Below are 45,979 nucleotides of genomic sequence, written 5' to 3' on the forward strand. Positions count from 1 at the left end.
AGTCGGTAAGCGCCAGCGCGGGCATGACATCCTGCTTGGCGGCGGCAATCGCCTCGGGAATGCGCACAATGCCATCGACAATGGAGTATTCGCTGTGCAAGCGCAGATGGATGAAAGAGGGTTGGGGCATGGTGGCGAAATGACGGTTACAGCTAAAATTTTACCATCGTCACCAGAGTGAGAAATTAAAAATTTCTTACCCGTTGATATAGCTCAGGAAAACGTGCCGAAGAAGAATGGTTGCCGAGGTTAAAGATGAAGGTTTGCAAACAGTTCTGGAGTCGTGAAGCCATTTTACGACATCAATTCCAGCCTTCTTGGTATTTTCTATAAATTGGCTATCTACGAAGACTGGAAGCGCGAATCGCCTTATAAATATGAACACCCATTAGCCGCGTTCGCCGCCATGACGGCTAGTGTCTGATAATTATGAGGCGGTGCGTATGCTTCCAGTAACGTCCTTGCCCACTCCACGGTAACCTGTAAAGCGACCGGATGAATCGAACATCGGTTCTCCGCTAATCATAAAATATTGCTGTGAACCATCTGGATTATGCCGTCTGTAGACGAAATCCAGGAACGGTCGTCTGGCTGCAATATATTCTACTAGTATCGCCTGCTCATCTTTATTCCAATGGGCTGCTTGAGTTTCACTGGGTTCGCTAAGCAAGTCGTCAACCTCAATTCCGAGCATCTCAAGAACCGGACCGTAAACTTTGGTGAAATGTCCGGTCTCGTCTTGCTCCCAGTACCAGTCAGACGATAGCTCGGTCAGGCGGCGAAAACGAGCTTCGCTTTCCCGCAGTTCTGCGGTTCGTGCTTGCACCGTCTGCTCCAACACCCTGTTGTAATTTTCAATTTTTTTGTATAAAAGCCGTACTTCCAACATGTTATGGATACGTGTTTGTACTTCGGTCAGATCAAAAGGCTTGCTGATGAAATCTTTCGCACCGGCTTGTAACGCGCGCAGTTTGTGATCCGGTTGGGCGGTAATCACGAGTACCGGAAGGTAGCCATCTGTTTCGATTTTTTTCAAGCCTTCCAGCACCTGAAAGCCATCCATGCCGGGCATCTGCAAGTCGAGCAGAATCAGGTCATAGTGGTTTTTACGATACAACTCGCAGACTTCATAAGGATTCTGCGTCGAGGCTATGCGTGTGTAGCCAGCGCCACGTAGCATTTCCTCAAGTAGATGTATATTAGCCTCCTGATCGTCAACGATCAGGAGATTGGCGTTAAGAATATTAGAACTGCTAAGCATAATTTAAGAATACCTTTGAAAGCTGAGCAACAAATACCAATACGAATTTCTCCGCATTCCCAATCTCGTTTTGAGATGTACACCGTTATGGCATGTATCGATAAACTTTATTTAGCATGATTTGTAACGACTGCTAACTAAAAAACCTTAAAGCGTTTCCATATTGTGTCAATTAACAATAAATTGGAATAAACAACAAAACATTTTAACATGACTGAACCATATTTATGGAAATGCTCTCCTGCCAATTACACGCAATCTCTAATAAATATGCGCATATCGAAATCCGATAGTTTATGTCTGTACACTTGGTAGCATACAGGGCCATATCCGTGCTTTCCATTGCGAATCTACATTCCCACCACATACAAATAAGGAGAAATACTAACACTAAACAAAATATCATTTGTGACACCTGTCTTCTGTGCGTTTACGCACATAGGACTTATCTCTTCAACAGGTGACTCGATATTTTTACCATGATCGCAAGACTTGCATGTAGCACTGAGCAAAACGTCCATGCCTTACCGTATTTTTAAATTGGTTGATGTTTGTACGTAATCAAGAAAAAATCTTGGTCGTTAGGAGTGGACTGTTTATGGTGCGTTGTGCTGGCGGGTCAGCACGTTCTGGAGTGTGAGGAGGACGGTAGACATATGGCAATCTGTCGAACCGTACCTTGTACATACGGGGAGTTCTTCAAGAATTTAAATTCTGGTGAATTAAAATAACGCACGCGGGTTTCATTGTTTTCTGCACGCTGGAGAATGTGAGTGTTTACTGCTTGCGTACGTCGAAAGCAAGCAATCATATTCTTTCTTGACCACCTGATAACACTCACAAGAGAGGGATTCCAGTCCAGGTCGATCAAGTACTGTAATGTGCCCACGGCGATAGTTAATAAAACCAGCATTTTTCAAATTTCCGGCGGCTTCCGTGATGCCTTCGCGGCGAACGCCAAGCATGCTGGCAATCAATTCCTGCGTCATGATTAACTCATTTGAGGTCAGCCGATCGATGGTTAATAGAAGCCAGCGGCAAAGCTGCTGTTCGATTGAATGGTGCCTATTGCATGCCGCCGTCAGGGACATTTGTGTGATTAGCGCTTGAATATAAAGCAGTGATAAACGCTGCAGCGATTCAGCGCGATTGAATTCTTGCAGCACTAATCCGGCTTTTATACGGTAGCCGCAACCACCCGTTTGCACAATTGCCCGGCTAGGCGTGGCTGCGCCACCCATGAAAAGTGAAACACCAAGCACGCCTTCATTGCCGACTCCCGCGATTTCTGTCGAAGCGCCATCTTCCATGATGTATTGCAGAGACACGATGGCAGTCGTGGGGAACCAGACATGTTGCAACCGATCACCGGATTCATAGAGGACACTGCCGAGCCGCATCTGGATTAGTTCCAGATGCGGTTTCAAGCGTTCAAATTCATCCGCTTGCACCGCTGCGAGGAGATGGTTGTGGTTTGTTACCTGTGAAGAGGTAATGAGCATAAGCAGCTTATTAAAATATTTGAAATTTTATAGGCACACTCCGCTAATTAAGTAATTAGTGGAAATCATAGTAAAACTATTAGCTTAAGCTGTGTACGATACCGCACAGACCGTACATGCACTGGATAGTAATCTGCACCTCGGCGACAAGTACCAGCTTCAAATACGTCGCAGTAACACTCCACCAGCTTTCATAAGTTGGCATTGAAAACCTGCGCGAGCAGGCTGGAGTGTCCATAACCCAAGGAAGCAGCCTATCAGGCGACTTTTTTAATAATCAGGAGAATTCATTATGAAACAATTAAAATATTTTTTTACTATTTTTACTGCCATCGTATTCATGTCAATTTTAGGTTGTGCATCTACCACGAAATCAGCAGGCACAGGAGAATATATTGATGATACCGTAATTACAGCGAAGGTTAAAGCGGCGGTTCTAAATGACCCTACGCTGAAAGCTACCGAAGTAAATGTTGAAACTTTTAAAGGTGTCGTTCAATTAAGTGGCTTTGTGAGTGACCGGTCCGATGTTAGTAGGGCGGAACAAGTCGCTCGTGGCGTTGAAGGCGTGAAATCTGTCAAGAATGACATGCGAGTCAAGTAAAGCTGACATGGGAGATTGTCAACGCAATCTCCTCACTTTTATAGTGATGGACGGCTTGTAATATCTAAGCCGTTCATCATTTATATACTATCAATACGCAGTATTACTTGTTGTATGGGTGGGATTGGCTGCTGCCCTGGTAAGTGCTCATGAATTTTCACATGCACAAGCTTCTCAAATTTTGCTCCCTGTGGGCAAGGTGCCGGGGAAAACTCGATACATTTGCCCCTACCTACAAAAAATGACATGTAAATAACAGTTACAGCGAGCAGCATATTTTTCGCTAGAACACGGTGGGCGACAGATTGCCCAGCTTCGATTGTAATCTGGCGGCATTGTAAAACTCAATAATATAACCAGTCAGGTATGACTTCTGGTTTGAAGTTTTCATCAAAATTTCTACTTTATTGGTTCATTAAATCTTCATTTGAATTCATTTTGATAAATGTGTTATTTAACCTATCTCTATGTCCGGGAACATGAAATTACTACAGTTTGCTCAAGATGAAAGGCACAGGCACATAAGCCAGGTGGTTAAATGCCGTGACCGTTTTCGACTTACAGTCTCGACACTTCGAAATGCCTAAGCCATCACCAATGTCTTGCATTGCGATTATGTCTCGTAGACAGAGTATTCAAATTGGAGGATGTTTAACTTGAAGGTTGGAGACACGAAAATTTCTGATTTATTGCTATCCCTGACAACCTGGTTTCGCAAAATCGGATGGCCAGGAACCCAGCTTCGCGAAGAACTACCACTACGATCGGAACTATTTAGCGCTGATCAGATGGAGTTATATGGCAGAATTCTTGCAGCGTCACACACAGTGTCGCCGAAACGCAGCCCGGACCAACTTCTGGCACGGCTGGCCGCGAACGAAAGCACACTGATCAGCGTTTGTAATGTTCTGACAGCAACAGTTAAGGCGAACCATCGACTGACACCAGCCGGAGAATGGCTGTTCGACAATTTTCACCTGCTCGAAGAGCAGATCCGCACTGCCAAGCATCACCTTCCCAAAAATTATAGTCGCGAGTTGCCGTGCCTGGTGCGTGGATCCTCGGCTGGCCTTCCTCGGGTGTACGACATCGCTTTGCAGACTATTTCCCATGGCGATGGTCGAGTCGACACGGAAACGCTTAGTCGATTTGTGGCTTCCTACCAGACCGTTACCACTTTGCAGTTGGGCGAATTATGGGCGATTCCTATCATGTTGCGTCTGGCATTAATCGAGAATCTGCGCCGTGTTGCCGTATACATCGAGATTGACAGGCTAGAGAGAAACCTTGCCGTCAAATGGGCCGACGAAATGACCAAGGTTGTGGAGAAGGATCCCAAGGGCTTGATTTTGGTCATTGCGGATATGGCGCGATCCGATCCGCCAATGACGGCTCCATTTGTTTCGGAATTTGTGCGTCGGCTACAGGGGCAGAGTCCCGCGTTGGCATTGCCGTTGAAGTGGATTGAACAAAGCCTCGCCGAATCAAATCGCACGATCGAGGAGTTGGTGCAGTCCGGTAATCAGCAACAGGCGGCTGATCAGGTATCTATTTCTAACAGTATCGGCAGCCTGCGCATGCTTGGAGCCGTCGATTGGCGCGATTTCACTGAAGCTGCTAGTGCAATCGAAACGATCTTGAGGGAGGATCCGGGTGGTGTATATGGCCGTATGGATTTTGTCACCCGTGATCGGTACCGTCATGTCGTGGAACGCTTAGCCAAGGGTAGTGCTTTGTCAGAAGTGGAGGTGGCTCAAACGACGCTTCGGCTGGCGCGCGAAGGTGCGGCAATGGGGAGGGGCGACGAGATTGCGGCCCATGTTGGGTTTCATTTGATCGGTAAAGGATTGCCGGATCTGGAGCGAACGGTGCAGGCACGCTTGTCTATCCTTGAGAAGCTATGTCGGATAAGTCGCCGGTTTTCGTTTTTCTTTTATCTGAGCGCGATTACGCTTATCACGCTGTTCCTGACCAGTGGTCTCGTGATTAAAGCTTATGGGGACGGTGCGCGCGATTGGTTGCTGGGCGCAGTGTATGTCCTGTCGCTACTTGCGACAAGCCAATTGGCCGTTGCGCTGGTGAATTGGGTGGCCCAATTGCTAGTGACACCGCATCCATTGCCACGAATGGACTTTTCTACAGGAATTCCCCCAGCGACCCGAACACTGGTTGTGGTTCCAACCATGCTCACGAATGCTGCCGATGTATTGAACTTGGTCGAAGCGCTTGAGGTAAGGTTTCTCGCCAATCGTGATCAAAATCTGGATTTCGGTCTGTTGACTGATTTTCTGGATGCGAATCAGGAAGAGCTCCCTGAAGACGAGGCCCTTTTGCAGATCGCCAGAACCAGTATTGAGGAGCTAAACAAAAAGTATGGCGATGTCTCCAGTAACGAAGCAGATGAGACCGCGGATTCAATCGGGGATGGTTTTCAAAACGGGGGCCGATTCTTCCTGTTTCACCGTCCGCGTCGCTGGAATCCGCAGGAGGGAGTGTGGATGGGTTTTGAACGCAAGCGTGGAAAACTTGCGGACTTGAATGCGCTCTTGCGCGGTCGAGCGGGTAACGCATTCTCTCTCATCGTGGGTGATACAGCATTATTGTCGAAAGTAAAGTACGTTATTACGCTTGATACCGATACGCAATTGCCGCGTGATTCAGCTCGGCAATTTGTTGGTGCGATGGCGCATCCGCTGAATATCCCACGGTTCGGCGGAACCGGCCAAGGCAAAGATGATAATACTCTTGTGACCGAAGGTTATGGCATTCTGCAGCCGCGTGTTGATATAAGTTTGCCCGGAACAAATCGCTCGCGATACGCGCAATTATTTAGCGGCGAGATCGGTATTGATCCGTATACCCGGACGGTTTCAGACGTTTATCAAGACCTGTTCGGTGAGGGTTCATTCATCGGCAAAGGAATTTACGACGTCGATGCTTTCGAACGGGCACTCGCAGGGCGTTTTCCGAACAACCGAGTCCTCAGTCATGATCTTTTGGAAGGATCTTATGCCCGGGCAGGCTTACTTAGTGACGTACAGTTATATGAGGAATTTCCTGCCCGCTACAGCGCGGACGTAAGCCGGCGTCATCGCTGGATTCGTGGAGACTGGCAACTTGTGAGCTGGTTATTTTCGCGCATTCCTAGCTCAAATGGGAGCTTTCACCGCAATCCGCTATCGCCGCTATCGCAGTGGAAACTGTTCGATAATCTCCGGCGAAGTCTGGTCCCGACGGCACTGGCGCTATTGTTATTATTGGGGTGGGTGGCGTTGCCACATGCATGGTTCTGGACATTGACGGTAATCAGCATTCTTTTTACGCCCATTGTGATTGCCGTCCTCTTTGATTTGTTGCGAAAGCCGCGTGAAGTGCATCTGCGGCAGCACTTGAGTGCCGTGATGCGCGCGGCAGGTCGACAGTTTGGTCAGGTTTTATTTTCGCTGGCATGTCTGCCCTATGAGGTCTATTTCAGCCTTGACGCGATCGTGCGCACGGTCGTGCGGATGGTGGTCACTCATCGGCGACTTCTCGAATGGAAGCCGTCGCGCGAGATCGAACGTGAGCCCAATCAAGTAATTTCACCTTCCAGCTACACGAGCCTTGGTGCATCCTACCGGTCGATGTGGATCGCACCCGCTATCGCTGTCATGATGATGGTTACCTTGGTGATCAAAATGCCAGCCGCGCTGATCGTTGCGCTTCCAGTGTTGTTGCTATGGGCGGTGTCCCCGGCAATCACTTGGTGGATAAGTCGACCGCTGGAGCGTCGAAACGCAGAGTTGAAAGTCGATCAAATTCTTTTTCTGCGTCAGGTTGCGCGTCGGACGTGGGGATTTTTCGAGACTTTTGTCGGGAAGGAAGACAATTGGCTTCCGCCGGACAACTTTCAGGAACACCCTGTTGCGACAATCGCGCATCGCACTTCACCGACTAACATCGGTTTGGCGCTGCTTGCTAATATAACCGCCTACGACTTTGGCTACATCGGATATGGCCAACTTATAGAGCGCACGGCAAATACTTTGCAAACCATGGATGTATTGGAGCGGCACCGAGGACATTTTTATAACTGGTATGACACCCTGTCGCTGAAACCCTTGTCGCGTTATGTTTCTACAGTGGACAGCGGGAATCTGGCGGCCCATTTGCTGACATTGCGTGCGGCATTGCTGGAGATCCCCGATGCTCCGATTATTGGGAGACGATTGTTCTCTGCGCTGGGCGACACGCTGCGGATTGTCGCTGAGACGGCCAGTGGCGCCGCTGCTATTCCAATGGCGCAATTCGAAAAAACTCTCAAAGCTGCAGCCATGGCTCACCCCCTTACATTGGTGGGTATTCGAGCATATCTGGAGGGCTTGCTCACTTACGCTAATGAAGTGGTCAATCAGATCGAAAAAAATGCAGTAACTCTCTCTCTTAATGAAAGTGTCGAATGGGCGCAGGCGCTGGTCAGGCAATGCGAAGGCGCTCTCGATGACCTGGTTTTTCATGCGCCGTTACTGCTGCCGAATACCTCGTCCGAGATGCACGATTCGACGCTTACCGCAAAAATTCCATCGCTGCGCCAACTTGCTAGTGAGGGTAACGACCGCGCACGAGAGCAGATAGAAACACTCGAATATCTTGCGCGAAAATCGTGCGAGTTTGCGCATATGGAATATGGCTTCCTGTACAACCACGCACGACGTTTGCTCTCAATCGGGTACAACGTTGGTGAGCGCCGATTAGATGCCAGTTACTATGATCTGCTTGCCTCAGAGGCCAGGCTGTGCAACTTCATCGCGATTGCACAAGGCGAATTGCCACAGGAGAGCTGGTTTGCTCTTGGCCGGATGCTTACTACTACCGGAGGGAAGCCGCTTCTATTATCGTGGAGCGGATCGATGTTCGAGTATCTCATGCCGTTACTCGTGATGCCGACCTACGACAACACTCTGCTTGATCAGACATGCAAGGCGGCGGTTAATCGGCAAATCGAGTATGGCAACCAACGCGGCGTGCCTTGGGGTATGTCGGAGTCCGGGTACAACGGCGTCGACGTCCATTTAAATTATCAATATCGAGCATTCGGCGTACCGGGACTAGGGCTTAAACGCGGCCTCGGCGATGATCTTGTCATTGCGCCATATGCCTCGGTAATGGCCTTGATGGTTGCACCTGAAGCTGCGTGTTCGAACCTTCAGAAGCTCGCCGCCGAAGGTTTTGCCGGCAAATTCGGGTTTTACGAAGCTGTCGACTACACGTCATCGCGACTACGGCGCGGTGAAACTCGGGCCGTGGTGCGCTCATTTATGGCTCATCATTTAGGAATGAGCATACTTTCATTGGCATATCTGTTGCTGGATCGTCCTATGCAGCGGAGATTTGAATCGGACCCTCTATTTCAGGCGACGATGTTATTGCTTCAGGAACGGATTCCTCAGGCTAAAGTCTTCCATCTGCGCTCCGCCGAGCTTCCTGAAATCCGCGCGGCTGAGGGAGTCGCGGAGATGCCGATACGCATAATTAAAAACCCCAACACGCCGAGTCCAGAGGTTCAATTGCTGTCGAATGGTCGTTATCATGTCATGGTCACGAATGCGGGCGGAGGAAGCAGCCGCTGGAAGGATCTTGCCGTTACTCGCTGGCGTGAAGACAAGACATGTGACAATTGGGGCAGTTTTTGTTATTTGCGCGATGTGTCTAGCGGTGAATTTTGGTCAACTACCCATCAGCCTACACAAAAACCATCGAAGCGATATGAAGTGGTTTTTTCGGAAGGCAGAGTGGAGTTCCGTCGCCGTGATCATGATTTTGATACGCATACCGAGATTACGGTTTCGCCGGAAGATGATATTGAGCTGCGTCGTGTCCGCATCACCAACCGTGCATGGACACGTCAAACTATCGAGATCACCACTTATGCTGAAGTCGTGCTTGCAACGGCAGTGGCCGATGCTCAGGCACCGGCCTTCGGCAATCTTTTTGTGCAGACTGAGATATTGCCTGAACGGCATGCGATCCTCTGCCATCGGCGGCCGCGCTCGCAGGGCGATCAGACTCCGTGGATGTTCCACTTGATGACCGTGCAGGGTGCGCCCGTTGATGCCGTCTCTTATGAGACGGACCGCATGCGTTTTATCGGACGTGGAAACACGGTTGCTGCTCCCCATGCGATGACTGATTCAGTATCTCTTTCTGGTAGCGCCGGCTCTGTTTTAGATCCAATCGTGGCAATTCGGCAACGCTTGTCTATTGGTCCCGGCGAATCCGCTACGATCGACATCGTCACCGGGGTCGGCGATTCTCGCCATGCCGTATTAAACCTGGTCGATAAATATCAGGATCCTCGCTTGGCAGATCGCGTTTTCGATCTGGCGCGAACCCACAGCCTTGTGATGTTGCGGCAACTCAATGCGAGCGAAGCTGATGCGCAACTATTTTGCCGTCTGGCCGGTTCGGTGCTCTTTGCCAATGCTTCATTGCGCGCTGATACCAGCGTGCTGCGCAACAATCAGCGCGGTCAATCGGGGCTATGGGGGTACGCCATTTCCGGCGATCTCCCAATCGTGCTGCTGCAGATTGGCGATCCGGCCAACATTGATTTGGTGCGGAAAGTGGTGGCAGCGCATGCATACTGGCGTCTGAAAGGCTTGGCGGTTGATCTGATAATCTGGAATGAGGATCACTCAGGTTATCGACAATTACTGCAAGAACATATAATGGGACTGGTCTCCAGTAGTGTCGAGGCACACATGCTCGACTGTCCGGGAGGCATCTTCGTCCACCGTGGCGAGCAAATTGCTCCAGAGGATCGGATATTGCTGCAAACAGTCGCACGCGCGATCATTGTGGATAGTAACGGCAGTTTGGCGGACCAGGTCACCCGTCGTATCTCTGTGGAATTGCCAGTCGCGCTCACTGGATCGGCGCCGATTCGTCGTTCTGATTCTAGGCGAATGGTTGAGTTGCCGCGGCGCCGGCTGCTCTTCGATAATGGTCTCGGCGGGTTCTCCGAGGATGGCCGCGAATATGTCATCACCACCGGACTCGGCCAAATGACTCCTGCACCGTGGTCGAATGTGTTGGCTAACCCGCACTTTGGAACGGTGATTTCAGAGAGCGGTCAAGCCTATACTTGGGGCGAGAACGCGCACGAATTCCGCCTGACACCTTGGCGCAATGATCCGGTAAGCGATGGGGGAGGAGAGGCATTCTATCTCCGCGACGAAGAGAGTGGCTATTACTGGTCGCCAACACCCTTGCCAAAATGTGGTGTAACGCCATACGTTACACGGCACGGGTTCGGTTATAGCGTCTTCGAACATAGCGAGGGCGGTATCCATTCGGAGCTATGGATATTCGTTGCATTGGATGCATCAGTTAAATTCACGATGCTGAAAGTGCGTAATGATTCCGGACGGCCACGACAGCTATCCGTGACCGGATATACAGAATGGGTGTTGGGCGATCTGCGGGAGAAAACTGGTATGCACGTGATCACCGAGATCGACCCCAAGAGCGGAGTGCTATTCGCGCGCAATCCATATAACAACGATTTCGCAGGCCGGATCGCCTTCTTCGACACTGACGATACCACACGTAGCGTGACGGGTGATCGAACCGAGTTCATTGGCCGTAACGGTGGACTCAAAAATCCGGCTGCGATGGCGTGGGCGGAACTCTCGGGTCGGGTTGGTCCGGCGCTGGATCCCTGCGGTGCCCTCCGGGTCTCTTTTGAGCTGGATACAGGCCAGACGCACGAGACTGTTTTCCGTCTTGGCCTTGGTCGTGATGCTGACGATGTTCGAACGTTGGCGCGACGTTTCCGCGGTTCGATCGCGGCGCACAAGGCATTAGAAAAAGTGCAGCATTACTGGCAGCGTACACTCGGTGCCGTGCAGGTGCAAACACCCGATCAGTCCATTAATCTACTGATGAACGGTTGGCTCGTATACCAGATTTTGGCTTGCCGTATGTGGGGTCGCAGCGGTTATTATCAGTCCGGCGGGGCCTTTGGCTTCCGTGATCAGTTGCAGGATGCGATGGCGCTTGTGCATGCGGAACCTGTCCTGGTGCGCGAGCATTTGCTTCGTTGTGCAGCGCGTCAATTCATTGAAGGTGACGTCCAGCATTGGTGGCATCCACCAATGGGCCGCGGCGTGCGCACGCGCTGTTCAGATGACTATCTTTGGCTGCCACTGGTGACCTGTCGCTACATAACAGCCACCGGCGATATTGGCGTGCTGAATGAATCCGTACCATTCCTTGAGGGTCGTTTGGTCCACGCTGACGAAGATTCATATTACGACTTGCCTGTCCATTCCGAGCAGGCCGCGAGTTTATATGAGCATTGTGTGCGCGCAATCGTTAACGGGTTGCGATTCGGCGAACATGGCCTCCCGCTGATGGGTGCCGGAGACTGGAACGACGGAATGAATCTGGTCGGTATCCACGGCAAGGGCGAAAGCATCTGGCTAGCCTTCTTCCTGTATGACGTACTCATTCAATTTGTCGACGTCGCTGCACAGCATGGCGATACGGTTTTTGTCGATCGCTGCGAAAAGGAAGCCGCCCGTCTGCGCCAAAATATCGAGCTGCATGGCTGGGATGGTCAATGGTATCTCCGTGCTTTCTTTGATGATGGCAGCCCGCTGGGTTCTTCCTCCAACTCTGAATGCCGGATTGATTCGATTGCGCAAAGCTGGTCAGTGCTGTCCGGAGCAGGCGCCGACAAACGACAACGGCAAGCCATGGAAGCGGTGAGCGAGCATTTAGTACGACGGGATGCCGGCATTATTCAACTGCTCGATCCACCTTTCGACCAATCGCCATTGAATCCCGGCTACATCAAAGGCTATGTCCCCGGTGTTCGTGAGAACGGCGGGCAATATACGCATGCGGCCATCTGGGCGACGATGGCGTTCGCCGCATTGGGGGATCGTCAGCGCGCGTGGGAATTGTTGGCGATGATTAACCCGGTGAACCATGCGCAAACACCAGAGTCGGTAGCGGTATACAAAACGGAACCATATGTTGTCGCAGCCGATGTCTATGCCGTTTCGCCGCACACCGGCCGAGGCGGATGGTCATGGTATACAGGCTCTGCCGGCTGGCTGTATAGATTGATCCTGGAAACACTCCTGGGTTTAACGCTGGAGGTTGACAAGCTGCGTTTCGCACCATGCCTCCCCGCGGACTGGAAGACGTTCACGGTGAATTACCGCTATCGGGAGACGGATTATCGCATCACCATCGTTCAGACCGACGATACAGACAATGCGCCAGGTGTGACCATCGACGGTGTTGCACAGCACGATTTGGTCATTACTCTGGTTAACGATTGTGAGCCACACACTGTTGAGGTGCGGTTAGGTGGTGTTCTCGCATAAAACATGCTTGCGGCTTTGATTAATGTGAGCGCCAGACTTCACCCGTACCAAAGTATTTGATTAAATATTTTTTTTGGAGTTTTTTAAAAATGTAATGTTTTTATAGAGGTGCCTGATGAAATCCAATGGACAGTCTTTCATGGTATTGCGCCGTTTGTTGAAATGGGTCGGCGGGTTTTTGCTCGTGACAATAGTGTTAATCGTTCTGATTATTGCGTTTTTCAATTGGAATTGGTTGCGGGGGCCGATAGAGCGTATGACAACGGAAAAGACTGGTCGTCAATTGGTAATCAATGGCGATTTGTCAGCCCATCTTGCTTGGCCGCGCCCCTCGTTTCGCGCTGAACGTATTACGTTTGCCAATCCGCCATGGGCCAAGGAAAAACAAATGGTTGCAGTTGAAGGCGTCGAATTCACAATTGATTTGTCAGAGTTGCTAATGAAAAACGTGGTTTTGCCTGAAGTGCGTCTTGAGCGCCCGGTAGTTTTCTTGGAGCAGAGCGCAGACGGCCGGAAGAACTGGTTGCTTGACCGTGATCAGAAAGACGAGGATTCACGCATCCAGATTGACCATATACTACTTGATAACGGGCGATTCTCTTACGACGACCCCGTGAAAATGATCAGTATTCAGTCAGAAATTTCGACGCAAGGTGAGCAAAAAGCTGGTACGGCTAAAGCGAGCATTGTTTTCAGTGCCAAAGGGCAATACCAAGGTCTTCCACTCGCGGCGCATGGTACGGGCGGGCCGGTGTTAGCCCTGCGCGATGAAACTATGCCCTACCCGTTGAAGATCGATGCAACAATAGGTAATACTGCCGCGCAGGCCGATGGAACAATTACCGGCTTGACCAAAATTTCTGCGATCGATCTAAATCTTGTCTTGCGTGGCGATAGTCTCGCAGACCTTTTTCCATTGATTGGCATCGTGCTTCCAGAAACTCCCGCCTATTCGACCAAGGGCCGCCTGATGCACAGCGAGCACAAGTGGCGTTATGAAAATTTTGGAGGCAAAACAGGCAAGAGTGATATTGCCGGCACGCTACAGGTCGATACCGGCGGTAAACGTCCATTCATGCAAGGCGAGCTGGTTTCCAAGTTGCTCGATCTGGCTGACTTAGGTCCACTGATCGGCGCTAGACAGGGTAGCCTCGCAGAGGCCGCAAAGCAACCCGCCCCGTCGTCTGGCCAGACGACAATAATCTCAGCCAAGGCTCGCGTGTTGCCTGACGAGCCGTTCAATACTGACCGCTGGAGCACCATGGATGCAGACGTAAAACTGCGCGCAAAATCCATCCGTCGAGCCAAGGCACTGCCCATCGAAGATCTGGTAGTCCATTTGAAACTGCGGGACTCCGTTCTGACGCTTAATCCGCTTAACTTTGGCTTGGCTGGCGGTGATCTCATTGCCGTGGTTTCGCTAGATGGACAGAAGGATCCGATCCGGGCACATGCTAAAGTGCAAGCAAAAAAACTTTTGCTGGGCAAGTTATTTCCGACGGTCGATTTATCCAAATCAAGTATCGGCCAGATCAATGGCGCATTCGATTTAACTGGAGAAGGCAACTCGGTGGCGCACATGCTGGCAACCTCCAATGGCAAGCTCGGTCTCGTCATCGCGGGTGGTGAGATCAGCAACGAAATGGTTGAAATAATCGGTCTCGATTTGTGGGAATGGCTTAGATTCAAGATGAAGGGTGATCAGCCTACGCAAATCCGTTGCGGCGTCGCTGATTTTGGCGTTAAGAATGGCGTGATGGCGGCCAATGCGTTGGTCCTCGATACGGTGGACACCAATATCGGTGGTGCCGGTACTATCGATTTTGGCAAGGAAACGCTGGATTTGACGCTAAATCCGCAACCAAAAGATAAAAGCCCGGTTTCATTGCGCGGTCTCATTCACATACGCGGGACTTTAGCCAATCCTGACGTGCAACTGGACAAGGTCAAACTTGCTGAGCGCGGCCTTGGTGCGATATTGCTTGGCATAGTTAACCCGCTGCTCGCTCTGATCCCCCTTATTGAAACCGGACCGGGTCTGGACAGTGATTGCGGACGGCTGATTCAGAAAGCGCAGGAACCCGCGCCGCATAAGACCGCAGTTGGATCAAGGCGCGAATCTAAGCCTTGATGAATCTAATATGTCACTTCACACGAGTCCACCCAGTAGGTAGACCGTTACACATTGCCTGGCAGCAGAAATTGTGCAATAGATGAGATTGAAAAAGAAAATTATTTGACGAATCTGCACTTATTCAAAATAGCTGTGCACCTGCTAATCATTTGACCTTCAACGCATTTCATCTTCAATCGAAAGCTTGCTTGTTGGAGCCAATGCGATAGCCGGACGCTATCGTGCTCACCAATCTACCTACCTTTACCTGGATTGAAACGAATGGAATCTGTACTTAAAAATATTCTTGCAGCACCCGAAGAGACTGACCCAGCCCTGTTGATTGCGCTGGTCGACAGCATTCGGCCGAAGGATCCCAATGTTGGTGAGGTGGCTACGACAAATTTGCGCGCTTTGATCACTTTGCTGAGGATGCACCCTGAATATGCTGCCGCACTGCGGAGGTATGTGTTGACGCTATTTGAGAAGCGTCGCCACAGCCATCTATATGCCGATATCGGCATATTATCTAACGAAGGTTTTTTTACTACAGTCTGGAATCGCATCATTTTTCGTTTATTGCCGGAGGAAACACGCGATGATTATCTGAAGGATATGTTCGGGCTCGTGTTCCATATGCATACCGATTATCTATGGGTCGACCAGATTCCTGATGAAATATGGATTGAATTATTGAAATGCATCGATTTTGATGCTGAGCCATCTCATCCCGGATGGGCAAAAATTCAGGAGGAAATGCTGGATGCAGTCCAGATGTTGTCCTACCGCATTGCGTCCACGGGGCTTGAGCATGAACTGGTGCGTCATTATCCTGATATCGAACGCTTCGAATCTCCTTTTTTAGCGCAGAACGTCGAGGTCTGCGAATATTACCGGGCCTATCATGCACATCTCAAGGGAGCCCCCGCTTTGCCTGACGACACGCATATCCCCGTATTGTTGCAGCAATGCGAAGATGTGCTTGTAAAGGTGCGCAAGCAAGCTGCACAAAATGGTGCGAGCATCAGCCTTACATATCACTTGCAGCGCGTGCATCAGATGATCAAGCGGCTGGAAACTTTGCTGGTATTGCTCGACCCGAACGAAACCACGATGCGCAGTTTGGCTTTGCTGCGTGAATTAGTGCGTGAGGAGAATCGCAAGTACAGCGTGCGTGATGTATTTACTCGCGTTACCGATCTGGTGGCTTTGCAGGTAACAGAGAATGCAGGGAAAACCGGTGAACATTATGCTGCCGCGACGCGCGGCGAGTATTTCAATATGTTGCGCTCATCCATGGGGGCGGGTTTCATAATTGGATTTATGGCGCTGATCAAGATCTGGATTGGCAAGATGATGCTAGCGCCTTTTACCCAGGCTTTTTTCATCAGTATGAATTATGCGTTTGGTTTTTTGCTGATACACGTCATGCATTTTACGGTTGCCACCAAGCAACCAGCAATGACCGCGGCGACGATTGCGGCCACGGTTGATCAGAATGCTGCAATGAACAATAAAGGTAAGGCCCCGCTTGATGGGGTAGTGCAACTCATCGCTATTGTATGGCGCACCCAGATGGTTTCAATTCTTGGCAATGTGATACTCGCGATTCCAACCGGTATGCTAATTGCCGTGCTAGGTTACATGGCCGGTACGCCGGTGATGTCGGAGGAGAAAGCCTGGCATACATTGGACGATATCAATCCCTTCTATAGCTTTGCTCTGGTTCACGCCGCAATTGCCGGCGCCTGTCTTTTTCTTGCCGGGTTGATCTCTGGTTATTACGACAACAAGTGTGCTTACACTCGAATTCCAGCTCGTTTAAAACAACTACACTGGCTGCGCAAATTGTTAGGCGAGCACCGACTTGACCGCTTCGCGGCTTATATCGGAGACAATCTTGGTGCGTTAATGGGTAATTTTACGTTCGGCATCATGCTCGGCAGCATGGGGCTGATAGGCTTCATGCTCGGCCTTCCTTTCATTGATATCCGCCACGTCACGTTTTCGTCAGTCAACTTTGCTTTTGCGCTGGTTGCGCTTGATTTCATGGTGAGTTGGCAGCTGGTAGCAATTTCACTGTTGGGCATTGTGCTGATCGGGATAGTTAATCTTGCGGTGAGCTTCGGCTTGGCTCTTTACGTCGCGATGAAGGCGCGTCAAGTTCGCTTCAATCGTATTGGCGAATTGCTGCTGATGCTGGGGACACGCTTTGTGAGCAACCCACGCGAATTTTTCTTTCCGCCCAGGAGAGAAGCTGCACTAGAAAATTCGGCATCATGAACAAATAGTGGCGGGAATCAGCCACCAATGGAATTGGCATGGATATCACGGGCCGGGCAAGCAAGATTCATATCCCATCCCAGCCAATGGTATAGTTATCCTTGATGATGCACTATGATTAATATCTTGATTATCAACCCAGGTTCATATGTTTAAAAATTTGACCATCAAATCGCGCTTGATTTTCACTCTTTCTTTCTTGGTGGCCTTCCTGCTAGGAATCGAAATGCTTGGATTGTTTGGAATGAGTAAAGCGAACGACGGTCTCAAAACCGTTTATGAGGATCGCGTCATTCCGCTCGGACAACTGGAACATATTGAATCGCTCTTGCACCAAAGCCGTCTCGCCATCGCGGCTGCCTTGGTGACACCTACACCCGAGGTCATTGACAAAAACACTGCAACATTCGAAAAAAACGTCAAAGAGATCACCAAGACCTGGGAAGAGTACATGGCGACCTATCTGACTCCAGAGGAGGAAAAGCTGGCTGGTAAATTTTCCGAGGACCGAAAAAAATTCGTCACTGAGGGTCTAATGCCAGAAGTAGCCGCTTTGCGTACCAACGATATCAAAAAAGCGAATCAAATTGTTGTGGAAAAGGTACGTCCCCTCTATGAATTAGTTAAGGAGGACATCAGCGCACTCATTAATCTTCAAATAGATGTTGCTAAACAGGAGTATAGATACCAACAAGACCGCTACGCGACCATTCGCAATATTTTCATCGCCTTGATAATAATTGTCCTGGCAGTGGCAGTATTGATCAGCGTCGCGTTTACCCGAGCTGTTTTCGGGCCGCTGGAAAAAGCAGTGAAGATTGCTCGTGGCGTTGCCGCAGGCGATTTTACGCAGCAAATCGAAGTTCGGTCGGCGGATGAAATCGGCCAACTGATGCAAGCCCTGAAAGAAATGAACGATAGTCTGGTGAAGATCATCGGTCAGTTGCGCGACAGCGAAACGCATGTCCGCGCCATGCTGAATAACCTGATTGAGGGCATCATTACAATTAACGAATATGGTGCGATTGGAACCTTCAACTCCGCCGCCGAGCGCATATTCGGCTACACCGAGGCCGAAGTAATCGAAAAGAATGTTTCCATGCTCATGCCCTCTCCCTACCACGAAGCGCACGACGGATATCTCGCCCATTACTTGCAGACCGGGGAGAAAAAAATTATTGGTATCGGCCGTGAGGTGGTGGGGCTGCGCAAGGACGGAACAACTTTCCCCATGGAGTTGGCAGTGATCGAAACGCGCCAGGGCGAACGCCGTATATTCACCGGATCTGTACGCGACATTAGCAAGCGTAGACAGGCTGAGGAACAGAAGGCGCGTCTGATACACGAACTGGAAAGTACCCATGAAGAACTAAAAAGCTTTGCTTATGTGGTATCTCATGATCTTAAGGCACCGCTGCGGGCCATCAGCGCATTGGCAGGCTGGCTTTCCCATGATTACTCGGACAAGTTTGATGAAGAGGGCAAAGAGCATATGCGTCTGCTTATTAAAAGGGTATATCGCATGGATAACCTGATTAATGGGATTTTGCAATATTCGCGGGTAGGCCAGGTGAAGGAGAAGATGATTGCGGTGGACCTCGACCAGCTGGTGCGGGAGGTGATTGACCTGCTTTCGCCACCGGCCAATATTGTGGTCACTATTGAAAATACTTTGCCGACCGTCATGGCAGAACCGACCCGCATCGAGCAGGTATTTCAAAACTTGCTCTCCAATGCCATCAAATACATGGACAAACCACAGGGCGAAATTCGCATCGCCTGTAGCTCAGAGGGCAAGCTATGGGAATTTCGCATCACCGACAATGGGCCAGGTATCGAACTACGGCACTTTGAACGAATCTTCCAGCTGTTCCAGACCTTGGTACCGCGAGACAGGGTGGAGGGTACTGGCGTCGGCCTTTCCCTGGTGAAAAAAATTGTGGAAATGTATGGTGGTAAGATATGGTTGGAGTCCAAAGTCGGGGAGGGAAGCACGTTTTTCTTCACGCTACCCAAAACTGTAACAACAGCAAGTTCAAATTAAGGAAAGAGATAGAGTATGAGGATTACCAACAAACCCATTCTCCTGGTGGAAGATGATCAAGTGGACACCATGACAGTTATCCGCGCTTTAAAAGATATTCACGTAACGAATCCGCTGGTACGGCAGGAAAACGGCGAAGATGCTCTGAATTATTTGCGCGATTCTAACAACGAGAAACCATGTATTATCTTGCTTGACCTGAATATGCCTATCATGAACGGCGTCGAGTTTTTGCAGGTATTGAAGCATGATGACCTATTAAAAAGTATCCCGGTGGTTGTGCTGACCACGTCCGAAGAGCAACAGGACAAGGTGAACAGTTTCAACTTGGGAGTGGCCGGCTACATGGCAAAACCCGTGGATTACCGACAGTTCGTTGAAGTGATGCGTTCCATCGATACCTATTGGACCATCAGTGAGATGCCCTGATGTGGACGGACCATAAGAGACATTTTGGAATTTTCACAACATGCTGATTTTCCTATGACAAAACCGCAGATTCGCATACTTGTAATCGACGATGACATGGTGGACCGCTTAGCCTGTCGCCGCGCCCTTGCACAATGCCCGGATTACGAATATGTGCTGACAGAAGCCGAAAGCGGACGAGAGGGGCTGCAGTTTGCGCATGCGCAGAAGCCGGACTGTATTTTGCTCGACTACCACATGCCGGATATGAATGGTTTAGAGTTTTTGAAGGAGCTGGCCGACGAAATAGGTGAGATTCCGGTCCCCGTGATGATGCTGACCGGCGCTGACAGTGCCGCAGTTGCGGTGGAGGCAATGAGGCGTGGCGCACGGGATTACTTGGTCAAGGATGTGGACCGGCAATATCTCAAATTGTTACCTACCGTCATTCAGCGAGTGCTGAACGAACGGCAGATGCTGAAGGAAAAGATACTGACGGAAGACAAACTGCTCCAAGCTGAAGCTAAATATCGCAACTTGGTAGAGCAGATCCCGGCAATCACCTATATCGCAGCGCTAGATGAAACCAATCGAATTCTTTACGTTAGCCCACAAATTAAGGTGCTGGATTTTTCCCCGGAACAATGGCTGGAAACTCCGGGAGTCCATCTCGCCCAGATTCATCCAGAAGACCAGACGCGCGTGCTGTATGAACTGACAAAAAGCCGCGCCACCGGCACTCCCCTGCGTTGCGAATATCGCCTTATTTCCCGCGGCGGGACAGTTTTTTGGTTTCGCGATGAAGCAAGCGTAGTGCGGGATGAGTCGGGACGCTCGCTATTTCTACAGGGCATTCTGTTTGACATCACCGAAAGTAAACAGGTAGAAGCTGAACTGCTGCGACACCGCTGGCTTCTAGAGGAACAGGTGGCAAAGCGCACCGAGGAACTTGCGGAGGCGAATAAACATCTGCGCCAGGACATTGTTGAACGCAAGCGTATTCAAACAGAACTGATAAACGCCAAGGCAGCAGCAGATAAAGCCAATCTTGCGAAATCGAATTTTCTTTCCAGCATGAGCCATGAATTGCGCACCCCGCTTAATGCCATTCTTGGTTTTGCCCAGTTGATAGAAATCGGTTCCCCTGCGCCAACGCCCACCCAGATGGCAAGGCTTAAAGAGATTCTCCATGGAGGATGGTATTTGCTGGAGCTAATAAACGAAATTCTGGATCTCGCGACGATTGAGTCTGGCAATCTCGCACTGTCCCTGGAATCGGTATCTCTGGCTGAGGTCATATCCGAATGCCAAGCCATGATCGAACCTCAGGCACAGCAATATGGCATCCATTTGATCTTTCCCAATTTCGACAACCCTTTGACTGTCAAGGCTGATCGGACCAGGTTAAAGCAGGCTCTGATCAACCTTCTATCCAATGCGATTAAATACAATCGCGAGCAGGGAATGGTAGAGGTGAAGTGCGTCACTGGCTCTTCGGGCTACGTTCGTGTCAGTATTCAGGATACTGGAGCTGGATTGCCCCCAGAAAAATTGACGCAACTTTTCCAGCCATTCAATCGTCTTGGTCAAGAGAATAGTGCCGTCGAAGGGACCGGCATTGGTCTGGCGGTGACCAAGCAATTGATCGAATTGATGGGCGGCTCAATCGGTGTGGAAAGCACCGTCGGCGTGGGTAGCGTATTCTGGTTCGAACTAATCTCGGCTACTGAACCCCAACTTGCACCAGCAGGATGCAACTCTCAAGAGCTTACTGCGAAAACTTATGTCGGCACCCAGCAGCACACCATGCTTTATTTTGAAGATAATCCGATCAGTTTGTCACTAGTCAAGGAGCTCATTGAGGAGGATCGTCCAGATATGCGCTTGCTGGTCGCGGGTAACGGCAATCTCGGTATCGAACTGGCACGTATTCATCTGCCAGATGTGATTCTGATGGATGTCACCTTGCCTGATATCAATGGTATCGAAGCCATGGAGATTCTATTCAAAGATCCGCTAACAGCGCATATTCCTATCGTTGCCCTGAGCGCCGATGCCATGCCTCAAAATATTTTGAAGGGGTTGGAAGCAGGATTTTTCCGCTATATCTGCAAGCCCTTCGAGCTCAGTGAATTTATGCGTGTGATCGACGAGGCACTGGAATTTCGGAAAAGCAGATTAGCCAGCATGAGTAAAATAAAAGAAATTGAGGGCTAATTTCTCAAGTATTTTGTAACGCGAGAAGTCTTGGCTTGGGGTATCGCTTCACTTTAGCATCACCACAAATATCAAGGCAGATAGAGTGATACCCAGTAAAAAACAAACATAGATCAGAATTTTTATTCGAACTCTAAAAACTTCGATTGCATTAACGACGCGTGCATTTTGTTCGGCAAGTGACTTGATTAATTTGGCTGATGAGTTCTGTTCAGAATTCAGTTCTACGATCTTCGCCTGAAGATGACGAACGCGACTGTCCAAAGTTGCAAATCCTTCAGCATCGAAGGAAACAATCGTTGGTGAACTGTCAGCGATAGGCTGGTTGTTTGTTTCAGCTTTTGCCGCAGAAAAAAGGCGCTTTGCGCCTTTAACCATGCCCGGCGCGGCTTCCAACACATCTTTCCATGGTATGACCTTCAGTGCGCTAATCCAACCTATAGCCAAGACATTTCCTCCTGTTTTGTATATGTAACGACACGATCAACTATGCTCTTGAACTGCCTGATAAATACTCCGGTGCAGGTAACTTTTCCAATTTTTATTATAGATAGGAACATATTATTGACCCACAAATCCAAAAAATGTTTCGTGCAATTTTTTTCTCATTCGACGGTCTGAAAGCTGTATTTCGACATAAGAACGCCGGAGCGATAGGAAAGGTATTGATTATTTTTGGCATTGTAGACAATAAAAACTTGATCGCTGTCCTTGCCGAATTTGCTTGATGGTTGTGTCGCATGCACGGCAAGCCTCGGTCCCGCGGCCATACACCCAGTAGTGCTGCTGGAAATAGCCAGGCTTGCCATCGCTGCCTACGAAGTCGCGCAGGCTGCTGCCGCCTAGCGCAATGGCTTCCGTCAACGTTTCTTGTATCGTTTGTACCAATCGCGCGCAGCGCGGTCGACTAAGTTTTGCGGCTGGTAGTTGCGGGCGGATACCGGCGCGGAATAGAGCTTCATTGGCGTAGATGTTGCCGACGCCTACTACTAGATGATGATCCATGATGACCAGCTTGATTGCGGCATTGCGTTTGCGTATCGCACGATAAAGATATTCGGCATTAAATTCATTCTCCAGCGGTTCCACTCCAAGCTTCAGCAACAGCGGATGCTGTGCGGGGTCGCCTTCATGCCACAGCACCGCGCCAAAACGGCGCGGGTCACGTAGCCGCATAAGCATCCCGTTTGCCAGCTTTAAATCGAAGTGATCGTGCTTTTCTGCCGCTATGTCCGCGGACAAAATTCGCAAGCTGCCGGACATGCCGAGGTGGAGGATAAGCGTGCCGCTGTCGCATTTGATTAACAAGTATTTGGCACGGCGATGCAGCGCGTGAATTATCTGGTTATGCAAGATGGTGGCCAATTGCTTGGGGATGGCCCAGCGCAGATGAGATGTGCGAATGACGACGTCCGCGATGCGCTGACCGACCAAATGCGGCTCAAGTCCGCGTAGGGTGGTTTCAACCTCGGGTAGCTCAGGCATAAGATTTTTCTCTGTTTATGGTCATTTCATAAGTACGCATGTTTTACTATTAATCAATTAGTTATTTTAAAGTATCCATACTTATGGTGTTAATAAATATTCGACTATATAACGAAAAAATGGTTACAAATCGGTTACAAATTTAGGCTAAAAGTGATGGCTTAGATAATTCGGCATATTGACGTTGGCACAAGGAAGGTATCGTCCTTGATACTTTATTTTTTGTCAGAACTTCCAGCAACTGCTTTCACACCTGCCGCTGCAACATCGACAGTCGTACCAACCACCGCGGCGCTGACCTTAACGGTTGTTGCAACCACGGTAACCGCAGCATCAGCGACAGTAACCACCGCGCAGCCATTACAGAGAATGCAAATTAGGGCGTGTAGAAGGCAGACACGCATGGGGGGCTTTTGGGCTGAGGTATTGAGCAAGTGCGGTTACAAAATGATTACATTAAATTTTACATTTCTTCACTTGCGGAAAGAGAGCCGGTTTAATTTCTTCTGCGCCACCACAGAATAGCACCCGCCAGCATTAACAGGATAGGCATGGCAATCAGGAAGCTGCTACTGATTATGGTCAGATGGACTTTGCTTAAGGTAATCGCACCATCTTTTACTGCGCGGGGTTGAGTGGTGATGAGCCTCTCTTCGTTGCCTAGCCAGTTCGTTATGTTGACGCCGAGATCAAGATTGCCGCCGTTGCCGGAATAGGCGTTGGCAAGAAACGAGCCACTTCCGATGATAACAATGCGTTGTTCACGATCGTTTATGTGGCGTTGCAAGGCGAGTGCGATGGTTACTGGGCCGGGGATGTCATGGGCTTTGTTGAAGTGTGGTTTACCTTGCGGTATATCGCGGCTAACCCAGCCGCGTGGTGCGACCTCTACCAGCATGGTGCGCTGCCATGCAGCATTTTCCTCCCAGTCAATGGCGCGTGCAAAGGGGAAGACAGTGGTCAAGTTGAAATTTTGCGTGATGGCATGCGGCGGGTAACCCGCGCCCAGCGCCCAGGTCGCGGGAATATTCATTTCTTCTGCTGCTGGATCAATCACGATGCCAGGCGTGAGGATTATGTCCAATTTTTCAGTCAGACGTTCCAGTCCACGCAATGGCTCGGCGTCTACGAGCCACAGCAGGTTACCGCCGCTGGCGATATAGCGCAGTAGTTTATCTATTTCGCCCTGCAACAGATCGATTTGCGGCTGCGTGATGATCAGCATGCTGGCATTGTTTGGCACGTCCTGTGCCAGTGTTAAATTCAGGCTGCTGAGGCGAAAGCCATTTTGTTGCAGCCGCTTGCCGAATTCGCCGAGATCGTGGTTTGCGATGCCTTCCAGATTGCGTTCGCCATGTCCATCAAGATATACAAGTAGTTGATTTTTTTTGTGAGCCATGCGTAACAACACGCTGGTAAGCGCTTGCTCGTTCAACATGGTGAGATGTTCGCGCTTGCCGCCATATTCAACCAGCATCTCGCCATTGGCATGAATATTGACCTTGCGCGCTTCCTCCGGTTGCTTCACCGGGTCGATGAAGGTGAGCGAAATGTCGGGTTTATAGCGCTGATAGAGGGCGACAAAATCACGGGTTAGCCTGTGCATATCGCCCAAGTTGGCATCTTGCCCGGTAACATACATCGTTAGTTTTATTTCACCTTGCAGCTGTTTCAGTACATTTACACTGCTATCTGCCAAACTGTTGCTGGCGTTTTGAGTTATATCCCATTGCGTGGGGTGGTGTGCGGCGAGTTGATACAAAGTTACTATAGCGGCGAGCAGTAGTGCGGTGAAGGCAATGTTTTTAATGAGCAGATTGGGTTGTGGGAATTTCATGCTGGAAGGCTCAGCTATAAATGCGGTTGTTGTGCAGCCGCCGTATCGTTAGCAACAGAAAGGCGGTACAAAACAGCAGGAAGAACATCAGGTCTGTACTATTCAACAGGCCAATATTAAAGCTTTGAAAATGGCTGGTGGGGGCGAGCGCGCGCCAAGTGTTGTCGTTATCCACCGCGCTGACTTCCACCAGCCACAGACCGAAAAATATGGCCAATGCACCGATGGCGGCCACCACTGGTTGCGCGGTGAGCGAGGAAATATACAGTCCCAAAGCGACGTAGCTGGCGGCAAGCAGTACAAGCCCCAGCGCATTGGTGAGAAGAAGGCCTGCGTCGAGTTGCGTGCCTGCGGCCAGCGTTAGCACCATCAACATGCAGCTTGCGATGATGAGCAGCAGAAATAGCATTAGACCGATGAATTTGCCTACCACGATGTGATAATCAGAAACCGGTGCGCTCATTAATAGTGTCAGGGTTTGGTTGCGCCGTTCCTCGGCGATCAAGCGCATGGTAAATATTGGTATCAGCATCATCAAAATCAGCGCGATGGTGCCGAATAATGGAGCCGCCACGGCTAATGTGGCGCCGGGCGCGTTGGCAAGCTGCGCCAGTTGCGACTGTACTTGTAAAAAGGCGTCAAGGCGTGCCAGGAAAAACCAGGCGAAGATAAATTGCAGAGCGCCCAAAATCAGCCAGGTCGAAGGGATGACGAACAGGCTGCGGAATTCCTTGTGCGCAATGGTTAGAATCATAATTTTTCGTCTTGAGTGATTTGCATAAATACATCTTCTAGTCGTGTTCGCAGCGGAACGAGTTGCTCCGCTTGCCAGCCATGTTGTGCGGCGAGCGCGAGCAGAGCAGCGCTTGGGTTTGTGTTGGCTGCATGCAGAATGCGGAACTGTGTGGCGGAAAGCTGGTCTACTTGCTGTACTTCGGCAATGGCTTGCAATACGGAAAGTGCAGGCGGCGCCAGCAGAGTGACGATGAAGCCTGGTTGACTGCCGTATTGCTGCATTTTTGTGCTGCTGTCGCCGTAAATTAGGCGACCGTGATGCATAATTTCGACGCGGTCGCAAATGCTTTCCACTTCGCCCAGCAGATGGGTAGAAAGGATAACGCTGTGCATATTCCCCAGTTCGCGGATCAAGGTGCGGATGTCGCGGATCTGAGATGGGTCAAGGCCAACGGTGGGCTCGTCGAGAATGATTACTTCTGGTTGATGGATGATTGCTTGCGCAATGCCGACACGTTGCTGATAGCCTTTGGATAGTGTCCCGATGATTTTTTTTCCACTGTCCTGTAAGCCGCAACGGCGCTTGGTCTCGGTCAAAGCATCCGCAATCTGCGCACGGGGTACACGATGCAGTTTTGCGGCGAATATAAGGAAATCATTTACGCTCATTTCCCGGTATAGAGGCGGCGTTTCTGGCAAGAATCCGGTTTGCGCCTTGGCATTTTGGGGCTGGCGTGTGAGGTCGAAGCCGCATATCTCAATTTGCCCCGAATGCGGCAGCAGTGCGCCGGTCAGCATTTGTAGCGTAGTACTTTTGCCGGCTCCGTTGTGCCCAAGCAGGCCAAGCACCTCGCCATGCCGAAGTTCTAACGATACGCCATGGATGACCTCGCGTTGACCGAAGCGGCGAATCAGGTTGCGCGCAGATAGGGTGATTGGTGCAGTGACTGACATTTATTGCTGATGCAGATTGTATGGAAAGGTGAATATAACCTAATATGTCGTTGTACATCAAAATGAAATTATTCAATCATGTCGGGCAACAAAATAGGGATGTTTCTAAGAAATTTATAGTTTTATTATATAAAACACGGACATAAAACACGGAAATACTTCGCGGCGATGCATTTGGGTGCTCTTCGAATCTGAGTTACCCTTAGCTTTGACGCAATTTAAAAGTGACGAGGGCTCAATCAGAGGGCATATGCAATTCCATGATTTTTTTATTTTTTAAAATACCTACCTATTAAATATGATGAATTTAAAACATAACATAGTTGTTGTTGCATTGTTGTTGGTTTCTTGTGCGCACGCGTCGCAGCAGGACACGGGGCAAGCGGAGAAACCGGGATTTGAAGCTGAAAAGCAAGCGGAACTGCCCAAGCAGGAATTGACTGAGCAGGTACTCTATGAGTATCTTTTGAGTGAAATGGCCCTGCAGCGCGGCCAGCCTGAGTTGGCTGCGCAGCTTTACCTAAAGCTGGCCAACTCCACGCGTGATCCGCGCGTGGCACGCTATGCTGCACATTTGGCTTTTGAGACGCGCCAAATGGATAAAGCGATGGAAGCATTCAATCTGTGGCTGGAAATAGAACCAAATTCACTGCTGGCGAAACAGGCTCTGGCCACCTTGCTGATAAGTGGCGGCAAGCTGGATGAGGCACGCCCGCATCTTTTAAGTCTTTTGGCGGCAACGACGGAGAATGTCGGAAATATTTTTATGCGTATTTCCCCAATGATCGCAAGTTATCCCGATAAAAGTGCCGCATTCAATTTACTTCGTGAATTGGCGCAACCTTATCCGCGCGTGGCGGAGGCGCGTTGGGCGCTGGCACAAGTAGCAGAAGCCGCAGGTAAACACGAGTTAGCCTTGGAAGAAGCCCGGCAGGCATACGCCTTGCGCCCGGAATGGGATAGTGCCGTGCTACTCAACGCACAATTGCTACAGGGTGTGGCGCCACAGCAGGCATTGACATTGCTGAAAAATTATCTTGAATCTTATCCTGACACCAAGGAGGTGCGCCTGTTTTATGCGCGCGCGCTGATGGAACAGAAGCAGAATCGAGAAGCGCGCGCTGAATTTCAGCGGCTGCTTAACGCATATCCAGATAACGCCGATCTGGCGTTCGCGGTGGGACTGTTGTCGCTAGACATGGGTGAGCTGGATCGTGGTGAGAAAGAGTTGCAGCAGGCCCTCACTAATAGAAAGAAAGATGAAAACGTAGTGTATTACTACCTTGGCCAGTTGAGTGAAGCGAAGAAGCAAGATAAAGCGGCAATGCAGAACTACAGCAAAGTAAAGGATGGGGAATATAACTTCTCCGCGCGCTTACGCATGGCTTACCTGACCAATAAGCTGGGTAAGCTGGATGAGGCGCGACAGCTCTTGCACAAGACCGTTGCGAAGAATAATCAGCAGCGCGTACAACTGGCCATGGTTGAGGCACAGATTCTGCGCGATGCGAAGCAATTTGAATCTGCCTATCAGGTGCTAATGCTAGGGCTGGAAAAGTTACCCAATCAACCAGACCTAATGTATGAGGCGGCGATGCTGGCGGATAAGGCCGGGAAACATGATGTGTTTGAGAAGATGATGCGAAAATTAATTGAGATCGATCCCGGCAACGCACAAGCTTATAACGCGCTGGGCTATGGTCTGCTAGAGCGCAATGAGCGCGTGCCTGAGGCGATGAAACTGGTGGAGAAGGCCTACCAGCTTGCCCCGGAGGACGTCGGCATCATTGACAGCATGGGTTTTGGGTATTATCGCTTGGGCAATTTGCCCAAGAGTTTGGAGTACCTGCGCCGTGCCTATGCTGCCAATCCAGACCCGGAAATTGCTGCGCATCTCGGCGAAGTGCTGTGGGCGCAGGGCGAAAAAGAGCAAGCAAAAAAAATGTGGAGCGACGCACTAAAGGCTAATCCTGACAGTACAGTGCTGCAGGTTGTCATTAAGAAATTTACGCCTTGATACATCGACTGTTTCTGCTGTGTCTCTTGTTGCTGGCTGGTTGCGCAAGCGCACCGCCAGCATCCCAGCAGCCCGTTACGCGACCCATGCAGTCGGAACATCTGCCTTTTGTATTGTCTGGGCGGATCGCCGTAAAACATGAAGGTGATCGATCTTTATCCGGAGTACGCTGGATGCATTATGCTGGGGCAGATGAATTCCTGCTGCTTGCACCATTTGGGCAGACTGTGGCTCGCATTCGTAGCGATATGCGGGGTGCAGTGCTGGATATGCCGTTTAAGCACTACGCAGCACAAGACGCCGACGAATTAACTCAGCAAGTGCTGGGCTGGCGTTTGCCGCTGTCTGGCTTGCGTTATTGGGTGTTGGCGTTGCCAGCGCCGAAGGGTGCATTTGACATTGAGCATGATGCTAACGGACAGGTGATACTGCTAAGCCAGGATGGCTGGGTGATACGCTATACGCGCTATGCAGCGCAAACACCGGACAGCTTGCCATTACGTCTTGCCATGCAACGCGATGGATTGGAAATCCAATTGCTGATCGATGAATGGGAAATATAACAAACACTCTAACCTTTCCGGCACCAGCCAAGCTTAACCTTTTTTTGCATGTGGTAGGGCGCAGGATGGACGGCTATCATCTGCTGCAAACCCTGTTTCGTTTCATTGATTTTAGTGACATGTTGCACTTCTCGCTGCGCAAAAATGGTGTGGTGCGCCGCATCAGTGCGCTTGATGGTGTGCCACAGGAACAGGATTTGTGCGTACGCGCCGCACGTCTGCTGCAAAAGGAATGCGGTTGCAGGTTGGGTGTGGACATCACTCTGGAGAAACGTATCCCTATGGGCGGTGGTTTGGGTGGCGGTAGTTCGGATGCAGCCACTACGCTCATTGCATTGAATAACCTATGGAACTTGGGGTTGTCGCGCGAACGGTTGATGGAGATAGGCCTGTCTCTGGGTGCGGACGTACCGGTATTTGTGTTCGGTGAAAATGCCTATGCAGAAGGCATAGGTGAGCAATTGCAGGCCTACGATGTGCCGGATGCTTGGTATGTGGTGTTGTTCCCGCCAGTGCATGTCGCTACGGCAAAGGTATTTGCACACTTGGATTTTGCGAACTTGGAATTGACACGGGATGCGATTTCCCTCAGAATTCGCGGCCTTCCGCTACGGCTACCACACAACGATCTACAGTCGGTGGTATGCAGCTTATACCCGGAAGTGGCGCGGCATCTTGTTTGGCTTGAGAAATTTGCGCAAGCTCGGATGAGTGGTTCTGGTGCCTGTGTGTTTGCTGAGTTTGTTACCGAGGCACAGGCGCAAGCAGTTATAGAATATTTGCCGTCAGACATGCGCGGTATTGTAGCGCGCGGTTTGTCGCAGCATCCACTTCGGGATTTTACCGTAATGTGAAATGCAAGATTATTGGGGAGTCGCCAAGTGGTAAGGCACCGGATTTTGATTCCGGCATTCGTAGGTTCGATCCCTACCTCCCCAGCCAGTTTGAAGGATGTTGCTTGTTTGGGGCGCTTGCGCCCGTTTTTATTTAAGGGGAGCATGGTGTCCGACGACAGCTTGATGGTGTTCACCGGTAATGCCAATCCTAAGCTTGCGCAACATGTAGCGCAGCACCTTAATATTCAGCTTGGGCGAGCCACCGTTGGCCGTTTTTCAGACGGCGAGGTGATGATAGAAATTCTCGACAACGTGCGCGGCAAAGACGTGTTTGTTCTGCAATCAACATGCGCCCCAACCAACGATAATCTGATGGAAGTGCTGGTAATGGTGGATGCCCTTAAACGTGCTTCCGCTGGACGGATCATCGCCGCGCTACCCTATTTTGGCTATGCCCGGCAGGATCGACGTCCGCGTTCCGCGCGCGTGGCGATTACTGCCAAGGTGGTGGCGAACATGCTTAGCGGTGTTGGCGTAGATCGCGTTCTAACCATGGATTTGCATTCGGATCAGATACAGGGGTTTTTCGATATTCCTGTGGACAACATCTACGCTAGCCCGATTTTGTTGGCAGATGTGTGGAAGCATGATTACCAAAATCTGGTGGTGGTCTCACCGGACGTGGGCGGCGTAGTGCGTGCGCGTGCATTGGCCAAGCGTTTGGAAGCTGATCTCACCATCATCGACAAGCGTCGCCCCAAGCCCAACGTGGCCAAGGTGATGAACATCATTGGTGAAGTGGCAGACCGAACCTGTTTGATCATGGACGACTTGGTAGATACTGGTAATACCTTATGCGAGGCCGCTGATGCACTGAAAGCCAAGGGTGCGGAGAAGGTGGTGGCGTATTGCACACACCCGGTGCTGTCAGGTTCGGCGATTGAGCGCATAGAAAATTCCGCAATAGATGAACTGGTCGTAACCGACACTATCCCGTTGAGCAATGAGGCTATAGCTTGCAAGCGTATTCGCCAGTTGAGTGTGGCTGAGCTGCTGGCCGAAACAATTCGTCGCATCCATGCGGAAGAATCCGTCAGCTCATTATTTATGGAATAGTTTTTGTGGCTGTCATGTTGACTGCCGCGTAACCTGGAATTGCCTGGTCGCGGGTGATTCCGAATTTGAAGTGGAGAAACAAAATGAAAATCGAACTAAGCGCAATATCCCGCAAGGCGCAAGGAACGGGTGCGAGCCGCCGTCTGCGCAAGACTGGCCGTGTGCCTGGTATCGTGTATGGTGGTGTTGAGCCTACGCTGATTGACCTTGATCACAACAATCTGTATCACAGCCTACGTAAGGAAGGGTTCCATGCTTCCATATTGACACTTGATTTGGATGGCAAAAAAGAGCAAGTGTTGTTGCGTGATTTTCAAATGCATCCATTTCGCCAGCAAGTGCAACATATCGATTTTCAGCGCGTGGAATCAAATAAGAAGATCCATATGAAAGTGCCATTGCACTTTGTAAATGCCGATATCGCCCCTGGGGTGAAGCTGAACGGAGGTATCGTCTCTCACGTGATGAATGATCTGAATATTGCTTGCTTGCCGGCTGACTTGCCCGAATTTATCGAGGTCGATCTGTCCACTCTGGCGCTGAATCATCCCATCCATGTGTCCGACCTCAATTTCCCTAAAGGCGTAGAAGCGGCAGGTATCCATATTGGAGATGCCGTAGTGGCCACTGTCCAGGTACCGCGTGGCGCGGTTGAAGCAGAAGCATTGGCAGCGGCTGCAGCAGTAGCTGCCGCTCCTGCTGATGCGAAAGCTGCGGCGAAACCTGCGGCGAAATCTAAGTAGCATAGGTATTACAATTAAAAACCCGCCACGCACTTTCTGAGTGCATGGCGGGTTTTTAACATGTCGTGAACGGTTTTTCACATGGTGTGAACTGAAAATGAGTGAAATCAAGTTAATTGTCGGGCTGGGTAATCCCGGTCGTGAATATGATTTCACCCGGCACAACGCTGGATTCTGGTGGGTGGACACGTTCGCGCGCATGCGCCAATTCACGTTCAAGGCCGAAAGCAAGTTCCACGGTTTGGTCGCGCGCGGCCACGTGGATGGTCGTGAATTATTCCTGCTGAAGCCGCAAACCTTTATGAATATCAGTGGCCGCGCAGTGGGGGCGCTGACACAGTTCTACAAAATCGAACCTCGACACATCTTGGTAGTTCATGATGAACTTGATTTGCCGCCGGGCAGCGTCAAGCTTAAACTCGGTGGTGGTCACGGCGGACACAACGGCTTGAAGGACATCTTTGCGCATCTTGGCACGCGCGATTTTTGGCGGCTGCGTATCGGCATTGGTCATCCTGGTGAACGTGCAGACGTAGTTAATTATGTGCTGAATGCCCCGCGCCGTGAAGAAGCGGAGTTAATTGAGCACGCCATGCAGCGTGCGCTGGATGTGGTTCCCCTGATAGTCGATGGCAAGCTGAAAGCGGCAATGCTGAAGTTGCACAGTAATTAATTTTAAGGAATATTCATGAGTCTGAAATGCGGAATCGTCGGTCTGCCCAATGTAGGCAAGTCCACCTTATTCAATGCACTCACCAAGGCGGGTATAGCGGCGGAGAATTATCCGTTTTGTACTATTGAACCTAACGTCGGCATTGTGGAAGTTCCGGATGCGCGGATGCAGGCGCTGGCCGATATCGTCAAGCCGCAGAAAATGCAATATGCCATCACAGAGTTCGTGGACATTGCCGGACTGGTGGCCGGGGCATCCAAGGGCGAAGGCTTGGGTAATCAATTTCTCGCCAACATTCGTGAGACCGATGGCATTTTGAATGTGGTGCGCTGTTTCGAGGACGACAACGTCATTCACGTGGCGGGCAAGGTAGATCCGATTTCCGACGTTGAAACGATCGTAACGGAACTGGCGCTGGCGGATATGACAACGGTGGAAAAAGCCCAGTTGCGTAACTCCAAGGCTGCACGCTCCGGCGACAAAGAAGCTGCTAAGTTTGGTGAATTGCTGGATCAGGTTGCTACCCATTTAAACCAAGGCAAACCTGCGCGCATGATGAAGCTGGATGCGGCGCAGCTCGCCTCGCTTAAGCCGCTGTGCCTGCTCACGATTAAGCCTGCCATGTACGTGGCCAATGTGGCTGAAGATGGTTTTAAAAATAATCCATTATTGACGCGGCTGGAAGAGTTCGCCGCACGTGAAGGTGCTCCGGTAGTGGCGATTTGCGCAGCGCTGGAGTCAGAAATTTCAGAGCTTTCAGACGAAGATAAAAAAGAATTCCTGGCCGACGTCGGTTTGGAAGAACCAGGTCTAAACCGACTGATTCGCGTGGCATATAAGCTGTTAGGTTTGCAAACCTACTTTACCGCCGGAGTGAAAGAAGTGCGCGCCTGGACGATTCATATAGGCGATACCGCACCGCAGGCCGCGGGCGTCATTCATAATGATTTCGAGCATGGCTTTATTCGCGCCGAAGTGATCAGCTATGAGGATTTCATTGCCTGCAAGGGCGAGGCAGGCGCAAAAGAGAAAGGGAAAATGCGGTTGGAAGGCAAGGATTATTTGGTACAAGATGGCGATGTTATGCACTTCCGCTTCAACGTCTAAGCTGTTTTAGGTGGCCTATGCCATCCGATGCCGTCCAGATAAACCAACAAAAGCCCTGTAGATGCTGGGCTTTTTTGCTTTATGTCATTCAATATTGCGCATTGCCATACAGTATAAAAGCTGGTATGCCATAAAATAACCCAGGCTGTGGATCCCAAACCGAGGATTCTAAGTTCTGGCTGCAGGTAGTCACTGAGCTGAAGACGCGAGGCGTGCAAGATATCTTTATCGTCTGCGTCGATGGACTCAAAGGCTTCCCGGAAGCCATCGAGGCAGTCTATCCGCGATTGGATCCTGGCTCTGGCAAATTCCACTGCGATGCTGCTGCACTAAAATTCATGCTGTCTAACATTCGCTTCATCAAATGCATACCTCCCATGCACTGACTTCATTCGAGGTGAATTAGATCTCGAAGGGTGATGAAGCTTCCGACGCTTGAGCTAAAAATTCAACTTATCTCATTGCTGTAATATTATTTTATATAATTGATTATATAGTAAAATATAAAATTTAAGATCACTTAATAATACCTTGCATCGGCTAATGAATTATTTGGGTTTAATGGACTCACTTTCCAATGGTCAACCAGGTTAAAATGTTGCAATTTGCGCTAGAGCGAAAATGGACCAATATAATGGTGGGCACTGCCAAGTTCTCTAAAAACAATAACACCCTAACAGTACTTTTTCTGAGCGCATTGGCAATTGGGATCGCGCTGCGTTTATATCAATTTACGGGCCAGATCCTGATTGACGACGAATGGCACGCAGTATATCAATTGATCGAACAGCATCGACCGATGGAAATCTTTTTATCCTTCGGTGTGTACGATTACTGCATTCCGTTGACCTTGCTCTACTGGCTGGAAACGTCGTGGTTCGGTTTGAGCGAATTCGGCATGCGCTGGCCGATGCTATTGTGCGGGAGCGCGGCCCTGATTTTATTCCCCCTCTATATCTGGGGTGCTTTGGGCGCACGCTATGCAATACTATTTGCATTTCTATTGGCGATTTCCCCTGTACTTGTGCTTTATAGTAGGATTGCGCGCCCCTATGCGCTTACCGTCCTTCTGGTTTACCTTGCTCACTATGCCTTCGATCGCTATTGCAATAGCTCAGCGCGTCGGCCATTGACCGGCGCTTTGTACGGAACATCCGCTATTCTTGCCACCTGGATGCACTTAGTTGCCGGCCCTATGGTGGTCGCGCCTCTTCTTTATCAATGCGGTTCGCTATTTCTTAACACACCTGCCGACCGAAATGTTCGGATTCGTTTGCTGCTGCAACTGGGCTTACCAACGGTGTTGGGCATGGCATTGCTGGTTGGCCCACCCCTCATGGCAAATGTGTCGGCGATCGCCGGCAAGAGCGGTGTAGACAGTCCGAGCCTGCAAACCGTTGTCGGTGCCTTGCACTGGTGGGCGGGAAGCGGTTCCACTGCGGTTGTCGTACTAACTGTTTTGCTTGCGGCGTTCGGATTTCCCACGTTGTGGCGTCGGCTACCGCTTGTACGCACAATTGCCTTCGGCCTGTTGTTGACGCTGCTGACATTGTTGTTGATGCGTCCGGCCTGGATTCAAAATCCGATTACCTTCGGTCGGTATTTGTTGCCTGTGATACCGCTTTTATTGTTATCGGTTGCCGCCGGGACAGTTCGGCTAGCAGATTTTGCTAACCACGCGTCGTTAGTGATATCAAGGTTCTTAATTTCAGCAATACTTGCGTTTCCGGTATTGTCAATGGCAGCACAATCGCCTCTTCGAGAAATTTTCTTTTATCCGAATTCTAATATCGCAAATCCTTTTTTCTATTTTGATTTTAGGCCTGAGCATAATCCGCTGCCAAAACAATTCGATCGCTATGCTCCGTTGTCTTCATTTTGGTCCCAATTGCGTGTGCTCGAACCCGGCAGCATACGAATTGCTGCTGCGCCTTTTTATTTTGAAAGCTATAGTTGGGATGCGCCGCGTTGGGAACGGATAAGCAGACAACATATCGTACCCGCTTATCTTTCAGGACTTTGCGTCGTACCACATTTGAGTGAATTACCTCACGACGTGCGTTTCAAATTTCATAATGTTGTTTTTGTTTCTGATGATGCCGATCTTGCTCTAAAAAAAATAGATATGATTACCTTTAGAAAGCCGTTTATGGTTACCAAAGACAACGGCACAAAAATCATTATCGGTGACGACACTCGTCAATGTGAAAGCGCGTTGCGTAACCGTTTCGGACTGCCAATATACGAAGACGAAAAACTTGTGGTTTTCGCAGCCTACAATCATATAGATCAGAATAATGATAAATAATAAGACAGTGATGGTAGTTATGCCCGCGTTTCGCGCTGCAAAAACGCTTGAAGAAACTTGGCGTAATCTGCCGCATGATATCGTCGACAATGTTCTCGTAGTTGATGATGCCAGCGACGACGGTACCGTTACAGTGGCGAAAGCGCTGGGCATCCCATTGAAATTGCACTCATCCAACCGGGGATACGGAGCCAATCAAAAAACCTGTTATACAGCCGCTCTTGAGCAACGAGCAGACATTGTAGTAATGTTACACCCCGACTATCAATACGAACCTCGCTTAGTGACTGCCATGGCGGCGATGATCGAATCTGGAGTATACGATTTGGTGCTTGGTTCACGTATTCTGGGCGGCGGGGCGCTAAAAGGCGGTATGCCGCTTTGGAAATACATAGCTAACCGTGTTCTCACGGCATTTGAGAACTTACTGCTTGGCGCGAAGCTGTCCGAATACCATACTGGCTATCGTGCATATTCGCACGCACTGTTGCAGTCCTTGCCATGGCAGCAGAATTCTGACGATTTTGTTTTCGACAATGAACTGTTGGCTCAGGCTCTTTTGGCGGGATTTCGTGTGGGTGAAATCTCTGTTCCTACCAAGTATTTCGCCGACGCCAGCTCAATCAATTTCCGCCTTTCTGTGCGCTATGGTTTCGCTGTGCTCGGGACATCCGTTCTTGGATTTTTAGCACGCTTTGGTATTTATCGTCACGTTTTATTTCGCAAGCTGGACTAAAGCGGCATCTAAATCAGATACTCCTTTGAGCAAATATAGGGTGACAATTTTCTCTGGCAAGATACCTTTGTGGGCGTATGGTTTTTGTTTGCATGTAATTGCAGGACTCATTGCTACCTCCGCTCATTACACAGTAATGTTTATTTTGATCCATGCCGGAATAGCGGGAGTTTTTGCAAGCACGCTCGGTTTCGGTGCTGGAGCCGCAGTCCGTTTTCTTCTATCTTATTTTCACGTTTTCTCACCGACATCGGGTGTCAGGAAAGTGATGTTTCGTTTTGTTTTTGCATTGTTTATTCAGATGGTGGCAAACAGTCTACTGCTTAGCAGCTTGATGGCCGCTGGTTTGACGGTATGGAAGGCGCAAATTATAACTACGGTGTCCTTAACAATTTTCACTTATATCGGAGGAAAATTGTGGATTTTTCGGTAAGTACCGGTCAGCGCTGTCTCGATTTACAAGATGTCGCGCTTAAGTATAGATTCTTGACGAATGACCGACATTATCTGGCACTATTAATCGCGTTTCAATTGCTTATGATTGCGGTTATCCAGCCTTACGGCAATTTTCCACTGAATGACGATTGGGCCTATGCCCATAGTGCCATCTGGTTCAACACGGAACATCGCATTCGACTATCGAACTGGATAGCGATGAATCTATTGCCACAAACTGTCGCTGGTGGGTTGGTCACTGCGGCGGTTGGCTTTTCTTTCGATGCCCTTCGACATCTGACCCAGATCGTGGCGCTGCTTGCAAGTATTACTGCCTTCTATTTCTTCAGAAGTACTTCGCTGGCTGCTGCGCAAGCTTTTGTGGCTACGCTCGTGTTGATTGCAATGCCAAGCTGGCCGATTCTTGCAAACTCGTTTATGACAGATTTGTATTGCCTAGTTTTCGCGCTGTCAGCTGCTACATTGTTTGTTATATTGCTAGAAAAATTTTCTAAAAAAATACTAGCCTGGGCAATCTTGTTGTCCGTAATTGGAACCTTGCAACGACAGGTTGTTATTGTCATACCGTTCGCATTCATGGTTACGTGGTTTTGGACCCAGCGCGCACGAACACCACGTGACATTGCATTTGTGCTCGCTCCTTTCGTCATTGTGCTTGCTGCAGAAATTTTGTATCAAATATATTTAAAAAATGGACCTGGAATTCCTGATGCGCAACTTAATGCGCATTCTAGAGTGTGGCCTCTTTTAATGAGTGAACTTCGTGGCGAGATCGGTAGAAGAAGCTTTGTCGGTTTAAACGTTCTTTCGATAGCTGGTTATCTGGGATTGTTTTTGATCGGCTGGATGGCCTGGTGGGGTATGCCTGGCTCGTCACGCCGCGTTCGAATTACTGGCGTTCTGTTTGCAATCATTGCCGCTGGCGTTGCGCTGGCTTGCAACTGGCTACCTCCTTATCGTCCAAACAATACACTTGATGCGGCCGGAATCGGCCCTTTTACACTTTACGACGTAATGACGCGCGCTACTCACGAGCTTGATCGGAGCCCGGGAATCGTTTGGCGTGTCGCGGGCATCGCCGCCACATTCGGATTCGTTGCTTTGTGCATGCTTGTGCTCAAAACGCTGGCTCATCTTTTCAGAGAGAAGCGGAAAGCCGATAGTTGCCGTGTGTTTCTGACAATATTGGTTTGCTCTTACTTGGTACCATTTGTCATTACTGATTATTTTGATCGATACCTACTTTTTGTACTGCCGTTTCTGATTGCGCTTTGGGCGCGTACTTGGCCGATTCCTGACCGAAATACGGTGTACCTTCCACGTATAATTTCGCTAGTTTGGATTTGCTTGGTGATAGGAATAAGCGCTGCCGCGACGCACGATTATTTTGCATGGAACCGAGCGCGGTGGGATGCAATTCGATATGCCGAAAGCATCGGCGTCACAGTAGATAAGTTGGATGGAGGCTTTGAGTACAACGGATTTTACGGATTTGAAACAAGAGGACGTGAGGCAATTGCTGGCAAAAGTTGGTGGTGGGTAAAAGATGACAAGTACATTGTTGCATTCTCGCTGGTGCCGGGATACGATGTGGCTGCAACGTTCACTGTTCGTGCCTGGCTCCCGCGCACACCGACCCACGTTAAACTTCTGCGCCAACAGCATTAGTTGCCTGACTGAGGGCTAAGCGGTCAAGCTTTCGATTTGGCTCTAGTGCAAATTTCCGGCCATTTACATTCGTTGCTGTTGAACACGGGGAATTGCGAGACTAAAATTTAATGTGAGACTCCATAAATTTCAACCGTCACCTGCTTATTGAACACCAGAGTAGAAAGACGCGCTTTGGATCTGTTACAAAATACCTGCTTCTTTGCGGGGACATCAATCCGGCAGTCCTGACAAAAAGGGGGTGAGCGTGAATTGGCTAACACGATAAAAAGTATACCTTAGGGTTTTCGTAGTGCCAGCTGAGGGACATATCTCAGAAACATGAAATGAATTAGGTAACGAACGATTGCGCAATTCAATGCAGAGAATTTAGCCATACCGGGGTCGTTTCAAGTGGTGAAGGAGGGTATGAATAAAACTGGTACGCCCGCCAATTGCAAATTGTCCAGGAACACCCGAACACGTCTGATAAGTGAGGTGCGAGTTCACCCCAGGCAACAAGCAGTTAGCATTCTCACCCCAAATTTGCAATTGGCGCGCACGCGAGGCTGGGGTGTGGCGCGTGAATGGCCGACCTTGCGTGATTGGGAAGCCATAATCAAAACTCTAAGGAAAGTCAAATTGGAGCACACATCACCACACCTTCATTGATCCAGCCGCGTATAACGACTTCCTGGATGGCGGCCACATCAATGGAAAAGCGGTGGTTGCTGTCGACGTTGCGGGCAAATCCGTTGTTATAGGCCCGATAGACCGGCGCTGTCCCGGTCGGACATATACCATTGGTCGGTGGAGTCGAGATAAAATCCAGACTTTCGAAATTCCAGCGCTTCTGCGTGGCTGGCGTGATGGCCTGAAGCTGCTTAAGGCCATCACACTCAGAGCCTCCTAGTGTATAGAAATGCGAATTGGGGCCGGGGACTTGGCTGCCATAGAACCGGCAAACGGGCGTACTGCCGCCCGACTTGAAACTACCTCCGGTGCGAATCCAGCCGGGCCCCGCGCTCCCTCCGTCGATGCCTGCAGCCTCACTGGCGTCGGCGGTAATGAAATAGTGATCCAGGTTGGTGTTGTAGAACTCAATGACCGGCATACTGACGAGCGCTCCGCTCAGGTTATAGCGAGCCAGAACAGCACTCGTCGCATCCTGTCCTGCAACGAGCAAACGAGAATTGGCATCGACCGCCAGCGCGCGGATGTTCCATATGCCGGGTAGCGGGTACGCCCCGTCGAGGCCAAAACTCGCGTCAAGACTGTTATTCGGAAGGAGGCGATATAGCGCTGCCGCGCTCGTTGTGCGATCGTAGGTGCCCGCTATCACCACACTGGCATCAGGCAGTGCAGTGATCTTTGCAGTGAGATAACCCAGATTCGCCAGCACATTGTTTGCCCCGAGCAGTAGGCCATTGCTGGAAATCCGAATCACGAGCAGCGATCTGTTTGGCGAATAGAGTAGTGCGTCGCTAATGCCAGCCAGCAGGGAGCCATCGCTCAGTGAGAGTAAGGAGAATGGTATTCCGTCAAAGGAGAAAGGATCGGTCACAGTATAGGTAAACTGACCGACCATTCCAAACGATGCTACCGGCGACCCATGCGAATCGACCTTGTAGAGACGCAGGTTCCGATTCGTCAGTACGGCAAAGACAGCTGAGCCGTCGCCAAGCAAAACCAGATCCGCATGGAACGGATGCTCCCCAGCAGACAACGGAAATTCGATTTTACCGCCTGCGCCAAAATTCAGGTCAGGCGTGCCATCCGGCATTGTCTGCTGCAAAATAGCAGTTCCGACTTTCGTTGTGGTTCCGTAAAGCATGCGCCCATCTGGACGAACGGCCAACGCAACATCCGTACTGCCTGACGACGGTGCTGCGAGAGCGGGTGCAAATCCGGCATCGAACATTCCGGCAGAGTCAACTCGAAACGCCGTGACGGTGCCGATCGAGCCAAAAGCTCCGACTCCAGTTCCAGTCACGACCGTTATCGCGCCGCTGGCTTGTTCAGCTGCACGCACTTTGCCGCTATAGAAAGTGTATTGTCTTGGCGCCGCACGCCCGTTTGTCCCGAATGCAATGTCGGGGGAACCATTTGCCGTCAGGCGTTCAAGCAAATAATCAAAGGTCGCGTTTGCATCTGAACTACCTGCAAGCACAACTTTGCCTGAAGTTTCAATCAGTATCGTGTCAATCCTGTCGCTGCTGTAGTATTCGGCGGTGTTCACGACAGCAACAGCGAAGCCATCGCCTCGGCCATAGCTAGTCTGAAGACGACCGCTGCCATCGAGGCTTGCGACGGCAGCATCCGCGCCTACACTAAAACAATAGGTAGGGTAAAAGGGGATGCATGTCACGGTCCGGGTGGCCGCTGCTGGTATCAATAAGCCGCCTGTGCCATTTGGCAAGATACCTATGGCGGAGAATGCATCATAGCCGGCAAGTGCAATCGTCGTGCTGCTGGTAAGGACTCCGCTGACATCGAAACGACTGACGTGCACAGTGCTGCCGTGAACGCCGTCGACGGCGTTGACCAATGCGATATTGCCATCACTCAGCGCTGCCAATTGAAAACCGTAGGAGTAGTAGCCTCTGTCGATCTCAAGTCGACCGGCAGTACCGAAAGATGCATCGGCCAAGCCGCCGGCAGTGACTCGCCACAATATGGTCTTGTCGTTCCCGCGGTTCCGGCCATTCCCGAGGGTCGGACTCTTGCCCATCAAAAGTAATCCGCCATTAGCGGTGCGCACCATCGTGTCTGGTTGATCGATGGTGTTGCCCGCGTCGGATCCCGAGACCAAACCACCATTTCCAAAGCCAAGATTGAGCGTGCCGGCGGCTGTCACGCGAACCAGCAGATAGGAGGAGCCGCTGCTAGAGTACTCACTTGCCATAACTGTGAACCCACCATCCGGCTCGGCGACAACTGAGTTCATCCTGAAATTCGGAGGCAGGTCGCTGAGTATCTTTTCGCCGTTCGGTGCATAGGCTGAATCACGCATGCCGGCTGAGTTAAGGCGTGTGAGTCGTAATGCAAATTGTCCCCCTTGCGAGGCGTCCGAGACGATCAGCAGACCACCATCCGACTGTTGTACGAAGTGCACCGGGTTTAGCCCCACACTGAAGAAACCTTGCGTGCCAAAGCTGGTGTCAAGAATGCCGGCCGCGGTGAGTCGGGTCAGTGAATAGCCGGTCTCGCCTTGTTCAGTCATCCGTATGGGATTAGATACTTTTATTAGTATGGAACCATCGGCACCCTGCTCGAGTTGTTGGATATCGTAATAGTATTCATTTGGCAGATCGAACAAGGCAACGCCATTTTGGCCGAACGTGGCATCAGGGGTGCCATTCGGAAGTAGTCGGACAACAAAAGCGTGCGATTGTTGCCCCGCCGTCCTACCGGCAAGCAGCAACTTGCCGTCGCGCTGCAGGGCGGACGCGGATGGCGTATCCTCCGCGCCGGAGGGCACCCCGATGCGCGCGATGCCGCTGCTCCCGAACGAACTGTCGAGCGCCGGCGCTGCGAGCGCTTCAAACGTCGTGGCATGAAACGCGATGAGCGCAAAAAGCATCGCGAATATTTTTTTAGTTGTTACCGTCCTTAATATCTTAAGCAAGTTCGGCATCATTTTCCCTTATCAATACGCACACAGTCATAACCAGAAACGCTCTTTCATCAGGGCGCCGTTCGTTTCTCTTCGCTTACTGGCACCTCACAAACCACTCTAACTTTAGGTCAAGTCAAATCGGCGCACACATGACCACACCTTCATTGATCCAGCCGCGCATGACGACATCCTGGATGGCTGCCCCAGCACTGGAAAAGCGGTGATTGCTGTCGACACCGCGGGCAAACCCATTGTTATAGGCCCGATAGACCGGCGCTGTCCCGGTCGGACATATACCATTGGTCGGTGGAGTCGAGATAAAATCCAGACTTTCGAAATTCCAGCGCTTCTGCGAGGCTGGCGTGGTGGCCTGAAGCTGCTTAAGGCCATCACATTCAGGGCCCGCTAATGTATAGAAATGCGAATTGGGGCCGGGGACCTGGCTGCCGTAGAACCGGCAAACGGGCGTATTGCCGCCCGACTTGAAACTATTTCCGGTGCGAATCCAGCCGGGCCCCGCGCTCCCTCCGTCGATGCCCGCAGCCTCACTGGCATCGGCGGTAATGAAATAGTGATCCAGGTTGGTGTTATAGAACTCAACGACGGGCACACTGACGAGCGCTCCACTCAGATCATAGCGAGCCAAAACAGCACTCGTCGCATCCTGTCCCGCAACGAGCAAACGAGAATGGGCATCGACCGCCAGCGCGCTGATGTTCCATATGCTGGGTAGTGGAAACGCCCCGCCAAGGCCAAAACTCGCATCAAGATTGTTATTCGGAAGCAGGCGATATAGCGCTGCCGAGCTCGTTGGGCCATCGCTACGGCTGCGCGCTATCACCACACTGGCGTCGGGCAGTGCAGCAAAATTCCCAGTGAAATAACCCTGCTCCGCCAACAAATTGTTCGCCCCGATCAGCAGGCCATTGCTGGAAATCCGAATCACGAGCAGCGATCCGCTTGACGAACCGGATGGTGCGTATGTGTTAATGCCAATGCCGGCCAACAGGGAGCCATCACTCAGTGAGAGCAAGGAGAATGGTTCTCCAAATGAGAGTGGTTCGGCAAAAGTATAGGTAAACTGGCCGCCCGTCCCAAACGAAGTTACCGCCAATCCATGCGGATCGACCTTGTAGAAACTCAGATTTTGACTTGTCAGCACGGCAAAGACCACTGAGCCGTCGCTAAGCAAAATCAGATCCGTGTGGAACGGATATTCCACAGATAACGCGAATCCGATTTTACCGCCCGTGCCGAAACTCAGGTCAGGTGTGCCATCCGGCATGGTCTGCTGCAAATATGCAGCTCCAATTCCACTGTTCGGTGTTGTCGTTACGTAAAGCAAACGCCCATCTGGACGTACGCCCAACGCAATATCTGTTTGGGATGTCGCAGGTACTGCGAGAGCGGGTGCGAATTCGGCGTAGAGCGTCCCGGTAGAGTCAAATCGAAACGCCGTGTTGGCTCTTCCGGTCACGACCGTTACTGCGCCGTTTTCTTGTTCAGCTGCACGCACCTTGCCCATGAAGGGGTTGTTCTGTTTCGGCCTCACACGTCCGTTCGTTCCGAATGCAATGTCGGGGGAGCCATTTGCCGTTAGGCGTTCAAGAAAATAATCAGAGGTCGCATCTGCATCAGAACTACCTGCAAGCACAATTTTGCCCGAATTTTCAACCAGTATCGCGTCAATCTTGTCGTTGCTGTATTCGGCATTATTCACGACAGCGAAGCCATCGCCTCGGCCATAGCTGGTTTGGAGATGGCCGTTGCCATCAAGGCTTGCGACGGTAGCATCCGCACCCCTTTGAAAACAAGGGGCAAGGAAATCAATGGGGCCGCATGTCACGGTACGAGTGGCCGCTGCTGGTATCAATAAGCCGCCTGTGCCATTTGGCAGGATACCTATGGAGGAGAACTTATTATAGTCGGCAAGTGTAATCGTTGTGCTGCCGGCAGTACCAAAAGCACTATCAAGGACTCCGCTGGCATCGAAACGACTCACGTGCGCAGTGGTGCCGTCCACGCCGTCGACGGCGTTGACCAATGCGATACTGCCATCACTCAGTGCTGCCAATCGCAAACCGTAGGGATTGCCGCTGTCGATTTCCAGTCGACCGGCAGTACCGAAAGACGCATCTGCCAAGCCGCCGGCAGTGACTCGCCACAAAATGCTCTTGCCGCTCGGGTATAAAAAACCGGAGGGATAGGAACGCAGAGCATTGCCAATCAGAAGCAATCCGCCATTAGCGGTGCGCACCATTGCAACCGGTTGTTCGAAGGGGTTGCTCACGTCGTACCCCGAGACTAAACCACCATTTCCATAGTCAAGATTGAGCGTACCAGCGGCTGTCACGCGAACCAGCAGATAGCCGCTGCTAGAGAACTCTCTTGCCATAACTGTAAACCCACCATTCGGCTCGGCGATAACTGGAACGTCCGAGGCCATCCTAAAATTCGGAGGTAGGCCGCTGAGTATCTTCTCGCCATTCGGTGCATAGGTTGAATCACGCACGCCGGCTGAGTTAAGGCGTGTAAGTCGCAATGCAAATTGCGAGATTCGTGTGGCGTCCGAGATGATCAGCAGACCGCCATCCGGTTGTTGCACGAAGCGCGTCGAGGGAGCGTAAGCCAAAGGTTCCACACCACGGAAGAAACCTTGCGCGCCAAAACTGGTGTCTAGCATGCCGGCTGTCGTAAGTCGGGTTAGTGTATAGCCGTTTCCGCTAAGTCCATTAATCAGTATCGAACCATCGGCACTTTGCTCGAGTTGTTGGATATTGTAATAATCTCTATCGGGTAGATCGAACAAGGCCACACCATTCTGGCCGAACGTAGCATCAGGAGTGCCGTTCGGAAGTAGTCGGAGAACAAAAGCGTGCGATTGCCGTCCCGCCGTCCAACCAGCAAGCAGCAACTTGCCGTCACGCTGCAGGGTGGACGTCGTTGGCCTATCCTCCGCGCCGGAGGGCACTCCGATGCGCACGATGCCGTTGCTTCCGAACGAACTGTCGAGCACCGGCGTTGCATGTGCCTCAAATATCGTGGCATGAAATGCAAAGAGCGAAAAAAGTATCGCGAATATTTTTTTAGTTGCCACTGTCCCTGATATCTTCAGTAAGTTTGACATCATTTTCCCTTATCAATACGCACACAGTTATAACCAGCAACGTTCTCTACATTCGGGGGGCGCTCGTTTCTCTTTGCTTCTTGGCACCTCAAAAACCACGTTTAACGCTGGGGCGCGTGAATGGCCGGTCTTAAGAGATTGGGAAGCCGTGACCAAAACTTTAGGTCAAGTCAAATCGGCGCACACATGACCACACCTTCATTGATCCAGC

31 protein-coding genes, 1 tRNA gene and 1 pseudogene (1 of these 33 running past the window's edge) are annotated in these 45,979 nt (G+C 50.6%); 21 read left to right on the top strand and 12 right to left on the bottom strand.

What is annotated here, in order from left to right:
- Positions 1 to 130 carry the beginning of a DNA polymerase III subunit alpha gene (gene dnaE, locus MJ768_RS07185; protein WP_239289529.1) on the bottom strand. Its footprint begins 3,359 nt before the window's first position, so 130 of the gene's 3,489 nt are visible here — the first part of the coding sequence; it begins with the start codon at positions 128 to 130; its stop codon lies beyond the left edge, outside the window.
- 153 nt (positions 131 to 283) lie between these two features.
- Here dnaE and MJ768_RS07190 point away from each other — a divergent pair, with 153 nt between their 5' ends.
- Positions 284 to 424 (top strand): hypothetical protein, encoded by a 141-nt coding sequence (locus tag MJ768_RS07190; RefSeq protein ID WP_239289531.1) that lies wholly within the window; start codon positions 284 to 286, stop codon positions 422 to 424.
- Between the two features lie 3 nt (positions 425 to 427).
- Here MJ768_RS07190 and MJ768_RS07195 read toward each other — a convergent pair whose 3' ends face one another.
- The 3 genes from MJ768_RS07195 to MJ768_RS15140 all read right to left on the bottom strand — a co-directional run bounded on the left by MJ768_RS07195 (position 428) and on the right by MJ768_RS15140 (position 2,968).
- Positions 428 to 1,261 (bottom strand): response regulator, encoded by an 834-nt coding sequence (locus tag MJ768_RS07195; RefSeq protein WP_239289533.1) that lies wholly within the window; start codon positions 1,259 to 1,261, stop codon positions 428 to 430.
- Positions 1,262 to 2,004: 743 nt separating this feature from the next.
- A complete protein-coding gene (locus MJ768_RS07200) occupies positions 2,005 to 2,763 on the bottom strand; it encodes a Crp/Fnr family transcriptional regulator (protein WP_239289535.1) in 759 nt (252 codons plus the stop codon).
- A gap of 79 nt (positions 2,764 to 2,842) precedes the next feature.
- On the bottom strand, positions 2,843 to 2,968 hold the full coding sequence (locus MJ768_RS15140) for a hypothetical protein (protein WP_256449833.1): 126 nt from the start codon (positions 2,966 to 2,968) through the stop codon (positions 2,843 to 2,845).
- Positions 2,969 to 3,055: 87 nt separating this feature from the next.
- Between MJ768_RS15140 and MJ768_RS07205 the strand changes: the two genes are divergently transcribed.
- The 7 genes from MJ768_RS07205 to MJ768_RS07235 all read left to right on the top strand — a co-directional run bounded on the left by MJ768_RS07205 (position 3,056) and on the right by MJ768_RS07235 (position 21,809).
- Entirely contained in the window at positions 3,056 to 3,367 is a 312-nt protein-coding gene (locus MJ768_RS07205) for a BON domain-containing protein (protein ID WP_239289537.1), read from the top strand.
- 656 nt (positions 3,368 to 4,023) lie between these two features.
- Complete coding sequence (locus MJ768_RS07210; protein ID WP_445082975.1) at positions 4,024 to 12,744, top strand: GH36-type glycosyl hydrolase domain-containing protein; 8,721 nt, start codon at positions 4,024 to 4,026, stop codon at positions 12,742 to 12,744.
- A 115-nt stretch (positions 12,745 to 12,859) separates the two neighbouring features.
- A complete protein-coding gene (locus MJ768_RS07215) occupies positions 12,860 to 14,875 on the top strand; it encodes an AsmA family protein (protein ID WP_239289539.1) in 2,016 nt (671 codons plus the stop codon).
- 264 nt (positions 14,876 to 15,139) lie between these two features.
- Entirely contained in the window at positions 15,140 to 17,140 is a 2,001-nt protein-coding gene (locus MJ768_RS07220; RefSeq protein WP_239289541.1) for a site-specific recombinase, read from the top strand.
- 148 nt (positions 17,141 to 17,288) lie between these two features.
- Positions 17,289 to 19,184 carry a Tar ligand binding domain-containing protein gene (locus MJ768_RS07225; RefSeq protein WP_239289543.1) on the top strand — a complete coding sequence of 632 codons (1,896 nt, stop codon included), beginning with the start codon at positions 17,289 to 17,291 and terminating at the stop codon, positions 19,182 to 19,184.
- A gap of 15 nt (positions 19,185 to 19,199) precedes the next feature.
- Positions 19,200 to 19,613, top strand: a complete 414-nt coding sequence (locus MJ768_RS07230) for a response regulator (RefSeq protein WP_239289545.1) — start codon at positions 19,200 to 19,202, stop codon at positions 19,611 to 19,613.
- A gap of 54 nt (positions 19,614 to 19,667) precedes the next feature.
- Complete coding sequence (locus tag MJ768_RS07235; protein ID WP_239289547.1) at positions 19,668 to 21,809, top strand: response regulator; 2,142 nt, start codon at positions 19,668 to 19,670, stop codon at positions 21,807 to 21,809.
- A 48-nt stretch (positions 21,810 to 21,857) separates the two neighbouring features.
- Here MJ768_RS07235 and MJ768_RS07240 read toward each other — a convergent pair whose 3' ends face one another.
- The 6 genes from MJ768_RS07240 to MJ768_RS07260 form a co-directional block, all read right to left on the bottom strand.
- Positions 21,858 to 22,256: a hypothetical protein gene (locus MJ768_RS07240; RefSeq protein WP_239289549.1), complete on the bottom strand. Its 399-nt coding sequence runs from the start codon at positions 22,254 to 22,256 to the stop codon at positions 21,858 to 21,860.
- 222 nt (positions 22,257 to 22,478) lie between these two features.
- Positions 22,479 to 23,294: a bifunctional DNA-formamidopyrimidine glycosylase/DNA-(apurinic or apyrimidinic site) lyase gene (mutM, locus tag MJ768_RS07245; RefSeq protein WP_239289551.1), complete on the bottom strand. Its 816-nt coding sequence runs from the start codon at positions 23,292 to 23,294 to the stop codon at positions 22,479 to 22,481.
- A gap of 215 nt (positions 23,295 to 23,509) precedes the next feature.
- Positions 23,510 to 23,644, bottom strand: coding sequence for a hypothetical protein (locus tag MJ768_RS15145; RefSeq protein ID WP_256449834.1), 135 nt, complete (start codon positions 23,642 to 23,644; stop codon positions 23,510 to 23,512).
- A 146-nt stretch (positions 23,645 to 23,790) separates the two neighbouring features.
- Positions 23,791 to 25,131, bottom strand: coding sequence for a GldG family protein (locus MJ768_RS07250; RefSeq protein ID WP_239289553.1), 1,341 nt, complete (start codon positions 25,129 to 25,131; stop codon positions 23,791 to 23,793).
- 10 nt (positions 25,132 to 25,141) lie between these two features.
- Positions 25,142 to 25,885, bottom strand: coding sequence for an ABC transporter permease subunit (locus MJ768_RS07255; protein ID WP_239289555.1), 744 nt, complete (start codon positions 25,883 to 25,885; stop codon positions 25,142 to 25,144).
- Positions 25,882 to 26,820: an ABC transporter ATP-binding protein gene (locus MJ768_RS07260; RefSeq protein WP_239289557.1), complete on the bottom strand. Its 939-nt coding sequence runs from the start codon at positions 26,818 to 26,820 to the stop codon at positions 25,882 to 25,884. The genes MJ768_RS07255 and MJ768_RS07260 overlap by 4 nt, the downstream gene beginning before the upstream one ends.
- A gap of 298 nt (positions 26,821 to 27,118) precedes the next feature.
- Between MJ768_RS07260 and MJ768_RS07265 the strand changes: the two genes are divergently transcribed.
- The 13 genes and pseudogenes from MJ768_RS07265 to MJ768_RS07325 all read left to right on the top strand — a co-directional run bounded on the left by MJ768_RS07265 (position 27,119) and on the right by MJ768_RS07325 (position 39,043).
- Positions 27,119 to 28,837: a tetratricopeptide repeat protein gene (locus MJ768_RS07265; protein WP_239289559.1), complete on the top strand. Its 1,719-nt coding sequence runs from the start codon at positions 27,119 to 27,121 to the stop codon at positions 28,835 to 28,837.
- Positions 28,834 to 29,400 carry a lipoprotein insertase outer membrane protein LolB gene (lolB, locus tag MJ768_RS07270; RefSeq protein ID WP_239289568.1) on the top strand — a complete coding sequence of 189 codons (567 nt, stop codon included), beginning with the start codon at positions 28,834 to 28,836 and terminating at the stop codon, positions 29,398 to 29,400. The genes MJ768_RS07265 and lolB overlap by 4 nt, the downstream gene beginning before the upstream one ends.
- Positions 29,388 to 30,254, top strand: coding sequence for a 4-(cytidine 5'-diphospho)-2-C-methyl-D-erythritol kinase (gene ispE, locus MJ768_RS07275; RefSeq protein WP_239289579.1), 867 nt, complete (start codon positions 29,388 to 29,390; stop codon positions 30,252 to 30,254). Before lolB ends, ispE begins: the two co-directional genes overlap by 13 nt.
- Positions 30,255 to 30,267: 13 nt before the next feature.
- Positions 30,268 to 30,342: transfer RNA gene (locus tag MJ768_RS07280), tRNA-Gln, on the top strand.
- Between the two features lie 56 nt (positions 30,343 to 30,398).
- A complete protein-coding gene (locus MJ768_RS07285) occupies positions 30,399 to 31,352 on the top strand; it encodes a ribose-phosphate pyrophosphokinase (protein ID WP_239289581.1) in 954 nt (317 codons plus the stop codon).
- A gap of 83 nt (positions 31,353 to 31,435) precedes the next feature.
- Positions 31,436 to 32,095 (top strand): 50S ribosomal protein L25/general stress protein Ctc, encoded by a 660-nt coding sequence (locus MJ768_RS07290; RefSeq protein ID WP_239289583.1) that lies wholly within the window; start codon positions 31,436 to 31,438, stop codon positions 32,093 to 32,095.
- A gap of 97 nt (positions 32,096 to 32,192) precedes the next feature.
- Positions 32,193 to 32,768, top strand: coding sequence for an aminoacyl-tRNA hydrolase (gene pth / locus MJ768_RS07295; protein ID WP_239289593.1), 576 nt, complete (start codon positions 32,193 to 32,195; stop codon positions 32,766 to 32,768).
- A gap of 15 nt (positions 32,769 to 32,783) precedes the next feature.
- Positions 32,784 to 33,875, top strand: a complete 1,092-nt coding sequence (gene ychF, locus MJ768_RS07300; RefSeq protein WP_239289603.1) for a redox-regulated ATPase YchF — start codon at positions 32,784 to 32,786, stop codon at positions 33,873 to 33,875.
- Positions 33,876 to 34,027: 152 nt separating this feature from the next.
- Positions 34,028 to 34,160: pseudogene (locus tag MJ768_RS07305) on the top strand (transposase); the annotation flags it as partial.
- Positions 34,161 to 34,509: 349 nt separating this feature from the next.
- Complete coding sequence (locus MJ768_RS07310; protein WP_239289605.1) at positions 34,510 to 36,183, top strand: glycosyltransferase family 39 protein; 1,674 nt, start codon at positions 34,510 to 34,512, stop codon at positions 36,181 to 36,183.
- The gene (locus MJ768_RS07315) at positions 36,173 to 36,919 is read left to right on the top strand and encodes a glycosyltransferase family 2 protein (protein ID WP_239289607.1); all 747 of its coding nucleotides are present in this window, start codon (positions 36,173 to 36,175) and stop codon (positions 36,917 to 36,919) included. Before MJ768_RS07310 ends, MJ768_RS07315 begins: the two co-directional genes overlap by 11 nt.
- Positions 36,920 to 36,959: 40 nt before the next feature.
- Positions 36,960 to 37,352: a GtrA family protein gene (locus MJ768_RS07320; RefSeq protein WP_239289609.1), complete on the top strand. Its 393-nt coding sequence runs from the start codon at positions 36,960 to 36,962 to the stop codon at positions 37,350 to 37,352.
- Positions 37,337 to 39,043, top strand: coding sequence for a hypothetical protein (locus MJ768_RS07325; RefSeq protein WP_239289611.1), 1,707 nt, complete (start codon positions 37,337 to 37,339; stop codon positions 39,041 to 39,043). The genes MJ768_RS07320 and MJ768_RS07325 overlap by 16 nt, the downstream gene beginning before the upstream one ends.
- Before the next feature lie 616 nt (positions 39,044 to 39,659).
- Here MJ768_RS07325 and MJ768_RS07330 read toward each other — a convergent pair.
- Entirely contained in the window at positions 39,660 to 42,650 is a 2,991-nt protein-coding gene (locus tag MJ768_RS07330) for a hypothetical protein (protein ID WP_239289613.1), read from the bottom strand.
- 124 nt (positions 42,651 to 42,774) lie between these two features.
- Positions 42,775 to 45,771 carry a hypothetical protein gene (locus tag MJ768_RS07335; protein WP_239289615.1) on the bottom strand — a complete coding sequence of 999 codons (2,997 nt, stop codon included), beginning with the start codon at positions 45,769 to 45,771 and terminating at the stop codon, positions 42,775 to 42,777.
- Positions 45,772 to 45,979: the final 208 nt, after the last annotated feature.

Origin of the sequence: Candidatus Nitrotoga sp. 1052, assembly GCF_927312905.1 — a bacterium.
GTDB lineage: Bacteria > Pseudomonadota > Gammaproteobacteria > Burkholderiales > Gallionellaceae > Nitrotoga.

Bases quoted from the DNA above. Each gene is read 5' to 3' on its own strand.
- MJ768_RS07205 (WP_239289537.1), top strand. From the start codon at position 3,056: ATGAAACAATTAAAATATTTTTTTACTATTTTTACTGCCATCGTATTC.
- ychF (WP_239289603.1), top strand. From the start codon at position 32,784: ATGAGTCTGAAATGCGGAATCGTCGGTCTGCCCAATGTAGGCAAGTCC.
- MJ768_RS07200 (WP_239289535.1), bottom strand. From the start codon at position 2,763: ATGCTCATTACCTCTTCACAGGTAACAAACCACAACCATCTCCTCGCA.
- MJ768_RS07220 (WP_239289541.1), top strand. From the start codon at position 15,140: ATGGAATCTGTACTTAAAAATATTCTTGCAGCACCCGAAGAGACTGAC.
- MJ768_RS07285 (WP_239289581.1), top strand. From the start codon at position 30,399: ATGGTGTCCGACGACAGCTTGATGGTGTTCACCGGTAATGCCAATCCT.
- MJ768_RS07235 (WP_239289547.1), top strand. From the start codon at position 19,668: ATGACAAAACCGCAGATTCGCATACTTGTAATCGACGATGACATGGTG.
- MJ768_RS07315 (WP_239289607.1), top strand. From the start codon at position 36,173: ATGATAAATAATAAGACAGTGATGGTAGTTATGCCCGCGTTTCGCGCT.
- MJ768_RS07255 (WP_239289555.1), bottom strand. From the start codon at position 25,885: ATGATTCTAACCATTGCGCACAAGGAATTCCGCAGCCTGTTCGTCATC.
- MJ768_RS07225 (WP_239289543.1), top strand. From the start codon at position 17,289: ATGTTTAAAAATTTGACCATCAAATCGCGCTTGATTTTCACTCTTTCT.
- MJ768_RS07195 (WP_239289533.1), bottom strand. From the start codon at position 1,261: ATGCTTAGCAGTTCTAATATTCTTAACGCCAATCTCCTGATCGTTGAC.
- MJ768_RS07290 (WP_239289583.1), top strand. From the start codon at position 31,436: ATGAAAATCGAACTAAGCGCAATATCCCGCAAGGCGCAAGGAACGGGT.
- MJ768_RS07265 (WP_239289559.1), top strand. From the start codon at position 27,119: ATGATGAATTTAAAACATAACATAGTTGTTGTTGCATTGTTGTTGGTT.
- MJ768_RS15140 (WP_256449833.1), bottom strand. From the start codon at position 2,968: ATGCCAACTTATGAAAGCTGGTGGAGTGTTACTGCGACGTATTTGAAG.
- MJ768_RS07230 (WP_239289545.1), top strand. From the start codon at position 19,200: ATGAGGATTACCAACAAACCCATTCTCCTGGTGGAAGATGATCAAGTG.
- pth (WP_239289593.1), top strand. From the start codon at position 32,193: ATGAGTGAAATCAAGTTAATTGTCGGGCTGGGTAATCCCGGTCGTGAA.
- MJ768_RS07250 (WP_239289553.1), bottom strand. From the start codon at position 25,131: ATGAAATTCCCACAACCCAATCTGCTCATTAAAAACATTGCCTTCACC.
- ispE (WP_239289579.1), top strand. From the start codon at position 29,388: ATGGGAAATATAACAAACACTCTAACCTTTCCGGCACCAGCCAAGCTT.
- MJ768_RS07260 (WP_239289557.1), bottom strand. From the start codon at position 26,820: ATGTCAGTCACTGCACCAATCACCCTATCTGCGCGCAACCTGATTCGC.
- MJ768_RS07310 (WP_239289605.1), top strand. From the start codon at position 34,510: ATGGTGGGCACTGCCAAGTTCTCTAAAAACAATAACACCCTAACAGTA.
- MJ768_RS07215 (WP_239289539.1), top strand. From the start codon at position 12,860: ATGAAATCCAATGGACAGTCTTTCATGGTATTGCGCCGTTTGTTGAAA.
- MJ768_RS07335 (WP_239289615.1), bottom strand. From the start codon at position 45,771: ATGATGTCAAACTTACTGAAGATATCAGGGACAGTGGCAACTAAAAAA.
- mutM (WP_239289551.1), bottom strand. From the start codon at position 23,294: ATGCCTGAGCTACCCGAGGTTGAAACCACCCTACGCGGACTTGAGCCG.